We start from the raw sequence: 57,671 nt of genomic DNA, 5'->3' as shown, positions 1-57,671 counted from the left end.
GCAGCGCGGCGATGGCCTGCTCCAGATCGAGCGAGAGCCCCGGGACCGGGAGCGGGCGCACATCCCCGTAGGAGATGGTGTCCATGTCCTCGATCCCTTCGTCGTGCCGGTCCCGCCGCCTCCCCTCGGATTCCCGGTCGTTGAGCACCACGTTCACCGCGAGGCGGTGGAGCCAGGTGCTGAACTGCGAGTCCCCGCGAAAGGTCCCGAGCTTCTCCCACGCCCTCACGAACGCGTCCTGCGTGAGGTCCTCCGCCTTGGCCCGGTCCCCCACCATGCGCACGCAGACCGAGAAGATCCGGTCGACGTTGGCCCGGTAGAGGCGTTCGAAGGCGCGGCGGTCGCCGGCAGCGGCGAGCGCGACGTCATCGGACGCGAGAGCGGGAGGAAGGGAGGTCAGCGGGAGGGTCATGCGGCGCCAGTGGGGGAGGCACCGGATAGGATGGGGCGGGAGCCTGAAGGGTTTGAATGGCCCCGGCGATGGTGCAGCCCCTACGACAATCTGTATCCTTGGGTGTCCGGCGCGAGGCCGGAACCCGGGCGTCGTCCGGGCCGTAGAGGGGACATCCCCGCTGCATCAGGAGAGCCATCGTGCCCGCCACCGTGATCATCCCGCAGGCCCCTGCCCAGGCGCCCGCGCCGCCCCCGATCCCCGCCCTCCCGTCGGCGCCGGGACGGGCGACCGGCCAGGGCGGAGGCGGGGCGGAGGCGCCGACCCCGTCGCCCGCCGACCTGGCGCCCGTCGACCTGGCGCGCGATGCGCAGACCGTCGCGAATGACGCCCTTCGCGCCGCGCAGGACGCGCAGAACCAGGCCGGCGGGCCCGCGCGTGGACCGGAGGACGGGCTGGTCACATCCACCGGTGTCCCGCCGATCGATCCGCAGGCGATCATCGAGGCGTCCGTCCCCATCGTCGGCATGAGCCTAGCGATGGTGGTCGCGATCTTCGTGGGGTGGCCGCTCGCGCGCGCGTTCGCGCGTCGCATGGACCGGCGCACGGAGCTCGGCACGGTCGACGCGAAGCAGCTCGTGCCGCAGATCCGGCAGCTGCAGGAGAGCCTCGACACGATGGCGGTCGAGCTCGAGCGGATCGGCGAGGCGCAGCGGTATCAGGCGAAGCTGCTCACGGAGCGGTCGTCGGCGGACTCGGCGAACCGGGGCTGAGCAGGAGCAGCGCGTGGAGGCGGCCGGGTGCTCCCGGCCGCCTCTCGTCGTTCGTGGGCCTGTCGTCCGCGAGCGCGGCACCGAGCCGGCGCGCGAAGGTGGCATCGTCGAGGTCCGCGTGGAGCAGCGCGTCGAGCTGCCGTTCGCGCGCGATCTCGAGCGGTCCGGCGAGGCGCGCGAGCAGGCGCGCCTGTCCTGTGGCGATCCCGGCGCGCGCGAGCGCGGGGGCTTGGGCGAGCAGGCGCGCGAGTCGCGCGCGGATCCGCGCGAGCCGTCGACGCGATGAGGTCCCCGCGCGCATCGACGCGTCGACCGACCGCGCACGGCCGGGGCTCGCGTCGCCGCCGTCGAGCGCACTCGTCGCCGCGACGAGCGCACGCGCCTTCCGACGGCGGAGTGCGTGCGCGATCCGGCGCGCGCACCGCGCGAATTCCTGCGCGGGACGCGCGAGCTCCGCCCCCTCGGCGTGGCGCATGATCCTCGCGACGGATCGCGGCGCCGAGGAGACGCGCCATCGTCCCTCGACCCTCATGCCGACGATCCCTTGCGGCGGATCCCCGACGACGGCGAGGAAGCCTTCGACTCGAGCGTGCACGGCGGCGGCGCACGCCGGCGAGGCGGATACCTCGGATGCGGCGGATGCGGCGGATGCGGCGGATGCGGCGACGGTCGCGGCGTGCCAGCGAGCGAGCCGCGCATCGATGGCCGCCTGCGCGCGGGCCTCCTGCACGGCAACGCCGCGCGCCACCGACTTGCGCAGCAAGCGCGCGCCGAGGCGGAGGGCGCGTCGCGCGCCGCGCGGGGCCGGGAGATGCGCCTCGAGGACCTCGCGCAGGGCCGAGCCCGCGCGCACCACGCGACCCAGGCGTTGCTCGAGTCGTGCCGGCGTCCACGGGAGATCGGCGTGCACGACGATGCCCACGCCCTGCATCTCCACACCCTCCGCGACGACATCGGTCGCGAGGAGGATGCGGATCGCGCGCGGATCGTCCGGTCGGAGCGGTCGCGCCCGCGGTCCGATCGCGCGCAGCACGTCGTCGCGCGACCAGCGCCCCGCCGCCGCCCACACGCGCGCGCCCACGAGGGCGACCACGCCCGGCCCCTCGCGCAGGGCCGAGTAGAGAGCGTGCACGGTGCGCGCATGCCGCGCGAAGACGACGATCCGGCGCTCCGGATGCGAGTGCGCGAGGGCTCGGATCACCGCCGCGCGCGCCGCCGCGTCCGCGTCCCGGTGCGGGCGGATGCGGTCGCGCAGCGCGACGACCGCCGCGAGGTGCACGTCGAGCGCTGAACGCATCGCGCCGCACGCGGCCGCCGCATCGGCCCTGTGCTCCTGCGCGGCGCCCGGCGCGTCGAGCAGTGCGCTCATGGCGAGCTGGGTCGCGCCGTCGTGCAGCGTCCAATGCCGGAGCATCGCACGGGAGGGGAGTCGCCCGCTCTCGAGCAGGTCGTGCATCACCGCGCCTCGCTGGAGGCGCCTGACGAGGGCGGCGTCGAGCGCGGCGAGGCTCGATCGCCAGGCGAGTGCGAGCGAGATCCGCACGAGCGCGGTCGCGCGCGTGCCCTCGACGACCGGGAGCGGCGGCGGGAGCGCGGCGAGCATCGCATCGAGCCCGGGCACGTCGTGGGCGACGCCGAGCACACCGACGCGATGCACCGCCGGCAGGTGGGCGTCCGCGCCCCTCGCCGCGGAGCGGATGATGCAGCGCGCCTGCTCGCTCGCCGTCAGCGACGAGGCGCGCGCCCCGAGGAAGAGCGCGAGCATGGCATCGCGATCGGCGGCACGATTCACCACCGGCGTCGCGGAGAGCAGCAGGACCTGCGACCCGACGCAGCACTCGGCGAGCCGCGCGTAGCGCGCGGTGCCGGGCGTGCGCGCGTGGTGCGCCTCGTCCACGATCACGGTGCGGGCGGTGGGAGGGCGCCGGCCACGGCTGAGCGACTCCAGACTCTTGAATGCGATCGGCAGCTCCGCGCGATGGGCCGCGTCGAGCCACTGCGCGCGGAGTGCCGCGGGCGCGAGGACGAGCACCTCGTCACGCGCGGGCGCTTCCGATGCGTGTCGCAGCGCGGCGGCGGCCGCGAGGGCGAGCACCGTCTTGCCCGTGCCCGGCGGATCCGCGATGAGCACGCCACCGTATCGACGCACGGCATCGAGCACCGGTGCGAGCGCACGCACCTGAGCCGGGCGGAGCGTGAACGCGCCGATGCGCACCGGCGTCGCCGCCGCTTCCGGCAGCAGGAGCGACGCCATCCGCGCGCGCACCTCGTCGGCGCGGCCTAGTCGTGCCATGCGAGCAGCGGCGCCATCGCGACGGGGTCCACGCCGTACGCGGTCGCGACCTCGCGATCGAGCGTGTCCTCGTCGGGGGGGACGCCGGCCGCACCGGCGCGGCCGAGTGGCGCGAGGCGCGCGCGAGCGCGGGCCCAGTCGCGCGGCACCGGCAGGCGCGCGCAGGTCCACCCGAGGAACCGATGGAAGCCGCCGCGCGCCGGCTCGGCGACGGCGCAGAGCCAGGCGGCGACGAGTCGCGAGTTGAGCAGCGCGGCGAGCGCATGCGCGTCCTCGTCGCTCGGGGCGCGCACCACGTAGCAGGTGTTGAGCGGGACCGTGCGGTCGCCGGCCGGCAGCACGAGGGCGCGCGGCGCGCGACCGATGTCGCCCCATACCACGCGCGGACGATCGTCGCGGGCGGCTTCGGTGCGGAAGAGGGCCCACCAGTGCCCGCCGCGTCCGTCGGTGCGCGTTTCGAGCCGACGCCGCCAGCGTAGCATCCAGGCCGTCGCGTGCGGCGGCAGCACCGCGCGTGCGGCGCCGTGCGGCTCATGCGTCCAGACGATCGCCTGCGTCGCCGCGCCGGCCGCGAGGGCCCACGGGCGCACGTGCTCGCCGCGCGCGAGGGGACGGAGCAACGCGCGCTCGATCTCGCCGACGGTCTCGCCGCTGCGCACGGGCACGGTCGCGCCGTCTCCCGCGCCGGTCTCGACGAGGAATGCGTCGTTGCAGCCGCTCTTCACCCCGAGCATCGGTCGTCCGAAGGCGCTCGCGGCGAGCGGGATCCCCGCCCGTTCGAACACGGCGAACGCGTCACGGACCTCCGGAGGCAGGAGGAGCCAAGGCGCGCCCGGGGTCCCGTCCAGCGAGAGTGCGGAACGGTCGAGCACGAACGCGCGGGCCGAGCGCTCCCGGTGCAGCGTCAGGCGCACGCTCGCCTGTGCCTCAGCGGGGCCATCGGCACTCGCGCTCTCGCGTCCGCACCCGCGGTGGTGGCGGACGCGATCGCGGGGCGGCGGGCGATGATCGACGACGGATACACGACTGCGTCGAACCCCGAGGCCAGGTCGCCCCAGTCGTCCACCGCGAGCAGGTGCGTTCTCCGGGCGAGGAGGTCGCGGACGCCCCCGCCGGCGAGCGCGCTCCAGAGCTTCGAGGGGAGGAGGAGCGCGAGCACGCCGCCGGGGCGCACGAGTTGCACCGCGCGCTCGGTGAACAGGGCGGCGAGGTCGACCTGCGACGCGAAGCCACGACCGGCACCGGCGGCGTCGGCGCCGGACTCCCACGCGGCGTGGCGCGCCGTCACGAATCGCTCGCGCAATGACTCGCGGAGGGCAGCGGGCAGCGCATGCGGGCGCACCCAGGGCGGGTTGCCGAGGACGACGTCGACACCACCGGCGGCCGCGATCTCGGGGAAGTGCGTCGCGAACGAGAAGGGGAGGGCGCCGCCGTCGCGCAGGCGACGCAGCTCCGCGCGGGCGGCGCGCAGGCGCTCGCGCACCTCATCGAGTGCGCGCCGGGCGGCCGCGTCGGGCGCGCGCCGCGCGCGGAAGAGGTCCGGCGAGCGGACCGCGAGCAACAGTTCGCGGCGCTCGGCCGTGCAGCGCGCGATGCGCTGGGCGGCCGCGGCGATCGCCCGCGCGCGTTCGCGGCGGTCGAGCGCGCGCGCGAGCGTCCGTTTGCGCGCGCCGCTCGCGCGCGCATACCGCAGGCGCAGCGGCGCGAGCTCGGCGCCGTCGGGGAGGCGCGCGTCGTCGAAGGCGTGTCCGGCGAGGGCATCGCCCTGCCGGATGTTGCGATCGAGGTTGGGGAGCGGCGGCAACCGCATCGGGTCCTCGCGGTCGTCCTCGACCACCACCGAGAGCCAGAGCCGCAGCTGGCAGAGCCAGACCGCCATCGGATCGAGGTCGACGCCGAAGATGCTGCGGGTCAGGACCTCGCGCCGCACCACGCTCACGAGGCGCGCGTCGCCGCGGGCCTGGCGAAGCGCCGCGATCGTCTCGAGCGCGTGCACGAGGAAGGCCCCCGACCCGCAGGCCGGGTCCATCACGCGCAACGACGCGAGGTCCCGGTCGTCGCCGTGCCGCGCGAGCGCGGCGAGCGCCCCGCCGGTGAGCCGGGCGATGAGCGGAGGTGGCGTGTAGAACGCGCCGTGCGCGCGGCGTGCCTCGGCCCCCATCAGCGACTCGAAGGCGCGGCCGAGCATCTCGGGATCGACGGCGGCGTCGGAGAGGTCGCGGGAGGTCTCGCGCGCCGTGAGCCGGTAGCGCGGGAGCAGGTCGCACACGACCGCCGCGACCGCCGCGTCCTCGAGGCGGAGCGCGCGGGCGCGCGTCTCGACGGCGCTCCGCTGGAAGAGGCCGCCGTTGAGGAACGGCACTCGGCCGAAGGCGACCGCGGCGCGCGCCCGGCGTGCGACCGGCGTGTTCAAGGTGCCGAAGCAGAGCGGCTCGAGCAGGGTCGCGTGCAGCGGTCCGGCCGGCGCGAGTCGCTCGACCTGGTGTCGCAGGAAGGCGCGATCGCGGTCGAGCCATCCCTTCGCCTCGAGGAACGCGAGGAAGAGCAGTCGCGAGGTGGTGAGCAGCGCGATCGCGCGGCGGTCGGCGGCGTCGGCACGGCCGCGGGCGGTGCGGGCGAGGGTCGCGACCGCCGCCTCGAGGTCGCGATAGAATCGCCGCGAGAGCGCGTCGCGGCCGAGCAGCTCGCGCCAGCGCAGATGCTGCAACGGTTCGTGCCCCCCGTCGTGCGCCGACGCGAGGACCGCGAACGTCTCGGCGTCGGACTCGCGCAGGTGGGCGGCTTCGACGACCAGCGCCGCGAGCGCGCCGCGCGCCTCGGGGGACGGCGCGGCGATGAGCAGCTCGCGGCGTGCCGCCTGACGCGCGACGACGAGCCAGTGCAGTCCCGGCGTCTCGTGCGCGAGCCGCCGCGCGATCGGGACGACCCGCTCGCGGAGTGGCGGGCCCTCGTCCCAGTCGAGCAGCAGGGCGCGGAGCGATCCGCGCCCTCCCGCGACCCTGATGCGCGGACGGTCGTCGGCGAGGCCGAAGCGCGCGAGTTCGCGCGCCGGGAGCGGGAGCGGCTCGGCGAAGCCGAGCGGCGTGGTCAGCGAGGCGAGCGGCGCCCCATGGCCGGCCGCGGCGAGCAGGCGCGCGGCATCACGAGTGGTGAGCACGCGCGGATGGTGTCACCCATCGCGCGCGGCAGGCGCATCACATCATTGCCAGTCGCGTCACGATGCCGCGCACGTCCTCGATGCGCTCGAGCCAATGGTCCGGGTGCGCCGTCGCGAGCTGCGCGCGGCTGAACGGCCCCCAGGTCGCCGCGGCGGTCGTCACGTCGGCGGCGCGGCCCGCGTGCATGTCGTGCGTCGAGTCCCCCACGAAGAGGGCGCGCGAGGGCGCGATCCCGCCGAGCTGCGCCAGCGCGTAGAGCACCGGCTCCGGTCCCGGCTTGTGCGTCGCGGTGGACTCCAACCCCACCACCACGTCGAAGCAGTCGGCGATCCCGATGTACTCGAGCGACTTCCGCGCGCCACGCGAGAGCTTCGACGTCACCACCGCGAGCGCATGCCCCTCGTCGCGCAGCGCCCGGATGGTGTCGATCACCCCGGGATACGCCGTCGTCATCGCGTCGTGGTTGGCGAACTGGAACTCGCGGTAGCGCTCCCGCAGCGCCTCGACGTCCGCGTCGTCGGTCGCCCATCGCCGGAGGGCCGCATCGAGCGGCGTGCCGATCATCGCGATCCACTCGTCGCGCGGCGGCTGGATCGGGCGGCCGGCGTAGGCGTGCTCCATCGACGCGACCAGGAGGCCGATGGAGTCGATCAGGGTCCCGTCGAGGTCGAACAGGAGGGCGAGGCGTGAGGTCCCGTCAGGCATCACCGAACCTACCGGGTCACCGTCGGAGGGACCAGCGGGCGGGCGGCGCCGGCGGTACCTTAGCGCGATGGCACCCAAGGAACTCACCATCCGCGGCCTCGTGCTTGGGGTCCTCCTCACGTTCGTCTTCACGGCGGCGAACGTCTACCTCGGCCTCAAGGTCGGCCTCACCTTCGCCTCGTCGATCCCGGCGGCCGTCATCTCGATGGCCATCCTGAGTGCGGTGAAGGACTCGTCGATCCTCGAGAACAACATCGTCCAGACGGTCGCCTCCGCGGCGGGGACGCTCTCGGCGATCATCTTCGTGCTGCCCGGCCTCGTGATCGTCGGCTGGTGGACCGGCTTCCCCTTCTGGGAGTCGTTCCTCATCTGCCTCAGCGGCGGCGTGCTCGGCGTGCTCTTCACGATCCCCCTGCGCCGCGCACTCGTCACCAACTCGGACCTGCCGTACCCCGAGGGCGTCGCCGCGGCGGAGGTGCTCAAGGTCGGGTCCGGTGCGCGCGCCGAGGCGGGGAGCGATGTGGGCGAGGCGAAGGAAGGGCTGCGGGCGGTGGTCATGGGCTCTGTCGCATCGGCGGGCCTCGCGGTGGTCGGCGCGACGCGCATCGCGGCCGTCGAGCTCGCCGGCTACTTCAACGTCGGCGCCACCGCGTCGAGCGGGTACAGCTTCGCCTGGTCGCTCGCCCTGCTCGGCGCCGGACACCTCGTCGGCATCTCGGTCGGGCTCGCGATGCTCAGCGGCCTCGTCATCGCCTGGGGCATCGCCGTGCCGTGGCTCACCTCCATCACGCCGATCGCGGAGGGCGTCGAGCTCGCCGCGCACACCGGAACGATCTGGCGCACGCAGGTGCGGTTCATCGGGGCGGGCGCCATCGCGGTGGCGTCCATCTATACGTTGGCTCGTCTGGCCAAGCCGGTGCTCGGTGGCCTCGTCGCGACGCTCTCCCCGTCGCGCGCCGCGGCCGCGGTGGACGACCGCGAACGGGACATCTCGCCACCGTGGATCATCGCGCTCACCGCCGTCTGCATCGCGATCGCGGCCTGGCTCGCGTGGAGCTTCGCCCGCTCGACCGTGCTCGCCTCGAGCGCGCTCTCGCTCACGCTCGTCGCGGCGCCGTTCGTGCTGCTCGTCGGATTCCTCATCGCCGGGATCTGCGGGTACATGGCGGGCCTCATCGGCGCCTCCAACTCGCCGATCTCGGGCGTCGGGATCCTCTCCATCGTCGCCTGCGCGACGCTCGTCGCGATGGTCGTGCCCGCCACACCGGAGTCCGCGCCGGCGCTCGTCGCGTTCTCGCTCTTCGTGACGTCGATCGTCTTCGCCTGCGCGACGATCTCGAACGACAACCTGCAGGACCTGAAGACGGGCCAGCTCGTCGGCGCGTCGCCGATGCGGCAGCAGATCGCGCTCATCGTCGGCGTCGCGGCGGGCGCGGCGGTGATCCCGTCGGTGCTCAACCTCCTGGCGAAGGCGTACGGGTTCGCCGGTGCGGCGAACATCGGCGTCGTCGCCCCCGACCCGCTGCCGGCGCCACAGGCCACGCTCATCTCCGCCCTCGCGCAGGGCGTGATCGGCGGGACGCTGCAGTGGGACATGATCGGGATCGGCGCCGCGCTCGGCGTGGGGCTCATCCTGCTCGACGCGCTGCTGGGCGCGATGAAGGCGTTGCGCATCCCGCCGCTCGCGGTGGGGCTCGGCATCTATCTGCCGATGTCGGCGACGTTCGCGGTGGTGGTCGGCGCGCTCGTCTCGCGCTGGTACGAGGGGCGGACGCGGACGGTGCGCGATCCGGCGCGCGCGGAGCGCCTCGGGACGCTCGTCGCGTCGGGGCTCATCGTCGGCGAGAGTCTGTGGGGCGTGCTGAACGCCGGACTCATCGTCGCCTTCTCGAGCGACGCACCGATCGCACTCGTCGGGCACGACTTCGCGCTGGCGCCCTGGTTGGGCATCGCGGGATTCGCGGGCGCCATCATCTGGCTGTACGGGTGGATGCTGCGTCGGTCGGAGGCGGCGTAGCGCGTTCGGCCGGGGTGGCGCGCCTACGGTGTGGGTGGGCGCGCCGTCCGGCAGGTCGTGATCGCCGCGGTCGCGCCGACGACCGAGACGAGCGGTGAGAAGATGAGCATGTTCATGGAGCCGGCGCCGAGACCGACGACGACTCCGGCGGTCGCGCCCACGAGGGCGTAGCGAAAGCGCTTGTCGCGCGGGCACGGACTGGTGCCCACCGGTGTCGCGGTCCCGATCGCCGCTCCGACCGCCCCGCCGACGGCGTATCCGATGAGCGCTTCGCAGAGTCCGGGGTCGTCACCACAGGGCATGTCCGGGATGAGCTTGGCGAACACCGCCGCACCGACGAATGCGCCGATGATCGCGCCGGCCGTGCCGGCGCCGAGCCGAGCGCTGATCGCCAACGCGCCCTCTCCGTCCGTGTCCCGTTCCGGGAGACCGGCAGCGCGCTCGATGCGGACTCGACTGACGCCGGAGCGGACGCCATCCAAGGTCGGCCCCTGCGCGTCGAGCGCGGAGGGGCGGAACGTCGCGAGCATCACCGCCACCGCGACTGCCGATACGAGCGCGGAACGCGCCCGTTCCCGAGTGATCACGATGTTCCTCCTGGGTTCGCCTCGCCCCGCGCGAGGATGACGGCGGCTGTCATGTGCCCGGTCACGTTGGTGGTCGTGCGGAACATGTCGGGGATGGTGTCGGCGCCGAGCAGGATGCCCACGCCTTCCACCGGGATCCCCGCCGCCATGAGCACCGGCACCATCACGATGATCGACCCGCCTGGCACGCCGGGGACCGAGAACGATGTCACGAGCGACGTCACCGCGATCGTCGCCAGCTGGGCGACGCCGAGGTCCACGCCGTAGAGCCGCGCGATGAAGAGCACGCCGACGGTCTGGCCGATCCCGGCGCCGGCGCGGAACATCGTCGCCGCGAGCGGGATGAGGAAACTGCCGATCGCGGGTGGCAGCTTGAGGGTGTCCTTCACGCTCTCGAGCAGCGCCGGGAGCGCGGCGAGCGACGATCGCGAACTGAAGGCGATCGTCTGCGCCGGCAGCGTCGCCTGCGCGAAGAGGCGCAGGTCCGTGCGGCCGACGAAGACCGCCGCCGGATAGAGCACCACCACCCAGAAGAGCACGCAGATCCCCGAGACGATCACCACGTAGCCGAGGATCGCGCCGAGCGCACCCGTGCCCATCTTCGCGGCGAGCGGTACGGCGAGGGCGAAGACGCCCAGCGGCGCGAAGGCGAGGATCGCGCGCACCAGGGCGAGGGAGGCGTCCATCACGCCCTCCACGATGCGGACGACCGCGGCCCGCCGCTCGGCGGCGACCTGCATCAGCGCCGCGGCGAAGACCACCGAGGTCACGATGAGCGGGAGCATCGCGCCGTCGGCGGCGGCCTTGATGGGATTCGCCGGCACGAGCGCGATGAGCCACTCGCCCACCGTCGGGATGCTCTTCGCGCTCTCGGTCGCCGTCGCACCGGCACCGACCGCGCCGGCGCGGAGCGCGTCGATCGAGGCGGGGTCGAGTGGGAGCAGGGCGAGGAGCGGCGCCCCGAGCACCACGCCGAACGCCGAGGCGAGCCCGACGATCACGACGAACAGTACGAGCGCGCGCACGCCGATCCGGCCCACCGCGCGCGGGTCGGGCGCCGAAGTCACGCCCACGATGAGGCTCGAGACGACGAGCGGGATGACCGTCATGCGGATCGCGTTGACGAAGATCGTCCCCACGGGGCCGATGACGGCGAGCGCGGTCTCGGTGGTCCCCGGACCCGCGCTCGGCAGCACGAGGCCGACGGCGAAACCGGCGGCCAGCGCGAGCAGCACCTGGAGGGTGAGCGACATGGTCGAAAAGATGGCGCACGGGCGCCTTTCCGGATACATATGCATGTCCGCCGCCACCGACCCACCACGACCATCGTCCCGATGCGCCTCGCTCCCGCCTCCCGTCCGTTCGGCCTGGTCCTCGCGGCCGCCGCGCTCGTCGCCGCCCCGCTCGCCTTCGTCCCACTCGCAGCCCAGGGCGTGGCGGCCACGGCCACCCAGCCGGCCGGTCCGCGGGCGAGCACCACCGATCCGCGCGCCGGGCTGCGTGCCGGCTTCGCCGACGCGGGGACCGCCGTCCGCAACATGCGGCTCGTCTCCACGGTCCAGCGCCCCGCCGCCTTCACCAATCCCGCCGACCTCGGCGACTTCGGCTTCATCAATGCCGATCTCGCCTTCAAGGGGAACCTCGTCTTCCAGGGCGGCTACTACGGCATCCAGGTGTGGGACGTGAGCGGCCCCACGCCGACGCTCCGCACGACCATCGCCTGCCCGGGTGGGCAAGGTGACGTCTCGGTGCACGGCAACCTGCTCTTCATGTCGGTCGAGGAGACGCGCGGACGCGTGGACTGCGGCACGCAAGGCGTGGGCGACACGGTGAGCGCCGAACGCTTCCGCGGCGTGCGCATCTTCGACATCACGAACCTCGACGCGCCCAAGGTCGTGGCGCAGGTGCAGACCTGCCGCGGGTCGCACACCCACTCGCTCCTCTCGAGCCCGCGTGACAAGGCGAACCTCTACGTCTACGTCGGCGGCACCTCGCCGGCGCGCTCGGGGAACGAGCTCGCCGGCTGCTCGAGCGACGAGAACAACACCAGCGCGACCTCGTCGTATTTCCGCATCGACGTGATCCGGGTGCCACTCGCGCGGCCGCAGGACGCGAAGGTCGTGAGCTCGCCGCGCGTCTTCGCCGACGCGGCGGGCAACGTCGCCGGACTCTGGAAGGGCGGGGAACTCGTCCCGGGCTCGCAGAGCGCCGGGCGCACCGACCAGTGCCACGACATCACCATCTTCGCCGAGTACGATCTCGCCGCAGGAGCCTGCTCGGGCAACGGCATCCTGCTGGATATCAAGGACCCGGCCAATCCGCGGCGCATCGGCGAGGTGAGCGACCCCAACTTCGCCTACTGGCACTCGGCGACGTTCAACAACGACGCGAGCACGCTGCTCTTCACCGACGAATGGGGTGGCGGCGTCGGCGCGCGGTGCCGCGCGACCGACAACCTGCTCTGGGGCGCCAACGCGTACTTCGCGCGCAGCGGCCGGACGCTCACGCCGAAGGGGTTCTTCAAGCTCCCCGCCGCGCAGACCCCGCAGGAGAACTGCGTGGCGCACAACGGGAACCTCATCCCCGTGCCGGGGCGCGACCTCTTCGTGCAGGCCTGGTACCAGGGCGGCATCAGCGTGACCGACTTCACCGACCCGTCCAACGTGCGCGAGATCGCGTACTTCGACCGCGGCCCGGTGAGCGCCGAGCGGCTCGTGCTCTCGGGGCAGTGGTCCTCGTACTGGCACAACGGCCGCATCTACGGCTCCGAGATCGCGCGCGGGCTCGATGTGCTCGAGCTGACGCCGAGCGGCGAGCTCACGCAGAACGAGATCGACGCCGCGAAGAGCGTGATCATCGAGACGAACAACCCGCAGGACCAGCGGCGCATCACCTGGCCGGCGACGTTCACGGTGGCGCGGGCCTACTACGACCAGCTGTACCGCTGGAACGGGCTCCCGGCGGCGCGGCTCGCCTCGCTCGCGACGGAGCTCGACGCGGCCGAGCGGGCGAACGGCGCGGAGCGGGCGCGGCTCCTCGACGCGCTCGGGAAGGCGCTCGACAAGGATGCCGCGACGGCGGCCGACGCGAAGCGCGTGCGTGCGTTGTCCGGCGTCCTCAAGGCGATGGCGCGCGCGCGCTGATCCGTCCGCACCTCCACGACCCTCACTCCGACTCCCCATGCCCATCAAGTCCGGCGCCGAGCTCATCGCCGAAGCCAAGACCCGGATCCGCGAGGTCACCGTCCAGCAGGTCAACGACCAGCTCGCCGCGCCCGGCGCGCCGATGCTCCTCGACTGCCGTGAGCCGCAGGAGACCAACCTCGGGCGGCTGCCCGACGCGATCGTCATGCCGCGCGGCGTCATGGAGACGAAGATCGAGGCCGTCGTGCCGCGCGACGCGTATCTCGTGATCTACTGCGCGAGCGGCAACCGGTCCGCGCTCATGGCCGACACGCTGCAGCAGATGGGCTACACGAACGTCGCGTCGATGGCCGGCGGTTTCAGTGCCTGGTCGATGTCGGGCGGGCCGGTCGAGGGCTGAGTGGACGCACTCGCGGCGCATCCCCTCGTCGCGCGCCTCGAGCGCGTGCTCGCTGGGCGCGCGCCGCAGCTCGCCGAGCGGGACGAACCGTTCAAGGAGGCCGCGGTCGCGTTGGTCCTGCGCCCGTACGGCGATGATGACGCCGACCTGCTGCTCATCCGCCGGGCGACGCGCGTGGGCGATCCCTGGAGCGGGCAGATCGGCCTCCCCGGCGGGCGGTTCGACGTGAGCGATCCGTCGCTCGAGTACACGGCGCTCCGCGAGACGATCGAGGAGGTGGGACTCGACCTGCAGCGCGGCGGTCGCGTGCTCGGGCAGCTCGATGACCTGCGGCCCCGCACGCCGGTGCTCCCGCCGATCATCGTCCGGCCCTTCGTCTGCGCCATCGAACGCACGAACGACCTCGTGCTGAGCGACGAGGTCGCCGAGGCGCGCTGGGTGCGGCTCTCCACGCTCTTCGCGCCGGGTGCGAAGGGCGAGACGACGGTGCAGGTGCGCGACCTCACGATGCGGGTGCAGGCGTACCGGCACGAGGACTTCACCATCTGGGGGATGACCGAGCGCATCCTCGCGACCTTCGAGGGGATCTGGCGATGAACGACCGCCCGACGCCCGATTGGGGCGGTGCCTGGACCCCCGCCTGGCGAGCGCTGGGGTGGACCACCGTGCTCTTCCTCGGGGCCTGCCTGCTCGACCCGTGGGCCTACGCGCAGTGGCACGATCCCAAGGTGTACGAACGCGACTGGGGTCGGATGCTCCGCATCATGGGCTTCCTCGGCACCTGGCTCGCGCTGGCGATCGCGATCGCGCTGCAGGAGGGCGCGGACGCCGCCCGCCGTCCGCTCGCGAAGCGTCGGGCGCAGCTGCTCTTCTGGTCCGCCGCGCTCGGCGGGCTCGTCGCCGAGGTCGGGAAGCTGCTCTTCCGACGCGAGCGACCCGAGGTGCACGGCGGCGAGTACGGGTTCCGCGCGTTCGGCGAGCGGACCTGGAGCACGTCGGGGCTCGCGCTCCCGAGCTCGCATACGCTGGTGGCGTTCGCCGGCGCGGCGATGCTCGCGCGGCTCTATCCGCGCGCGCGCTGGGTCGGGTACACGCTCGCCGCGGGGTGCGCCGCCACGCGCGTGATGGCGCGTGCGCACTTCCTCTCCGACACCGTGATGGCGGCGGGGTTGGGATGGATCGTCGCGTTCGCGCTGACGCGGCGGTGGGTGGTCCGCGAAGCGGCGGAAGGGTGAAGGAAGAAGGAGGCGAGGCCGTACGGCCTCGCCCCCTTCGACCTTCATCCTTCCTCGGCCCGCTTCACATCGCGATCTTCGCCGCCTTGGGGTCGAGCAGCGCCTTCCGCGCCCTCAGGTGCTCCTCCATGCGGAGCCGCGGCACGCCCTCCTGCATCCATTCCGGGGCCGGCTTCCCCTGGAGGAAGTGGTCGAACCACTCCTGCATGCGCATCGCGTAGTCCTTCTGGTTGATCGGGCGCGCGAGGCCGTGATTCTCGCCCACGTACTCGAGGAGCACGACCTCCTTCCCGAGTTCGCGCAGCGTGTTGAAGTGCGTGATCCCCTGGTTGAAGTCCACCGCGCCGTCGCGGTCGTTGTGGAGGATCATGAAGGGGATGCTCACCTGGTCGGCGAAGCGATTGGGCGAGTTGCGCAGGTAGGCGTCGGGGTTGCGCGCATAGCTCGACCGGAAGCGCCCCTGGCTCGAGATGAAGATCGGCTGGTTGGCCGAGCCCGAGTTCCAGTACACCGAGCTGAACATCGAGACCATGTCCGTCAGCGGCGCGCCGGCGATCGCGGTCTTGAAGATGTTCGTCTGCGTCGTGATGAAGCTCGTCTGGTAGCCGCCCCAGCTGTGCCCCTGCAGCGCGACGTTGGCCGAGTCCACGATGCCCGCCGCGATCGCCGCCTTCACCGCCGGCACGACGCACCAGACCGCCGAGCGCCCCGGGTCGTCGAGCTGATACGAGATGTCGGGCATGAAGTACGCGTAGCCGCGCGACGTGTAGACGCTGGGATTCGCGTACCGCGTCGCGTTGGGCTGCGCGTAGGCGTGGAGGCCCTGCGAGAGGCGCTCATAGATGTACGTGAGCGTCGGGTAGCGCTTGCCCTCCTCGTAGCCCGCGGGGAGGAAGAGCGCGCCCTGCATCTTCGCGCCGGTCTCGTCGCAGGTGTAGTCGATCAATCGGGCGCCGGCGCTCCACGCCACGTCGGCCTGTTGCGGATTGCCGTCGGTGAGCCGCCGTTCGTTCGCGAGGTTCGCGTCGGCGACGTACCAGTCGGGGAACCGCACGAAGGTCTGGCGCGTGTACGCCCACACCTCGGCGTCGCGCGCGCGACGGAAATCGATCTTCGCGTCCTCCCACGCCAGCACGCGCACGCCGCCGCGCTGCGCGTCCACCTGCACGAGCCCTTCCTTCTTGGTGCGCTCGCCGTAGGTCTCCACGAAGAGCGGTCGCGCGAGGTCGATGCCGCGCTCCTTCGGGTCGGCAGCGACGCGCGCCTGGTAGCGCGTGCCCTCGCGCTTCCCGTTGCCGGTCACGTTCAGCGCCGGCCCGCCCGCCACGCCCACGCGCCAGAGGTCCCAGTTGTCGCGCAGGAACAGGAAGCGCGAGTCGCGCGACCACCCGAACGGCGGTGCGACGGGCGGCTTGTCGACGTTGTGGTCGTCCTCGTCGTCCCAGAAGGTCGCGGCCACGCCGTCGGTGACGCGCCTCGAGGTCCTCGTGCCCATCTCGTACACGTTCCAGTGTCCGGCGTCATACCAGGCGGCGCGCAGGCCGTCCGGTGCGATCAGGGACGGGAAGGGACCGCCGGGGTTCTCCAGCCGCTTCGCGATGAGCGTCCGCGCGCCGGTGAGCGCGTCGATCGCATAGAGGTCGCGATACTGGTGCCCGTCCACCGCCGCCTGCCGCTCATACGGGGTGAAGTCGGCGCCGAGCGCCCAGCGGTCGTTGCGCGCCACGGTCGCCGTCCGGACCGCGTCGTCAGTGAGCTTCACGACCTTGGGAGACGCCAGATGCCAAGCCGAGAGGTAGCTGAAGCCCTTGTCCGCGTTCTCCTGCACCTGCTGCTGGCTCTGCAGGCGCGGATCCTTCCAATGCCAGAGGATGAGCGACGGCGTCTCCTCGTCCTGTCGCGCGGGGGCGACCTGTCCTCCCGCGCCCGCGCCCGGCGCGGGGGCGTTCGCACCGCCACCGACCGGCGGCGCCGTCGAGGCCGGAGGGGCCGGCCGCGGCGCGCGCAGCCCGAAGTAGAGCGTCCCCTGCGACTCGCTCCACTGCGGCGCGCGGTCGGCGCTCACGATGAGGCCGCCGCTCACGCCGTCGCTCCGCTCGTTGATCATCACCGAGGTCGGGGTGCGCGAGGCGAGGTGCGCCCAGCCGAGCACCGTGGTGAGCGTGTCGCGGGACGCGGAGTCGGCGACCGAACGGAGCACCGCGAGCGCATCGCCGGTGTCGGCCCAGGTGAGACGACGATACTGCGCCTTCTCCGCGTCGAGCGCGCGGACCACGCCCGTGGCGAGCTCGCGCAGCTGCACGCCGTTGCCCAGCTGGTCGCGCTGGTCGAGCGTGAAGGCGAGGAACTGCCCTGCCGCGTCGAAGGCGTACTCGCCCACGCCGACCATCGTCACCGGCGTGCCGCCGGCGAGATCGACGAGCATGAGGACCGAGCCGTTGGGCGCGGCGGGCGCGCTCGCCGCCGCGCCGCCCGCCGTCGCGCCGCCTCCGGACGATGCGTCCGGCGGCATCAACTGGAGCGCGATGATGTTCGAGCGATCCCCGCGAAGCGGAAGCTCCGCACCCGGTCGAACTCACGGCGCGTGCCCGTGGCCAGTTCGATCACGCCGACCTTGGTCGGCAACGTCCGACGGTCGCGGCGCGCCTTCCGCGCGTCCTCGCCCTTGGGGTGGACCGTGTACGCCACCCAGCGGTTGTTCCCCGAGATGGCGACGCCGCCGGGGCCGGCAGGCGGCTCCCCGATGGCGAGGCGCGTCTCCGTCGCGCCCGCGCGCGTCGCGCGCACGACGAACTCGGCGTCCCCTTCGTTCGGGGCGAGCACGTAGGCCATCCACTGCCCGTCGTTCGAGAAGGTCGCGTTCCGGATCCCCCTCCACGAGAGGAGGTCCTCCATGGAGAGCGGGCGCTTGACCGGCGATGCGGTCGCGGCGACCGGCGTCTGTGCGGCGAGGGGGAACGACAGCGTGAGGAGCAGGAGCGCGGCACCTGCCGCGCGCGGGCGGAACGACATCGGGAACTCCGGGTGGGCGGTGCGGAGAACTTGGGCCGCTCGCGTCGGCCGGGTCAACCTGCGGTGCGCCGGAACATCAGGGGATTGTGACCTGGGTCGTTCGACGACGGCGCTCCCGGGTCGTAGAATACCGGACCGCCCACCAGGAGCCTCGATGCACCCGACCGCCCATCGCCGCACCTCCCGCTGGCTCCTCCTGTGCGCGGCGCTGGCGCTGTTGGCACCCGCGTGGCTCCCGGCGCAGTCGTTCGCGGGCGGTTGGCGCGCCGCGCTGCCCAACGGCAACACGCTCTCGCTCACGCTCGCCCAGACGGGGGCGTCGATCACCGGTACGCTCACGGGGAGTGGCACCACGCTGCGCGTGCAGGCCCAAGCCGACGGGAGCGGATCGTTCGTGGGCACGGCGGCGAGCCAGCAGGGGTCGGTGCTCATCGCCGGGGAGTTCCAAGGGGCCGCGCTGCACGTGGTGCTCGCCGAGATGACCGCCGCCGGCACCCCGAACATGGCGTCGGCCTCCGAGGTGATGTTCCAGCGCGCTGCGGGCGCGGAGGCGGCGCCGCCGGTCGCGGCGAACCCGAAGGGCACTCGCGGGGCGGCGCCCGCGCCTGCGCCGGGCGCGGCCGCCGGTGCGATGCCGGGTGCGATGCCGGGTGCGATGCCGGGTGCGATGCCGGGTGCCATGCCCGGCGGCGCGTCAGGCGGTCCCGGCAATGCGATCGCCGAGTCGCCGGCGGATCGCCAGCTCGCGCAGCTCCTCCTCTCGAGCCGCTGGTGCTACATGCGCTACTCCTCCGCGATGGGCGCGACCACCACGGAGAAGGTCGCATTCGCCGCCGACGGCACGCTCGCGGTGACCGGGAACCGCGAGACGAACACGTCCAACCAGTACGGGTCGTACTACGGCAACTCCGGTGACACGCAGCGCGCGTACTGGCGCGTGCGGAACGGCCAGCTCCTGCTCTCGCAGGACGGGTCGCAGTGGGAGGGCACGCCGCTCTCCGTCGCGCCCAACAGCAATGGTGCGCCGATCGTCACCGCGAACGGCAAGGAGTACTCCCGCTGCGACTGAGCGGGAGATCGCGGGTCAGCGCGCGAAGCAGTAGAACAGTCCGTTGCCGCCGGTCGCCACGAGGTTCGCCTGGCTGCAGCCGCGTGACGGATGCGCCGAGTTCCAGGAAGTCGGGCGCACGCCGCCACCCTGCCGGTCGTGGTGCCCGACGAACCCGCGCCCGGTCGTCGCGTTGCTGGTCCAGTTGCTGCAGGTGGTGTCGAGCGAGTCGACCGCGAGCGTGCCGTCCGGATTGGAGCCGGTCAGGATGTCGTGCGTGTTGGGCGTGTCGCCGCGTCCGTTGACCTTCTCGCCCTTCTCGTTCAGGCTGTTCTCCTTGCCCGTCATCGCCGCCTCGCTGTGGAGCTGCTCGAGGTTCGCGGCGACCAGCACGCCCTTCGCGTTGTACCACGGGCCGGCGCCGATGCGATCACGCGCGTTGACGGCGGGCATGCCGCCGGCCGCCGCGGCACTGAGGTAGGCGCGCCACTCGCGCCCGCGCACCCCCGCCGCCTCGGCGAGCGTGTGGCAATGGCGGTCCGCGCCGGCGAGGCCGCCGAGGTTGGCGCCATCACCCGAGCCGACGCTCGTGATGAAGAAGCTCATCGCGGGCTGCGCGCCCTCGGCGCGGGCGCCGATGACGAAGGCGGTAGCGGTGGCGAGGGCAGCGATCGGGAGCAGGCGGCGCATGGGGACTCCGGAGTGAGGGCAGGCGCGAAAGATGGGAGCCCGCGCACGAGGCGGCAATCACGCCGGGCGCGGGCCCGACGGCCGGCAGTCGGCTACATTCCGCTGGCGTCGCCTCACCCGTGACGCTCTACCACCCGTTGGGAGCCGCCCGTGCCCAAGAAGAAGCGGACCAAAACCTCGCGCGCCGTCGCCGCACCGCGCGCCACCGCCCCGCGCACGCCGACCGTCCTCACCGGCCAGGCCGAGGACTATCTGAAGGCGATCTACGAGCTCGAGCAGAAGGGCACGCCCGCCGGCACGAATGACATCGCGGGGCGACTCGGGATCGCGGCGGCGAGCGTGAGCGGGATGGTGCAGCGTCTCGCGCGACTCGGGCTCGTGCGCGCCGAACGGTATCGCGGGGCGCGCCTCACGATCGCCGGCCGCGCTGCCGCACTCCAACTGATCCGTCGGCATCGCATCATCGAGTGCTATCTCGTCGAGCGGCTCGGCTTCGGGTGGGAGGACGTGCACGACGAGGCGGAGCGGCTGGAACACGCCGCGAGCGACGAGTTGATCACGCGGATGGCGGAAGCGATCGGGAATCCCACCGCCGACCCGCACGGGGCCCCGATCCCGACCGCCTCCGGTGAAGTGGACGAGACGCGGTTGCCGAGCATTGCGGAGCTGGCGGAGGGGGAGCCGGCGACCGTGGTGCGCATGTCGGACCGGGATCCGGCCTTCCTGCGGTATCTCGACGGGCTGGGAATCCGCCCTGGTGCGACGGTGCAAGTCGTTGCCAAGGCGCCATTTGGCGGGCCGCTGACCGTTCTGGTGGGTGGCGCGGAACACGGGGTCGGAACTTCGGCCGCGAGTCAGGTGTTCATTCGGAGTCGACGGTAGTTCACCTGTAAATCACTCGCCGGAGCCGTGCCCATGAAGCGTTGGATCCCCGCCCTCGTGCTCGTCCCCATGCTCGCCGCCGCCTCGTCGTTCGCGCCGGTGGCGTACGTCCGCGACGAGGCGCACTCGCGCATCAACTTCATCGCGCACTCCCGCCTCGTCGACGCGCTCGGCACGTTCGACAAGTGGGATGCGAACATCATGTTCGACGCCGAGCGCCTCGAGAACTCGACGGTCGAGATCGTCATCGACGCGAAGAGCATCAACACGCGCGTGGACATGCGCGACGGGCACCTCCGCAGCGATGCGTTCTTCGCCACCGATTCGTTCCCGACGATCACGTTCAAGTCGGCGATCGTGAACCCGCTCGGCGGCGACCGCGTGAACATCACCGGCGACCTGACCATCCGCGGGCACACCAAGCGCATCACCATCCCCTCGCGCCTGATGTTCTTCGACGCGGAGAAGAAGATGGGCCGCGTGAAGGGCGCCACGACGATCTACCGCGAGGAGTTCGGCGTCTCGTTCAACCCGCCGGTGAACCCGATCGAGCCCGAGGTCGAGATCCAGTTCGACATCACGTTCAAGGCGAAGTAAGCCTCGCCGATCGTCAGGACGTGAGCGGGGCGTGCCCGGAACGGGTGCGCCCCGCTTACCGTTCGTGCATCGTGGCCCTCCCCCCGCGCGTCCCGCTCCTCGTCGCCTCGCTCGTGCTCGCCGGTCCGCTCGCCGCACAGGCCGCGGTGGCGCCCGAGCGCACGATCGCCATCGACGAGCGGCTCGCGGCGACGGCGGGGCTGTCGGTCGGTGATCGCGTCGTCCTCGGCCCGGTCGCCGGCGCGCCGGGGGACACGGTGCGGATCGTCGCCATCACGCGGCGCGGGGCGGATCCGAGCGAGGTCGCGCGCAGCGAGTTCAAGGTGCGTCTCCATCTCGAGCACCTGCAATCGCTCGCGGGTTCGGGGGACCGCGTGGGCCGGTTCGCCGTGCAGTCCTCCCCCGCGAGCTCGCCCGCCGCGGTCTCGGCGGCCATCAACGCCGCCGCGTTCGGATTCCGGGCCTATCCCGCCGCCGAGGTCGCAGTGGAGACCTCGGCGACCTTCCGCGTGGTGAACCGCTTCCACCGGGCGATCGGCATCATCACGATCGTCGCGAGCGCGATCTTCCTGCTCTGCATCACGCTCCTCAAGGTCGATGAGCGCCGCCGTGACATGGGGGCATTGCGGCTCCTCGGCATCTCCCGCGCCTCGGTCGTGCGCGCGGTGGTGCTCGAGTCGTCGCTCGTCGCGCTCGTGGGGAGCGTGATGGGGGCCGGCATCGGCTGGGTGGCGTCGTGGCTCGTGAACTGGCACTACCAGGGCGTCTACGCCACGCCGCTGCGCTTCGCGATCGTCACGCCGGGGATCGTCGCGTTCGCCGTGGCGCTCTCGCTCGCGCTCGGCGTGGTGAGCGGCTGGTTCGCCGCCCAGCGCCTGGTGCGCCGCGCGCCGCTGGAGCTCGTCGGGCGATGATGCTCCGCCTCGCGTTCGCCACGCTCGCGCGCCGCCGGGCGCGGACCGCGCTGACGGTGGCGGGCGTCACCGTCGCCGCGGCGATGCTGCTCGACATGGTCATGCTCGGCTCGGGGATGCGCGAGAGCTTCCGCGGCTTCATCGAGCAGCAGGGGTTCCAGCTCCGCATCACGCCACGCGGGACGATGCCGTTCGACTCGGAGACCACCGTGGGTGGTGCGGCCGCTCTCGCGGAGCGGATCGCCGCCGATCCCGACGTGGTGCGGGTCGCGCCGTTGCTCGGCACCCGGATCTTCACGCGCCGCGCCGCCGACGACTCGGTCACGGCGGGGTTCCTCCTCGGACTCCGGCCCGAGGTGCAGGGCGACTACGTGCTCGCCGAGGGGCGCGAGATCGCGGCCGACGACGAGATGGTGGTGAACGGTGCCTGGCTCGCGGCGACCGGGCACGCGCTCGGGGACACGGTCGAGGTCGCCCAAGGGTGGGAGCCGCAGATGCGCAGGCTCCGCGGAACGCGCACGGTGCGCATCGTCGGGCGCGGGCGCTTCGTCATGCTCGCCGGCGGCGAGCGCGCCGCCGCGCTCCGCATCGGCACGGTGCAGGCGATGGGTGGCGACGCGCTGCGCGACCGCGCGTCGGTGATGCTCGTCGCGACGCGCGAGGGGGCGGCGATCGAGGCGGTGCGCCGCCGGCTGGAGGCGAGCGATCCCCGCATCAGCGCGCTCTCGACGGCCGCGGCCCTCAAGTTCGTCGATGAGCGCCTCAGCTACTTCCGCCAGCTCGCGTTCATCCTCGCGTCGGTCTCGCTGGCGGTCGGCTTCCTCCTCGTCACCACGCTCGTCACCGTCTCGGTGAACGAGCGCCTCGGCGAGATCGCGGTGATGCGCGCGATCGGCGTGGCGCGGTGGCGGATCGTCGCGCAGGTGATGGCGGAGGGCGTCGCGCTCTCGCTCGTCGGCGCGACGCTCGGCGTCGGGCTCGGGCTCGTCACGGCCCGCTGGCTCAACGGCATCCTCGCGGCCTTCCCGGGACTCCCGGCGGCCTTCGACTTCTTCCTCTTCGAACCGAGCGCGGCCTTCCGTTCGCTCGGCCTGCTCGTGCTCTGCGGCATCGCCGCGGGTGCCTGGCCGGCCTGGCGCGCCGCGACGCTCCCCATCGCGCAGACGCTGCGCGAGGAGGCGGTGGCATGACCGATCCGCACGCGTCCTCGTCGCGGGCCGCCGATGTGCGGCCGCTCGTCCTCTCCGCGCGCGACGTGCGGCGGGAGTATCCCGTGGCGGGCGTACCGGTGCAGGCGGTGCGCGGGCTGTCGCTCGACGTGCGCGAAGGGGAGTGGGTCGCGATCGTCGGTCCGTCGGGTTGCGGCAAGTCGACGCTGCTGAACCTGCTCGGCGCGATCGACCGGCCGAGTGCCGGGCGGATCGAGATCCGCGGCGAGGATGTCGCGCGCCTCGGGGATGCGGCGGCGACGCGGTTCCGGCTGACCGGCGTGGGGTTCGTCTTCCAGCGGTTCTATCTCATGCCCACGCTCACCGCCGCCGAGAACGTCGAGCTGCCGATGAGCGAGGCGAAGGGGCCGCGCGCGGCGCGGGAAGCGCGCGCGCGCGAACTCCTGGCGTACGTGGGGCTCGGTCAGCGCGCGGACCACCGGCCCTTCCAGCTCTCGGGCGGGGAACAGCAGCGCGTCGCGATCGCGCGCGCGCTCGCCAATCGTCCGGCGCTGCTGCTCGCCGACGAGCCCACCGGCGAACTCGACGCCCGGACCGGCACCGAGATGATCGCGTTGCTCGACCGCCTGAACCGCGACGGCACGACGATCGTGACGGTGACGCACGATGAGGAGCTCGCGGGCGCGGCGCGGCGCGTGGTGCACATGCGCGACGGCGCGATCGTGGACGACGTGGTGAAGCGGCCGCTCGAGGACCCCGCGCGGTGATCACGCGCCTCGCGCTGCGCGGCCTGCTCGACCGTCCCTGGCGGTCGTTCTTCCTGCTCGGGGGATTCGGGCTCGGCGTCGGCGTGATGATCACGCTGCTCGCGATCGGCGAGGCGATGGTCCTGCAGTCGAAGGACGAGAAGCTCGTCGGCGGCGGCGACGTGACCGTGCTCCCCGAAGGGCTCGACCTCGAGGTCATGAAGACCGGTGGCGTCGGCGGGATGTTCGTGGCGATCCCCAACGCGCGGTTCGTGCATCGGCAGTTGCTCGGCGCCCCGCGGCTCGCCGATCGGGTCACGGCCGTCGCGCCCCAGACGGATGGCGTGCTGCTCTACGTGCGGACCGCGAGCGGTGAGTTCCCCGTGCGCGCGATCGGCGAGATCCCCTCGGCGACGCGCCTCGTGGGCGCCGCGCCGACCATCGTCGCCGGCGCGTGGGAGGACGACGACTCCGATCGTCGGTGGTTGGCTCCGACCCTCGCCGAGTTGCGACACGAGATCGACCGGTTCCACGTCACACCCGCGGGGATCGCGGACGAGGAACGTCGGACGTGGGGGGAGTGGCACTACTTCAACGTCCTCTCGGCCGACCGCAAGCGGTGGGCCTTCCTCACGCTCGCCGTCGGCGGTGACGTTCCCTCGGGCGAATGGGGCGGACAGGTGCTACTCACCGTGCACGAGGAGGGGCGGCCCGCGCGTCGATTCACGCGGGTCGTGCTCCCGCGGGACGTGTCGCTCGACACCGCGCGCGCGGACCTCGCGTTGGGCGGCGACAGCGTACAGGTGCTTCCCGACGGCCGGTACCGGGTGACGGCCACGGCGCGTGAGGAGGGGACCGGTGCGAGCGCGACGATCGTGCTCACCGTGACGCCTGCCCCCGGGGCGTACTTCCCCGGCACCTCCATCGGTGGGGACGCGCTCGTGAGCGGATACGCGGTGCCGGCCCTCCGCGCCGAGGCCGATGGCGAACTCTGCATCGCGGGCCGCTGCGAGCGCTTCGAGGCGGCGCAATCGTATCACGATCACAACTGGGGCGTCTGGCGCGACGTGCAGTGGGAATGGGGAGCGGCGCGGGCCGGGAGCTATTCGCTCCTCTATGGTCGCGTCGCGCGCGAGGGCGCCGAGGACGTGCGGGAGAAGCTGTTCGTCTACCTCGTCGACTCGCTCGGGTTCCGTGCGCTCTTCCGGCCCGACAGCATCGCGTACGAGGAGGGACGGAGCGTACGCATCCCCGGCGGCGTGCTCCGTGTCCCGTCGCGCGCGGTACTGTTCGACGCGCGCGACGGTGACACGCTGCGGATCGCGCTCGAGATCGAGGACGCGGTGGCGAGCGACGTGCGGCTCGACCGGCGCGGACAGGCGTCCGGGCGGCGCGCGCGTCCATGGTTCGTCCAGATGAAGGGGATGGCGCGCATCTCCGGTCGTGTGGGAGGACAGGTGGTCCGTGGCGAGGGCACCGGCTTCTTCGAGACGTATCGTTAACGATGCATCCCGGCGCGCGTCTGACCCGAAACCCCAAGGACCAGCCGTGACGAACCGCCAGACCCGACGCGCCCTCTCGATGCTCCTCGTCCTCGCCGCCTGCGGCGAGGGCACTGGCGCCGATCTCACCGCGCCGGTCGTCACGCCGACGCCTGTGCTCGACACCGTCGGGAACGGCGCGGTCGTGGCGGCGTTGCGGATCGACCCGACCGCGCTCCCGAGCTACGCCGTCGCGTTGCCGGCGACCTTCGCGCCGCCCGTGCTGCAGCGCGAGGATCGCACCATCGGTGCGCCCATCACCGATGCGGGAGCGACGCTCGGTCGCGTGCTGTTCTTCGAGCGCAAGCTCAGCCGCAACGACTCGCTCTCCTGTGCGGGCTGCCACGCGCAGTCCCTCGCGTTCGGTGACACCGCGCGCTTCAGTCTCGGCTTCGAGCGCACCGGCCGCACCGGCGCGCACGCGATGCGGCTGGCGAACGCGCGCTTCAACGAGAACGGCTTCCAGTTCTGGGACCGCCGCGCGCCGACGCTCGAGGCGCAGGTCGTGATGCCCATCCAGGATGCCACCGAGATGGGATTCGACGGCGCGCATGGCGGGCTCGCGGCGGCGCTCGCGAAGGTGGTCGCCGCGCCGTACTACGCGCGGCTCTTCACGCTCGCCTTCGGCGACGCGAGCGTGACGCAGGACCGAGTCCAGCGCGCCCTCGCGCAGTACGTGCGCAGCATCGTGTCCACGCAGAGCAAGTGGGATGTCGCGATCGCCGCGGTGAACGGTGGCCCGCCGTTCGCGCAGCCGCTCCCCGGCCTGACCGACGAGGAGAATCGCGGAGCGGCGCTCTTCATGCAGCCGGTCGGTGCCGGGGGGACCGGCTGCGCCGGCTGCCATCGGCCACCGAGCTTCTCACTCGACGGCCTCTCGCTCAGCAACGGACTCGACAGCGCGGAGACGCGGATCTTCCGGTCGCCGTCCCTCAAGACCGTCGGGATGGGCACGCGCTACATGCACGACGGCCGTTTCGCGACGCTCGAGGAGGTCGTGGACTTCTACGACGCCGGCGTGAAGGTCGGCCCGGCGCTCGATCCGCGCCTGCGACTCCCGAGCGGCGCCCCGCGCCGCCTTGGCCTGAGTGCACCGGACAAGGCCGCGCTGGTCGCGTTCCTTCGGACGTTGCGCGACTCCTCGGTGATCACCGACCCGCGCTTCGCGGATCCCTTCCGGCGGTGACGGGGCGCCGCGGCGACCGCTATGGCTGTCGCGCGAGCGAGCGGAGCGACATGTGCAGAAAGTCGACGCGACCACGCGCGCCGCGCACCAGCCAGAGGAGGGTGCGCGTCCCATCGGGGTCGATCACCGCGATCCGGTCCTCGCCGACGAGCTTCACTGCGGCCTTGTCGCCCTGGATGAAGACGAGCGCGCCGTTCTCCTCCACGATCTGCACCTTCGTCGATCCCATCGCGTAGGTCCCCGCCACGAGCGCGCGCTCGGCGGGCGTCCCCACGCGATCCTCGGGAAGCTTCGGCTCCACCGGCGGGGTGATGCCCATCGTGCGCCTGGCGACCAGGTCGACGAGTCCCTGCATCGGTGCGCCACCCCGGTTGTCGAGCACGATCACCGCGACCTTCCGGTCCGGGAACATCGTGACCTGGGCATCGAAGCCGTTGATCGCACCGCCGTGCTGCCAGATGCGCGTCCCGTCCCGCACATCGATCATCAGGCCATGCCCGTAGCGCGCGTTCGCGCGCCCCGGCATCGGCATGTGGCCCGTCGTCATCCGCGTCACCGTGCCCGCGTCGAGCACGCGCTGTCCATCGAGCATGCCGCCATCCATCATCGCGATGGTGAAGCGCGAGAGGTCGCCGGCACTCGCGAAGAGGAACCCGGCCGCCCACTGGGCCGTGTTCTCGGTGAAGGGACGCACGACCACCCCGGGCAGGTTCGGCCCGCCGACATGTCCCTGCGAGAAGTCCCGCGTCAACGCCTCCAGCGGGCGGAAGGTCGCGTGCGGCATCCCCAGCTTCCTGAGCACGTGCAGGTCCGTGAGTGCGGCGAACCGCTGACCACCGGCGCGCTCAGCGACGTAGCCCGCCATCGAGTAGCCGGGGTTCGAGTACGAGATGACCGTGCCCGGCGTGGTGAAGAACAGCGTGTCGCTCACCTCCCGCATCACCTCGCCGAGCGCGCCCTCACCCATGCGACCGTACGCGACGGCGTTGTCGAGCCAACCGGCGCTGTGCGTCAGCAACTGCTGCGTGGTCACGGTGCCGACGCGCTTGCCCGCGAGTTCGGTCACGTAGGTGGAGATGGGCGCCTGGAGGTCGAGCTTGCCGGCCGCCACGAGCTGGTTGAGCGTCGCGGCGGAGATCATCTTCGTCACCGAGCCCACGCGGAAGAGCGTACGATCGGTGACCGCACGTCCCGTCTCGATGTCCGCCACGCCATAGCCGCGCGTGTACGCGAGTCGTCCGTCGACCACCACCGCGACCTGCGCACCCGGGGTCCGCGTGCGGGCCATCTCGGCCGTCACCGCGGAGTCGAGTGCGGCAGCCCAGGCGGGCGTCGCGGTCGGGGCCTGCGCCGCGGCGGAGTCGGACGCGAGCGCGGCGAGCAGCATCGATGCCGCCCCGAGCAGCGAGAGAGGGCGCAGGCGCACGGCAGGACGGCGAGCGGACACGGGCATCGAGGACGGCTCCAGTGGGTGGTCCCCCAACATACGGCTCAGCGTGCCTGAAGTGTCGTCGCGAGCCAGTCGGCGACGGTGCCGAGCACCTCGCCGTCGACCTTGTTCTGCGTCAGCCTCGCATAGCCGGACGGGTGACCGCTCGCGTCGCGCAGGAAGAGATGGTTGCGCTCGGGGAGGACCTTCACGGTGACCCGGCGGTTGCCGCCGGACGCGAAGGCCCGCTCGAGGAGCGACGCCTCCTCGGCGCGCACCTGCTGGTCCGTCGCGCCCTGCACGATCAGGACCGGCTGCTTCACCGCCTTCGCGGTCGGGATGGGATCGTAGGCGAGGAAGAAGCGCATCCACGGCTGCTTGGCCGAGGTCGAGTCGAAGCCGGCGTGCGCGGCCTTGATCGCCGAATCGCGGGCCGCGGGGGCGATGGCGGGGTCGCCCTCGATCCCGTTGCGGATCTGGTAGTCGATGATCGCGCGTCCGGTGTAGGCTGGGCCGGCCATGAGCACGATCGCGGCGAGCTGCGGGTCGGTTCGCGCGATCATCGGCGCGATCATCCCGCCCTCGGAGTGCCCGACGAGCGCGATGCGGGCCGGGTCGATGTCGGTGCGCGCGCGGAGGAAGGCGATGCCGGCACGGATGTCGTCGGCGAAGTCGGCGCTGGTGCCGTTGATGTCTCCCCCCGATCCGCCGACGCCGCGGTCGTCGAGGCGGAGGACGGCGATGCCGCGTCGCGAGAGCGTGTCGGCGACCTGCCGGAAGATCCGGAGGCCGCCGGCGAGCGGGATGTACTCGTCGCGATCCTGTGCACCGGAGCCGGTGATCGTCACGACCGCCGGCACGCGACCGCTCGCGCCGGTGGGCATGGTGAGCGTGCCGCTGAGTGCATGTCCGGCCGGCGTGCGCACGGTGACGTCGGTCGCCGTGTACGGCGCGCCGGCGGGCGCGGAGTAGTCCGGCTTGCCGAGTCGCACCGCGTCGGCGGCGGGGCCGGACAGGACCACGATCCGCAGGCCCTGCGCGGGGAGGGCGCCGCCGGTGACGTTGCCGTCGGCGTCGAGCGTCGCCAGGGTCACGTTGCCCGCGACGGTGAAGCGCGCGCTGTCGGCGCCGAGCCGCTCGAAGGTGGCGTCGATGGTGACCCCGCCGGACATCGCGAAGACGGGGAGGGTGAGCGTGCGGACCCCGCGCGCCATGGCGATGCGGGCGAACTGCTCGTAGATGACGAAGTCGTTGTTGGTGATGGGCAGCGCACCGGGACGCGTCGCGAACTTGAGTTCGCGTGACTGTGCGCCGGCGCGAAGGTCCAGGAACACGCTGTCGCGCGCGAACCTGGCGGTTCCCGGTCTGGAGCGGCGCGGCGTCCGGCGCCGCGTTCGCGCCCCGCACGATCAATGACGTGCTCGGCATCGAGTGGTCCGCCGCGAGCGTGTACTCGAGCTCGACCGACGGCGCATTGGGCGAGGCGATGATGGCGCGCACGCTCGATGCCGTGCGCCGCACGCGCTCGAACACGAGGGTGTCATCGCCCTTGAGGACGAGATAGACCGCCTGGCGCGGCGCGGCCTGCGCGCGCGCGACGACCGCGGTCAGGAGCGCGGCGACGCTCGCCGCGAGCAGCGGCAGTCCCACGCGCCGCACGAGCAGGGAGAGAGGCATGGTGTCAGTTCCGGGTGTTCTGCGAGCGGATGAAGGTGACGATGCCGAAGGCGAGGCCGAGTCCCGCGAGGGCGACCACGATGGCGGCGTTCGGCTTCCGTGGGACGATGGGGATCATGGGTCACTCCGGGTCGTTCGGGACGGGCGCGGGGGCGTCGCCCTTCGGCGCACGCCCCGCGCGCTTCAATGCATCCCGCAGCAGGAACTCGATCTGCCCGTTCAGGCTGCGCAGGTCGTCGTTCGCCCACCGCTGGACGGCGTCCAGCAGCTCGCGATCGACGCGCAGCAGGAAGGGCTTCCGTTCCGCCACGGCCGGCGCCTCAGGTGTAGAGCGAGCCGGTGTTCACCACGGGCTGCGTCGAGCGCTCCGAGCAGAGCACCACGAGCAGGTTGGACACCATCGACGCCTTGCGCTCCTCGTCGAGCGAGACGATCGAGCGCTGGCTCAGCATGTCGAGCGCCATCTCCACCATGCCCACCGCGCCCTCGACGATCTTCTGCCGCGCCGCGATGATCGCGCTCGCCTGCTGCCGCTGGAGCATTGCCGCCGCGATCTCGGGTGAGTAGGCCAGGTGCGAGATGCGCGCCTCGATCACCTCGACGCCCGCCTTGATGAGCCGCTCGTGCAGCGCCTTCTCGAGCGCCTGCGAGACCTCGATGGTGTGCGTCGAGAGGGAGAGCTCCCCCGCGGTGTGCGAGTCGTACGGATACTGCGTCGCCGTCGCGCGGAGCGCGGACTCCGACTGCACCGCGACGTACCGCATGTAGTCATCGACCTCGAACAGCGCCTCCGCCGTCTCGACCACCTTCCAGACCACGATCGCGCCGATCTCGATCGGGTTGGAGTGGTTGTCGTTCACCTTGAGCTTGGTCGTCTCGAAGTTCCGCACGCGGAGCGAGATGGCCTTCTTGGTGAGGAACGGGTTGGCGAACCAGAAGCCGTCCTGCTTCACGGTGCCCTTGTACGAGCCGAAGAGCACGAGCGCCTTCGCCTCGTTCGGGTTCACGATGAAGAGGCCGCCGAAGCCGACGGACGCGGCCACGACGACGAGCATGGCCAGCAGGCCCATGACGTGACGCTGTGCCTGGAACTCCATCACCATCACGGCCAGGCCACCGAGGCAGACGGTCAGGAGGACGAGCAGGGCCACGAGGCCGTTTGACGCCGGATAGGACTTCTCGCGATACACGGGGACATCTCCAGTAGAGGTGTTATCAACATGATATCACTTTAGTATCTAGACGTCAATACCCGCGAGTCGTCTGACCCGCGGGTATCGGTTACCGATTGTGACTAAATGACTTAGGTGCCTGCTCTGCAGGTGTGCCGCGGAACGCCGGTCAGAGCGTGGTGACCGCCCGGTCCGCCTCGCGCGCCACGCGCTCGCCCTCCTTCGGATCGACGAAGAGCAGGACCGCGCCCCCGACGACGAAGAAGATGATCACGCTGAGGATCGCGAGGTTGGAATCGCCCCCGAGGCCGGCCATGATGCCGAAGAGCGCCGGGCCCGCGATCCCGCCGAACTTCTCGAAGACGGAGAAGAAGCCGAAGAACTCGCCGCTCTTGTGACGCGGGATCATGTTCGCGAACATCGAACGGCTGAGCGCCTGCGTGCCGCCCTGCACGAGCCCGATCACGATCGCGAGGATGTAGAACTCGCGCGTCGAGTCCATGAAGTACGCGTAGACGCAAATGCCGCCGTACACCGCGATGCCGATGAGCACGCCGCGCTTCGCGCCGATGAACTTCGCGAGGTAGCCGAACGCGAAGGCGCAGGGGATGCCGATGAACTGCACCATGAGGATCGCGGTGATGAGGTCGCTGCGCGCGATCCCGTTCCGGTCGCCCCACTGCGCCGCCATCTTGATGATCGTCTGGATGCCGTCGTTGTAGATGGTGAACGCGACCATCATCAGGAACGCCTGCTTGTAGCCGCGCAGCTCGCGCAGCGTCTCGCCGAGCCGGGAGAAGGCGACGGCGAACGGGTTCGCGTCGGCGCGCTCGTCGGCCTCGATCGCGCGCGGCGGCTCGGGCACCTTCCGCAGCACCGGGATGGAGAAGAGCAGCCACCAGACACCGACGCTCACGAAGCTGATGCGCGTCGGCAGGCTCGCCTGCTCCGGCGTGAGTCCCGGTCCGCTCGGCAGCCCCACGAGCTGGGGCGCCTGGATGATGACGAGGTTGAGCGCGAGGAGCACACCGCCGCCCACGTAGCCGAGCGCATAGCCCGCCGTCGAGACGCGGTCCATCTCCTCCTCGGTCGCGATGTGCGGGAGGAGCGCTTCATAGAAGGCGGTGCTCCCCGTCGCGCCCGCGAGCGAGATGACGAGCAGGATGCAGGCGAACAGCACCTGACCTTGGCCGATGAGGAACATCGCCGAGGTCGATCCCACGCCGAGGATCATGAACCAGCCGAGGAACTTCTTCTTCGCGGCCTTGTAGTCGGCGACGGCGCCGAGGATGGGGGCGAGGATGGCGATCAGCACCGCGCCGATGGTCTGCGCGAAGCTGAACCACTGCGTCTTCTCGACGGGGGAGAGGTCCGCCGCGGCGTACTGGTTGAAGAAGATGGGGAAGACCGCCGCCATGATGACGGTCTGGTAGGCGGAGATCCCCCAGTCGTACATGGCCCACGCGCGGAGCTGCGGCGTGTGCAGGCCGAGGTTGTTGAGCAGGCTCTTCTTCCCGGACATCGCGGTGGGGCAGGGGGGACGGACCGCGGCGGGTCCGGGTCCGAGGGGCACCCGGACGCGGGGGAGAATGCGCCTCGGGGGCGTCCGGCGCAATATTGCAGCATGTCCGATCCGCTCATTCGCGGGCAACCGAGCTCTGCCACGCCACCGGCGGCCGCACCGCCGCTGTATGGTTTCGACGCGTTCTCGCCGCAGGAGATCAGCGAGCGCATCGAACGCGTCGGTGTCGTCAAGGCACGACTCCCGCTCCCGCGGATGCTCCTGCTCGCCGTGCTCGCCGGAGCGTTCATCGGCTTCGGGGCACTCGCCTTCACGCTGGTGCAGGCGGACGCGACGCTCGGATTCGCGGCGAAGCGCCTCCTCGGCGGCGCGGTGTTCTCGCTCGGACTCATCCTGGTCGTCGTGGCCGGTGCCGAACTCTTCACGGGCAACAACCTCCTCGTCATGGCCTGGGCCGACGGTCGGCTCTCCACCGGCGAGGTGCTCCGCAACTGGGCGGTCGTGCTCACCGGGAACGCGATCGGCGCCGTCTCGCTGGCCGTGCTCGTCGCCCTCTCCGGGCACCCGGCGTTGGGTGACGGGGCCGTCGCGGCGGCATACCTCCGGATCGCGGCGGCCAAGACCGCGCTCCCGTGGACGACGGCGTTCTTCAGCGGCGTGCTCTGCAACGCGCTGGTCTGCCTCGCCGTCTGGATGGCGTTCGCCGGTCGGAGTGTGCTCGACAAGGTGGCGGCGATCATCCTCCCGATCACCGTCTTCGTCGCGGCGGGGTTCGAGCACAGCATCGCCAACCTCTACCTGATACCGATGGGGATGCTGTTGCCGGTGCTCGACCCATCGCTCGAAGGGGCAGGGATCGGCCTGTCGCGACTCGTGGGCAGTCTGGTGCCGGTGATCCTCGGGAACATCGTCGGCGGGGCGGTGCTCGTCGCGGCGGTCTACCACCTCATCTATCGTCGGGGGCGCGCGGCATGAGTGCGGCCGGCGACCCGGCGGCGACGGCCGCGCCACCACGCATCCGACTCGGCGCGCAGGGCTGGAACTACCCGGCCTGGGTGGGCGGGTTCTACCCCGAGCGCACGCGCGCCGCCGACTACCTCGGCGTCTACGCCCGCGCGTTCGACACGGTCGAGGTCGACTCGACGTTCTACGCCGTGCCGGCCGCGAAGACGGTGCGTAGCTGGGCCGAGCGGACGCCGCCGGGCTTCACCTTCGCGCTCAAGATGCCCCAGGAGATCACGCACGAGCTGCGCTTCGTCGGCGCGCAGGAGGTCGCGCACCGGTTCTACGACGTGGCGCGCGAGCTGGGGCCCAAGCTCGGGCCGGTGCTGATCCAGTGCGGTCCCGATCTCGCGCCGTCGGAGCGCGACGCGCTCGAGGAGTTCCTCTTCACGCTGCCGCCGGACATCGCCTTCGCGATCGAGTTCCGGCAGAAGGGCTGGATCAACGAGGAGACGCACACGTTGCTCACGCAGCGGAACGTCGCGCTCGCGCTGGTCGATGCGCGGTGGATCCCGCGGCACTGGATGCTCAAGCTCGCCGAGCGCCCGACGGCGGGGCATGCCTACGTGCGGTGGATGGGTCCGGACCGGAGCATCACCGACTATTCGCGCGTGCTGGTGGATCGCACGGCGGAACTGGAGTCGTGGGCGGCGATCCTGCCGACGCTGGCGAAGTCGGTGAAGGTGTACGGGTACGTGAACAACCACTTCAGCGGGCACAGCCCGGCGAACATCCGGTGGCTGCAAGCGAAACTGGGCCAGGTCCCGAAGGACCCGGCCCAGTTGGCGGAGCAGTTGGGGTTGTTCTGAGGACTAGTTGATGCAGCCGCCGATGACCGATCCGGTGCCGCTGCCGCTCAACGGACCGTTCTGGGAGCAAGGGTTGGTGATGGTGAGGTTGCCGGGGGAGTCGATGACGAAGCCGGTGAAGTTGAGGATGTCGAGCATCGTCAGCGTGCTGTTGGCGCTCCCGGTCGACTTCCGGACGGTGCCGTTGTTCGTGATGACCGAGTTGGTCCCCGTCATCGTGAATGGGGTGGCGGCGTGCACGATATCGAACAGGCCACCGGTACGGATGTTGACCTGCGGGTAGTTCCCGGGGTTTGCCGGATCCTCCAGCAGCGAGAGGTTGGTCTCACCCCAGCGCCAGGTGCCCGCGACGTCGATATCCCATCCGCGGATACCGCCACCGGTGACCTCGAGCAGGCCGCCCGGTCGGATGAACAGCGTCCCCGTGCCGTTGGGATTGCCCGCGGCGATGGTGAAAGTACCGCTGATCGCCACGACGGCAGACCCCGAGAAGAACCCGCCCCCCTGATACGCACCACCGCCGATGTTCACGGTGTCAGCGCTGTTCAACTCGATGCGGCCACTGCCCGTGAGCAGCGAGTCGATGTTCACGGTTCCCGCGATCGTCACCGTGTCGGCGTTGATGGTGCGAACGGTGCCTTGGCCCGAGATGCTCGAGCCGGCCGCGAAGTCGTGATTGCCCGGGTTGGCATTCACGCCACCGCCCTGCAGGTGCAGCAGTGCCCCATTCCCGATCGTCACGGTCGATCCCGCGGACGCGCTGATGGTGCCGAGGTCGAGGAGCGTCGCCCCTGGGGCGATGGCGATCGATCCGCCGGAGAGGTGCGAGAGCCGATTGCGGAGGTCGAGCGTCCCGATCTGCACGTCGATCGTGCCGGTGTTCACGATCGGCCAATCGATGCGCACGGTGGCGGGTGACGAGGACTTCCGCAGCACGCCGGTGTTGGTGATCCGGATGCTGTCGGCACCTCCCGCCCCGGCGAAGAGCGTGGTGGCGCCCTGGAACTCGAGCACGCCGGTCGACAGCACCGAGAGGTCCGGCGCGCCGACGCCGATCATGCCGCTCGATCCGATGAGTGCCGTGCCTCCGACCGCGAAGGGCCGCGCATCGAGCACGGCCGTCTGCGAGGTGCCGATATTCGCGGTCCCGCCCGCCGCAAGCACCGTCGCCCCGGTGCCGCTCATCGTGCCGCCGTCCCAGGTCAGCTGACCACCGACGCTCACGCCCCCATCACCGGTGAGGAGCGCACCGGCGCCGAGATACACCGTGCTGCCGGGCCCGCTGAACGCCGCGGAGTCCACCTGCAGCGTCGCGCCGCTGTTGAGGTTCAGCGTCGGGGTGCCTCCCGAGAGCCCCATCGCGAGCCAGGACACCGTCGCGGTCTCGTTCAGATCGACCGTGGCCGCGCCGTTGATGACCACGCTGTCCGTCGCGATGGGGATGCGCCCGAGGCTCCAGTTGGCGGCATTGCTCCAGAGCGAGTTGCCTCCTGCCCCGGTCCATACTTCGCCCCCCGTCACCGGCCACCCGAGCAACTGCGCCCCGCCGACGAGCGTCACCAGTCCCGAAGTTCCGCCCGGCGTGGGGTTGGTGACCACGATCCGCAGCGTGTCATTGTCGAGCGGCGCGACGTCGGTGATCGTCATGAGCTGGTAGCCGTCCTGCGGCAGCTCGACGAAGACGGGGTTCACCAGCGGGACAGTGCCGCCGCTCCGCGAGACGACGAACTGGTCGGAGAAGACGCCGAGCGAGTCGAAGACGACGTCGCTCATCGCATCGACCGGGGCGCCGTCCGTGAGGGAGAGCAGGACGCGATCGAGCCTGATCCCCGTGAGGTTCGTCCCGTTCGCGCTGACGATGCGGCGGACGGCATCACCGCGCAGCTGCGCGATCGAGGCCATCTGGTCGCGGAGCTGTCCGACGATGCTGATGTCGGAGAGGAGGTCGACGCGTGAGGAAGGCGCCTGCGCGATCTCCATGTGCGCGAAGTGCGAGGCCGCGCCGTCGGTCCCCGGATTCAGGAACGAGACCGTCTGCACGCCCTCGGTCGTGAAGCGGGTGATGTGGTCGCCCGAGGCGTTGAAGGCGTTGGTCGCGCCGGTCTGGATGAGGTTGCGCCGCAGGAGCAGCACGCCATCGGTGAGCAGGCCCGTGGTGGCGCCGCCGCGGAAGTGCGCGTCGCCGCTCGCCTCGACCAACCCGCCGGGGGTCGTCATGACCAACGTGCCGCTGTTCTCCGTGATGAGACTGTCGAGCACGCGGAGATAGCGCCCGGCCACGTCGAGCTGGCCGGTGCCCTCGATGCGCAACTGCACGTCGGCGAGCAGCGAGTCGGAGAGCGTGGTGGTCCCGCTGCCGCTGATCACGACATCGCACGCCACGCGACCGGCGACCGTCGCCGCCGTCGTCGGCGCCATGATCAGCGCCGGGGTCCCGCTGCAGTTGATGCCGGGGCCGCCGTAGAGCGTCACGAGCCGCTCGGTGATCGTGAGCGGCACCGCCGCGAGTGTCACGGCCGCGACGGCCGACTCGTTGACGAGCGCGCGCAGCGTCGTCGGCGAGACGATGTCCGGTCCGTTCGTCGCGATCGCCTGGATCGTGACCGAGTCCGTGGCCGATGGCACCACGCCATCCAGCCAGTTGGCGGTGTTGTTCCAGTCGCTATCCGCGTTCCCGGTCCAGACGAACGGCGCCGCCGCCGGCCACCCGGTGACGGTCGCGCCGTTCAGCTCGGAGAGGAAGCCGAAGTGACCGCCGGGCACCGTGTTGGTGAGTGCGACGACGAGGAGTCCGTTCGCTGCGGCGTCCGAGTCGAAGGCCTCCAAGTAGAGGCCGGTGCTCGGCGGTCCGGTGAAGATGAGTCCATCGGCTGCGACCGTCCCCCCGGCGCGCTCGATACGGAACTGGCTCGCGGCGGGATCCTGGTTCGTGAAGACGATGCCGGAGATGGCGTCCACCGGCTGACCGTCGAGCAGCTCCCACCGGACGCCGTCGAAGGTGGCATCGACGATGTTGGCGCCGGCGGTATGGACGGCCGCGACGGCCGCGCCGGTGAAGGTACGGACGGCCCCAGTGCCGGAGCGCAGCTGTCCCGTCGCGAAGATGTCGGAGTTGGCCTGGACGGAGACGCCGCCTTCGGTCTGACCGAGCGCGAGGTGATGGAAGTGCGAAGTGCCCGGGCCGAAGCCAGGGACCGAGAATCCCGCTTGCTGGAGCACGTTGCCGAAGAACTCCGTCACATGCGTGCCGGACGCGGCGAACGACTCGGCGTCGCCGGTCTGGGTGAAGTTGCCACCGATCTCGAGCAGACCGGCCGTCAACAGGCCCGCCGTCGAACCGCCACCGAAGCTCGCGCCCTGCTGCAGGCTCACATGCGCGGAATCGTCCTGCATGCGGAGCGTGCCGCCGCCGAGCGTGGAGAAGAACCCGGAGACGCTCACGAAGTCGGCGCCGGCGTCGAGGATCGAGGTGCCCTCGACCTGGAGGTCGCCGACGCCACCGACGATCAGCGTGTCAGAGGCGGTGAGCGTGCCGTCGAGGATGCGGGTGACGCACCCGAGGAGGCCCGAGGCGTTCATCGGGGTCGAGGCGTTGGTGAAGACGAGCTGCACGACGCAGCTGATGCCCGATTGCGTCGGGACGACGAGGCGCTCGGTGATGATGAGCGTGCCGGCCGCCGAGATCGGCGCCTCGGTGCGCGCCGAGACGAGGGCGCGCAGGGTGGTGCCGTCGGGGATGACGGGGTTGTAGAGGAGCGCGCCGGGGATGAAGACGCTGTCGGTAGCCGTGGGGACGACGCCGCTCAGCCAGTTGCTCGGCGCGTTCCAGTCGCTCGTGGTGTTGTTGCCGGTCCAACGGAAGATCGCGACGTCCGGCCATCCGACGAGGCTCGCGGGGAGCACCGCTTCCGCGCGACCGTTGTGGAACTGCGGGGTGGCCGCGCCATTGATCACGACCGTCAGGTTGTCCGCGTTCGGGATATCGCTGTCGATGGCGTGGATGAACCGGCCGGCACCCGTCGGTGTGGTCGTGAAGACCGGGTCGTAGATCTCGACCGTTCCACCCGCTCGGGCGATCTCGAACTGCACGACGGTCGGATCGAAGTCGCTGAAGGTGAGCGTCTGCGAGAACAGGGCCGGCGCGGTCCCGTGCAGGCGCAGTCGCACGTTGCGGAACGTCATCGTCCCGTTCTGCGCGGTGCCGTTCACGGCCAGTTGGCGCGTGCCCCCCGTCCCGAGGACATCGGACTGCACGGTCGCGCCGCCATCGGCATTGAAGGCGGCCTCGCCGGCGACCTCGACGTCGGTCAGCAGGGTGTGCTGACTCCCGCCACTCGAGAACGCGAGCCGTCCGAAGCGCGACGTCCCGGGCGTGGCGAAGGACACCGTGCCGATGCTGTCGAGCGAGACGGTGAAGGTCGGCGCCGGCACGAAGCTCGTCGTCGACGACGTCGACAGCTGCGCGAAGTCGCCGCGGACGCTCATGCCCCCGGTGACGAGCGTATTGGTCGCGTCGGCACCATCGAAGAGCGCGTGACGGTACACGATGAACTGGTGTGTCTGGCCCTGGCTGAAGAGCTGCCCGCCGCCGGTCACGCGGAGGTCGCGCCCGATGCGGAGGTCCGCCGGCGTGCCGGCATCGTCGACGCGGAAGATGCCTCCCGCGACGAGGAGATCGGTGCCCACCGAGTCGATACCACCGGTGAGACCCGCGGTCACGTCGCCGAAGATCTGGACCACCTGGTACTGCGGCACCGCGAGCGCACCGACGCGGAACGGCATGATCTGGCCCGAGCCCGCGAAGATGGTGGTGTCGGGACGGAACGTTCCCGTGTCCGCGAGCACGCCGACGATGCGCACGGCGCGCGGCGCGATGAGGGTGCTGGTCGTACCGATGAGATCGCCGTTGAGCACGAGACGACCGGTGGCACCGACGATCGCGGCACCGTACGTCACGAGCGCATCGTTCGCCACGACACTCTCACCGTCGAGCCGGATGGGACGCCCGACGTCGAGCGAAGCGAACCGCACCGGTCCATTCGACGTGCCGACGTTCACCGTGTCCCCGACGCCCGGGATGAACCGCGTGGTGTGCGAGCCGCCGGCCTCGAACGCTTCCGGATTCAGTCCGGCGAGCAGTTCACCCCGTACCCGCAGCACACCGGCGGTGAGCTGCCCGGTGCTCGGTCCGCCGAAGAAGTGGGCGTTGATGACGGTGACGGAATCCGCCGCCGAGTTCATGGTGATCCGGGAGGCATCGAGGAGGTCGAGGTCACCGTCGACCGTGAGCGCCTGACCGTTCACCACGACGCGCGCCGATCCCTGCGCGGTGAGCCCGCCGAGCGCGATGCTCACCGGGCCGTCGAGTGTCACGGTGTTCGTCGCGACGGCACGCACCTGACAGTCGAACGCGCCACGGATGAATGCATCGGCGACGCCGGTGCCGACGTCGAGGAAGCCGCTGGCGCAGGCCACGCCCGGGCTGCCCGCGCCGACCACCACGCGCTCGCGCACCCCGAAGGTCACGCCGTTCACGGCGATCGCGGAGACGTGATCGTTCACCAGCGCGCGGATGGTCGTCGGCGCCGTGATGATCGGCGAGTTGGTCACCCCGGTCGGCGGGATGTACACCGAGTCGCTCGCGCCCGGCACCGCGTTCTGTGCCCAGTTCGCGGCGAGCGCCCAATCGCCGCTCGTCGCGCCGGTCCATTCGAACCCGCCGACCGTCCAGCCGGTGATCGTCGCCGGCGGCACCTCGAGGACGAAGCCGCCATGCGTGGCCGGCGTCGCGTTCGTCACATTCACGACGAGCGCGCCACCCGTCACGCCATCCGGGTCCTCGGCGCGCAGATAGACACCGGTCGTCGGCGTGGCGGAGAAGGTCGGCGAGGTGACGGTGACCGTGCCGCTCGAACGCTGCACGTCGAATGCGGCGACGGTGCTGCTGGTGTTGACGAACGTCACGTTGTCGATCGCGGTCACCGGCCCGCCGTCGACGAGCACCCACCGCACGTTGTCGAACGTCAGGCCGTTCACCGTCGCGCCCTGCGACGTGAAGGCCTGCCCGGTCGGCGAACTGAACCGGAGCGAGGACGCCGGTTCGGTGAGGAGCATCCCGGCCGCGACCGCGTCGGAGTTGAGCTGCACGGCGACGCCGACGCCATCCTGTCCGAGCCCGACGGCGGCGAAGTGCGACGTCCCCGCGCCGACGCCCGGGTCGGCGAAGTTCACGCTCTGTGCGATGGTGCCGCGGAACCAGGTCTGGTGCGAACCGCTCGCGGCGAAGGCGTCGACGGTCGTGGACTGCGTGAGGGCGCCGTGGAGTTCGAGGACGCCGGCCGTCAGCTGCCCCACCGTCGGCGCGCCGGCGAACAGCGCGTTGCCGAACACGAACACGCTGTCGAGCGCGTTCGCCATGCGCAGGCGACCGGTGCCGTTGAACACGAGGTCACCGTTCGCCGTGAAGGTCCGGCCGCCGATGTCGAGCGTGCCGGCGACGACCTCGGTCACGCCGCTGATCGTCAGCGGCTGGTCCAGCGTGATGTTCTGCATGAAGCGCACATCGCCGAGGATCTGCGAGGGCACCAGCGGATCGAGCCCGTCGAACTGCGTGTGCAGCACCTGCCAGCGATTGCCGGTCGCGTCGAAGAGGCTCCCGCCGAGTCGGATCGTCCCGGCGCCGCTGCCGACGACCGAGACCGACGCGCCGATCGTGACGTCGTCCGCGACGCGCGCACCGGTGGTGAACGAGACCGCGCTGGTCGCCTCCAGCGACAGCGCGTTGAGCTGGCTCAGGGCCGTGTCGCCGAACGCGAGCACGGGGTTCGTGCCCTGCAGCCGGGTGAGGTGGCCGCCCTCGGCGAACAGCGTGCGTCCCGCGCCGGTCTGGATCAGGTCCCCTGACACCTCGAGCACGCCGTTCGTCATCGTGCCCGGGACCGTGAGCCCGCCGAAGTCCGCGCCGCCGTTGAGGGCGAGCGTGTCGGTGGCCTCGAGCATGAACACGCGTCCATTGCCGCGCGTCCGGAGGGCGATGCCCGCGCCGGTGCCGACCGCGGCCGCGCCGACCACGTCGAGCGTGGCGGTCGGTCCGTCGACGAGGATCGTCGCCGGATGGGGACCGGTGATCGTGTGCTGACCGACGACGACCGTCGGGATCACCTCGGAGATGATGAGCGGCGCGCCGCTGCCCCACGCCACGAGCGTGTCCACCTGGAAGTTCGCGCTGCGCGTGAGCGCCGTCTGCCAGCCGACATGCCCGGCGATGACGACATCCGCCGTGAGGACCGGGGTCCCCGTGATGAGCAGTCGACGTGACGGGGCGACGAGCGAGTCGCCGGTGACCTGCATCCCGCCGATCGCCTTCACGTCGCTCGCGAGCTCGAGCGCGCCCGCGCCCGCGCCGCGCGGCGCGTTGAGCACGCCGATGCAGGAGGTGGTGCAGGTCGTCGAAGGGGTCAGGTCGGGGTTGGCGAGCGTGAGCACCTGGCGGCTCGTCCCATCCAGGATGAGCGTATGGCCCACACCCGGGCTGAACGCCGCCGGGTCGCCGCCGGCCTGCGTGAAGTCACCACGCACGGTGAGCGTGCCGGCGGTGAGCAGGCCGGCGGTCGAGCCGCCGGCGAAGACGGCGTCGCCCTGCACGGTGAGCGCACCGCTCGAGGTCATGGCGATCCGTCCCGTCCCTGCCGTGGCGAGCAGTCCGCCGATGGTGGCGGTGTGCACGCCGATATCGAGCGTTCCCCCGTTGACGGCGACGTCGCCGCCGACGGCGAGGTTCCCGTTCACCGCGTATGCGCCCGAGGAGACGTAGAGCCGCGGCATGGCGCCGCGGACCGTGCCCGTCACGCCGATCAGGGTGAATGCGCCGATCGAGTCGCTCAGCACCGTGGCGGCGGGATCGATGTCGAGCGAGCCGACGACGAAGAGCGGGAAGGTATCGAGTTGCAGCGTCGCGCCGGCCTCGAGGCGCAACCGGCCGACGGTGCCGGCGACATCGAGCGCCGGGAAGCTGCCGACGTTCCCGATGCGCACGGAGTCGCTCCCCGTCGGTACCACGCCGCCGCTCCAGTTCCCCCCAACGCTCCAGTTGCTGTTGACGGCGCCCGTCCAGACGATATTGGCGTCGGTCACCGTCGCCGTCGCCGTGAAGGGCACGGTGAAGCCCGACGCGCTCGCCTCTGCGTCCTGCCCCCCGATGCTCGACCCGAGCGTCCAGCTCGCCCGGGCGATGCCGTCCACTCCGCTCACACTCGTTGCAGGCGCAAGCGCACCGCCGCCGCTGATGATGTTCCAGGTCACGGTCACGCCGGCGATCGGATTGCCGAAGGCATCGGCGACGCGCACGGCGAGCGAGTCGGCGAGCGGCTGGGTCGCCGGACCGCTCTGCGCGTCACCGCCCACGGCGACCAGTTGGCCGATCGGACCCGCATCGACGAGGAACGGCGCGGTGATGGCGCTGTCGAGCCCCGCCGCGCGGAACCGCAGCCGGTACTGGCCCGCGCGGTCGAGCGTGAGGTCGCCGAAGGTCGCGCTGCCGCTGATCGCCGCGATCGCCTGCGTGCCGCCCAACGACCACCCGAGCGCCGGACCGCTGTCGACGACCACGTCGATCGTCCCGGTGAAGCCCGCGACGAGGTTCCCGAGCTCGTCCTGTGCGAAGACGGTCACGGGCGGGATCGCCGCGTTGGACGTGGTCGCACCCGGCTGCTGCGCGATCGCGAGGCGCACGGCGGCGTCGGCGGTCGCGGTCGCGGTGAAGCTGAAGCCCGAGCCCGTCAGGCCCACGGACGTGACAATGACCTGGACCGGGCCGACGGTCGCCGGCATGATCGGCGTGAAGCTCGCGATGCCCACGCTGTCAGTCGCGAACGCCGATACGCCGAGCGTATCCACGCCGCGCACCGTCGTGTAGGTCACGCCGATGCCCGGGATCCCGTTCGCCTCGGTGTCCGTCACGAGCGCGCGCAACGGGAGCGCGAGCGGCGTGCCCACGATCGCCGACTGGCCGTCCCCGGATCCCGGGAGAGCCGGTTCGACGAACGCCGCCGGACCCGCGAGCACGGCGAAGAGGTTCGTGAACCCTTCCGCGCCGCTCGGGAGGTTGGCGCGCAGGACGTAATCGCCCGCCGCCGAGAGGTTGACGCCGGTGAAGGTCGCGATGCCCGCGACGGCCGTGACGGTCACCGAGTCCGGCGCCGGGCCCTGCGGGCTCGTGCTGATGCGACCGAAGACCGGGCCGTTGTACGACGTCACGATGTTGCCCGCTGCGTCGTGGATCTCGAAGAGCACGTCGGGGAGGTTCACGCCGGCCGTCTGCTGGCCGATCGTCCCGACGAGGACGAGCGCCGCCGGTGCGCCCGGCGTGGCGGTGGCGGAGATGACGGTCGTGATCGCCGGCGTGGCGGTCACGAAGGCGTTCACCGCGACGCTCCCCACGGCGGTCCCGAGCGTCCACTGGGTGCGGAACACGCCCGTCGCGTCGGTATTGCCGCTCACCGGCGAGACGGTGCCGCCGCCGACGGAGACGTTGGTTGACACGTTCACGCCGGCCACCGGATTGCCCAGGGCGTCGGTGACGCGGAACGCGAGCGAGTCGGCGAGCACCGAGAGGGTCGCGCCGGTCTGCCCGGTGCCGGCCACGCCGGTGATCGCGGCCGCGGCGCCTGCCTCGATATCGAAGATCTCGCTCGTCGCGCCGCTGAGTCCGGTGGCCGCGGCTGAGAGCGTGTAGCCGGCGGCCGCGAGATCGACCGTGAGGCCGGTGAAGGTGGCGATGCCGCCCACCGCATTCACCGTCGTCACGCCGCCGAGGACCGCCAGCGGATTGCCGCCGCCGAGGGTGACCGTGATCCCGCCGCTGAAGGTCGTGTTGAGGTTCCCGAGCGCGTCGTGCGCTTCGATCGTCCAGCCGGGCGTGAGGGCGACCCCGGAGGTGCCGGTCGACGTCTGCTGCGTGAACACCAGCTGCGCCGCCACGCCGGTGGTCACGGTGGTCGCGAAGGACGCGGGCGAGCCGACGAGGCCCGCGACGGTGCCCGTCACGACTGCGGTGCCCGGCGCCGTGCCCGTCGTGTACGACGTGCTCGCGAGACCCGCGGCGTCAGTGACCGACGACGGGACGCTGAGCGCGCCACCGCCGACCGAGATCGCCCAGTTCACCGTGACGCCGGCGACGGGATTCGTGAACGCGTCGGTCACGCTGACGACGAACGGCTGCGCGACCGGTGTCGCGACCGCCGCCGTCTGTCCGCCACCCGAAGCGAGCGTGAGCGTCGCCGCGGCGGCCGGCGTGATGGAGAACGCGGCGCTGGACGCACTCGTCAGCCCGACCGACGTCGCCGAGAGGATCCAGCTCGGCGCGACGAGGTCGACCGTGAGGTTCGCGAAGTTCGCGACACCGCCGACGGCGTTCACCGTCGTGGTGCCGCCGAGCGTCGCCGCCACGGGACCGTTCGTGAGCGCGACCGTGACCGGACCGGTGAAGCTGGTCACGAGGTTGCCCGCGCCATCACGCGCCTCGACCGTCCAGCCGGGTGTGAGCGCCGCACCGGCAGTGCCGGTGCTCGTGGAGCCGGTGAACGCCAGCTGCGACGCCGCGCCCGGGAGCGCGCTCGCCGCGAAGGCCAGCGGAGAGCCCGTGAGCCCGGTCGCCGTCGCGGTCACCGTCACCGCGCCCGCCACGCTCGGCAGCGTCAACGTGACGTTCGCGAGGCCGCTCACATCCGTGACGCTCGTCGGAACGCTCAGGGCGCCGCCACCCGAGAGGATGGCCCACGAGACGGTGACCCCTTCGACGGGATTGGTGAAGGCGTCGGTCACCCGCACGACGAAGGGCGTCGGGAGCGCGGTGCTCACCGTGGCGGCCTGCGCATCGCCGGACACGAGGGCGATCTCCGCGGCCGCCGCCGCGCTGACGGCGAGCTCGGCGCTCGTCGCGGTCGCGAGGCCCGGGCTCGTGGCGTCGAACGTCATCCCCGCGCCGGCTTGCTGGATGCTGAGGTCCGAGAAGGTCGCGATGCCGCCGACGGCGTTGACGGTCAGGGTGCCGAACAGCGGCGCCCCGCCGGCGCCGTTGAGCGCGATCGTGACCGGGCCGGTGAAGAGCGGCGTGCGCACGCCACCCGCGTCACGCACCTCCACGGTCACCGGGGCGAGCGTCGCGCCGGCGGTGCCCGTGCCCGGCGACGAGGTGAAGGCGAGCTGCGTCGGCGCCGGCGCGGTGCCCGTCGCCGTCGTCGCGAGCGTCGCATTGTTCGTCGAGAGCGTCGCCGTCACCGACTGCGTGCCGACCAGCGCGCCGAGCGTCCAGGAGAACTGCACGAGGCCGCTCGCGTCCGACGTGTCGGCGCTCGCGAGCAGCGTGCCCGCACCGGTGGTCACCGCGAACGTGACAGGCACGCCGGCCACCGGCACCGAGTCCGCCGCCGTGACGCGCAGGACGACGGGCGCGCCGAGGAGCGTGTTGATCGTCGCCGACTGAGCGGCACCGCTCACCGGGAGCAGGCGCGTCGCGGGCAGCGCGACCGAGAAGGTCGAGGTGTCGGCGACGAGGTTGGGCGTGGTCGCGACGATGAGCGCGTTCCCGCGCACCGCGCGCCAGGTGACGAGCCCGGTGCCGGCACCGGTGATCACCGCGCGCGTGGTATCGGGACTGAAGAACAGCACCGGCGTCCCCGTCATCGCATTGCCTTGGGCGTCCCGCACGACGGCCGTGAACTGCGTGGTCGTGCCGGAGACGACCGAGCCGGTCGCGGGAGTGAGGGTCACGGTCGCGGGCACGATGCCGCCCGGGGGCACCCAGCTCACCGGGATCGACACCGTCTGCGTCGACCCTGCGCCGCCCGAGGGGCGCGCCGTCACGGCGAGCGGTCCGCCGCGGAAGACCGTGTCACCCGCCGCGTTGATGTACGAGAGCACGAGGCCGAGCGAGAGCCCGGAGTCCGGCGCCGTGACCGGCAGCGGGACGTCGATCGCGAGGGCGACGGAGTCCGCGCCGGCCGGGAAGTCGATCGTGGTGTCCTTCGTCACCGTGCCGTCGATGCGGCGCAGCGTGATCCGCACGCGCGAGAACGGCACGACATCGCTGATCGCGTCCGCGCCGGGGATCACCGGGAACGACGGCTCGAGCGCGAGCGCGGCGATGCGGTTCCGTCCGTAGCCGATCCCGTTCTCCGGCCCCGTGACCTCGCGGCCGCAGGAGAGGAGGCAGAGGCCGAGGATGCCGGCGAGGATTGCGACGTGGCGACGGGAGCGGATCACGGCCGTTTCGGGCTGGGGTGGGAGCAAGCGCTCTAATGTATTCCGCGAGATTTGTGCCGGTAAGGAACGACGCAACGCGCCGCCCGGTGACCGAGGTCACCGGGCGGCGCGACAGATCGCCATCCCCCCACGGTGGGGGCTCGTTCTCCGCGCGTACTCGGTCCGCCGCGGGGTCAGTCCCGCGCTCAGCCCCGCGGCTTCGCCGGGAAGGCGAGCCGCACGCCGCCGCGCGCGCCACACCGCGCCCGACTCGTGTCGGCGACGACGTAGGTGCCGTCGCGGCACTGGAACGTCGCGTTGGCCGGCGGTGGCTCGGCGGGGATCACCACCCGGGCCCGATTCTCCATGACGGCATCCGGCGGAACCGCGTCCTGCGCGCGCGTCGGCGGTTCGGGCACCGCAGCGGCCGCCGGACGCACGGTGCGCTCGGGGACACGGCGCAACGGGAACCGGACGAGGAGCCCGCCCTTCGCGGCGCAGGCGCCATCGTCAGTCGGCCCGACGAGGTAGGAGCCGTCGCGACAGCGCAGCGTGGCGCCGCCCGGTCCCGTGCCCGTGACGCGATCCGGCGCGCGCGCGCTGACGTTCACGCCCGTCTCCGCCCGGGAGTTCGCGGGATTCGGTGCGCCTTGGGCTGCGCCCGCGGTCTGCGCACGGAGTGGGACGCCGAGCGCGAGCAGCACGGCGGTCGAGCCGATCCGGAACATCGCGTTGCAGTGGAGCATGCGTCAGTTCCCCGACGTGTTGATGATGAATCGCGCGCGCGCGGCCGTGAACCCCGGTGCGCTCACCGTGAGGTCCCCGATGCCCGAGCCGGTCGCCCGCACCCAGAACCGGATCAGCCCGGTCCCGATCGGGAGTTCGAGTGTCGAGATCGGCCCCGCTCCCAGCTCCGGCGATATCTGCATGTTCGCGCTCGTCGTGAAGCTGATCGTGATCGGCGCGTCCGCGACGGTGCCGCCGTAGCCACGGATCGTGGTCAGGTCCATCGAGACGAGCGTCGAATCGCCGTTCGCCATCGTGACCGGCAGCGACGAGAGACGGAGGATGCCGTCGGTGATGGTGACGAGCGCGGTGTCGGGGGCGAAGCCCGGCGCCGAGACGACGAGCGTGTCGATCCCGGGGGTGAGCCCCGTGATGCTGATGTCCCGCGACGAGCTGAACGCGGGCACCTCGAGGCTGTCATCCTCCAGACGGAAGCGTCCTCCGACCGAGCGGACCTGGATGTATCGCGGAACGAGATCACCGAATCCAACGTCGACGTACACCTCGGTGCTGGTCAGGTTCGTCGACGCGGCGAGCGAGTGCAGGTTGAGCAGGAGTCGCGCCGGCCGCACCTGCACATCGACGTAGCCGGGCAGGTACTGCCGGAAATCGGTGGTCCGCGCGTCCTCGATGGAGATCGTGCCGGATCCCACGCGCGCCCCGGTGATCGGCCCGAGCACGTCGTACACGCCGCTCTCCCCGATCTGGAGCGTGACGCTGGAATCGGCGCCGATGGTGAACATCGTCGTGTCGCGGCTCCGGACGATGAGCGGGACCGGTTCGAGCGTCTCGCGCGAGGTGTAGTCGCGCGCACTCGTGACGTATGCGGTCGCGGTGCGTGACCGTCCGTCGGTGACATCGCTCACGTAGCTGGAGATCGCGCCGCGCGAGACGCCGACATCGATGAGCAGGTCCAGATAGCCGATCGCCGAGGCGATGATCTGCGTGCCGCCGACGCTGTCACCCGACGTGACCCGGAAGTACGCATAGTTGGACCCGGGCTCGATGACCACCGAATCCTCGACCGTCTGCGCGACGCCCGGCGCGGAGCTCGAGAAGCGCACCCAGAGCGAGTCGGGGTCGTTGAACGGCCGATACACATAGAGTTCTCCCGCCTGGGTACGCTGGCGCATCCCGAGATCGACCGTCGTCTGGCCGGTGCTCAGGCTGCGCGGGTATGCGTCGATCGCGATGGAGTCGCTCGCGAAGAGGCCCGACGGGTCGGTGATCCGCAGCCAGCCCCGACCCGGGCGACGGAACCGGATCAGCGCGCGCTGGAACGCGCTGCCGTTGCCGTCGGGTGCGAGCCGGATGGTGTCGGCGAGCACCGCCACGAGCGACGTGTCAGCGGCGGCGAGCAGCAGGGTCGCCGTGTCGGACGGGGCCATCGAGTTGAACCCGCCGATGCGGTCGAGCAGTGCCCCGACCTCGGCCTCGTCCCCGACGAGCCCGCTCGAGACGACCGCCGGTCGGGCGCGCGAAGGCTGCACCACGACCAGGACCGTCGTCGATGCATGGCCGGCGGCGGCGACGGTGACGGTGTCGGTCCCGAGGGTCGCGCCGGCCGAGACGATCACGGAGCGGAAGAGGATGTTCGCCGGGAAGGTGTCGTTCACCGCGCCCACGGTGACGCCGGCAGGTCCTTGCGCGCTGATCGTCACCGGCAGCGGAGTACCGGGCAACGAACGACGGAAGTAGCCGAACGCCGACTGGAGTCCGCGACCGACCGTGATCGATCCGACGCTCGCCACGAGCCGAAACGGACGGAGCGTGAAGAGGCCGGAGGTGTCCGGGAGGTGTCCGGGCGCCTCGATCACGACGCGTGCGGTGCCGGGGCCGATCAGCCGCAGCTGTCCGGCGAAGTTGAACGTCGCCCCGGGGTTGAACGCGACCGTCGAATCGACGACCTCCAGAACGCTCGGGTCGGTCGAACGGAGGATCATCCGCACCGTGTCGGCCACGGGACGGATCGTGCCGACGTCGTCGGTCTCGTAGACGAGCGTGCCGAAGACCGCGCTGTCCGCATCGAAGGTGCCCCCGCTCGCGACGCCGCCGCCGAACTGGAGGCGCGGGGGCACGACGGTGAAGACCTGGCTGACGGTGTCGAACGCCGCGCCCGCGAAGGTGAGCGTGACGACACCCGGGGCGCGACCGACGAGGCGCGGCGACGGGAAGTAGTAGCCGGACAGCGCGTCGAGGACCGGGTCGAGGACGGTGACGATCGACGTGTCGCTGGACGTCACCTCGATCTGGCGTCGGGTGAGACCGTCGTCGGCTCCGCTCCCCGAGAACGTCAGATTCGCCGTCTCATGGACCTGGCCTGCTCCGACGCGCCAGTTCGCATCATAGACCGAGAGCACCGGCGTCGATACGGTCACGGGGATGGAGTCCATCGCCAGCCCCGGCGCGCTGACGCGCAGCCAGGCCGTGCCGGCCGCGCGGCCGCGCAGCTGCACTTCGCCGTAGGTCTCGCGCTCGGCGATGGGGCGCGTGAGCTCGATCTGCAGCACGGAAGTGTCGCTGCTCGTGGCGACGAGGTCGAGCGGGGTCACCCGCTCGAGATACGCCTGATAGCCACCCAGCGTGTCGGCCGCGTTGGTCACCGATGCGGTGTAGTGCTCGCCCCCGTTGAGGAAGATCGATCGGGCGCTGGTCCACGCGACACCCGGCACCACGGTGACCGGGACGGAGTCTTGCGCGAGGCCCGCGACGTCGACGACGATCCAGGTGGTCCCGACCCCGACGCCCCGAACGGGCGTGAGGCCGAGGTACGTGTTGTGCGGCGCAAGGGCGCGCAAGGTGTCGACGCGCGCCACAAGGGTGTCGCGACTGACGTAGCGGAAGGCGAGCTCTCGAGTCATCGGGCGCGAGAGATAGCTGTCGAGATACGACTGGAAGCCCGGTGCGAGCGGCAGGCCGAAGAGGAGGTTGCCGGTCAGCGTCACGTCCGGTGCCTCGATGGTGAGCTCGATGTTCGACGGCGCGAAGTTCGGCGCCGACACGCTGACCGTCGCGGTCCCTAGCCCCACCGGGATGACGGTGACGTTCGCGGCCGTCTCGCCTTCGGGGATCGTCACGAACGCGGTGTCGGCCGGCGGCGCGAGCAGGATCGACCCGGTGGCACCGGCGCCGGGCATGAGGTCGTCGGAGCAGTAGTAGTTGTCACAGCGTTCCGACGGCGCGCCGCGACCCGACGACGGGGCCACGAGCAGCACCGAGGGATCCGACGAGACGACGATCGCGGTGATTCCGCCGACCGGGGCCGGCGCTCCGAGATGGATCGTCTTGCGCAGCGTGTCGCCCGCGACGTAGCCGCCGACGTTGTTCCCCGATATCCGCACCTCGGCGGCCGCGACCGTCACGTTGACGGTGTCGCTGCCGGCGCTCGAGGTGATGATCGCCTGCGTGCTACCGACCCCTCGGCCGGTCAGTACCGGTGTCCGCAGGGTCGCGCCCGCCGCGAACGTGACGGACGTCGAGTCCCACGCCGCGATGCTGGTGTCGAGCATGGTGAGCGATGCGACGACCGGCGCACCCGCGGCCGGCACGATGAAGACGGGGACGCTGCGCCTGCCGAGCAGCGTCGTCGACACCCCCTCCACCCCCGCGAAGAGCGCGGGCTCACCCTGCCCGACGAAGACCGACGCGTTGATGAGCGCCGGCGTGAGGGCGTTCACCGTGGCCGAGACCTGCTGTGCCCCCGCGGCCCCGATCGTCCACTGCGTCGCGGCATCGCCCGCCGCGTTGGTCGTGGTGTTCGCTGGCACGACGCTGCCGCCGCCGGTCACGACCGCCCAGGCGACGGAGATGCCCGCCATCGGTTCGCCGAAGACGTTCGTCACGCGCACCCGCACCGAGTCCGGGAGCGCGGTGGAGGCCGGCGCCGTCTGGCCCGCGCCCCCGACCACGGTGACGAAGCGCGGCGGTGCTGCGGCAACGTTGAACGCCGCGCTCAGCACCGGCGGCACGCTCGCGACCGTCGCGCGGACCCGATACGCGGTCCCGGCCCGATCCACCGTGAGGAAGGGGAAGGTCGCGACACCGTTCACCGCCGACCGCACGATGGTGCCGATCAGCTGTGCGCCCGCCGTGCCACCCGTGAGGTCGAGCGTCACCGTTCCGTTGAAGTTCGCGACGGTGTCCGCCGTCGCATCGCGCACCACCACCACGAGCGGCGGCAGGCTGTCACCGGCGGTGATGTTCGTCGGCGTCGTCTCGAGGGTCAGCGCCGTCGGCGCCGAGGAGAGCTGCGTCCCCGACGTCGTCACGCTGATGCTCGTGCCGACGACCGTGGCCGTCAGGTTCCCGACGCCGGCGGAGTCACCGGCGGTCCAGGTCGCCTCGGCGAGACCGGACGCGTCGGTCGTGTCGACCGCCGGCGCGGCGGAGCCCTGGCCGCGCGTGACCGCGAACGCGACGGGCACGCCGGCGACCGGCTGACCGTCCACCGCGTTGACACGGACACGGACGGGAAGTGCGAACGCATCGCCCTGCCGCACCGACTGGCCGCCACCGCTCTGGAGGAGGATCGCGCTCGCGGTGGGCGTGATGGTCACCGGCGCCGAGTCGGCCTGTCCGGTGAGGGTCTGGGCGATGATCGTCGCCGAGCCGCGCGCCCCGGAGAGGGTGGCAACGCCGGTGCGGAGGTCCACGCGTACGATCGCTGAGTCGGTCGACGTGAATGCGACGGGGACCTGCGACATGGTGTTGTCGCTGGAGTCGATCACGACCGCGGTGAACGTCACCTGCTGGCCGATCGTCCCGGTGAAGCCGATGGGCGAGATCTCGATCGACGCGGCGTCGGCGCCGCGGCCGGTGTAGGTCACCGGGATCTCGGGCGGCGGCGCGGGGCGGCTCGTCGCCTGCGCGAGGACCCGCGCGGGGCCGCCGGTGAAGACGGTGTCGCCGCTGGCATCGATGTACTTGAGGGTGGCCTGCATCGGCTCACCCTCGCTCGTCGCCGCCTGCCCGAGCGTGACGCTCACGGCGAGGCGGATGCTCGTCGAGTCGGGGGGGAAGTCGATGACGCGATCGACCGCCGTGTCACCGTTGCTGCGCACCAGCACGATGCGGACCCGCTCGAAGTCGACGACCTCGCCGATGCTCATCGTGCGGCCGGTGCCACCCAACCGCACCGTGCTGAAGACGGGATTCAGCTGCACTTCGGCGAGGCGACCCGCGCCGGCGGGACCGGTCACCTCTCGGCCGCAACTCAGGAGACTCGAGAAGGCGAGGAGCGCGGCCAGTGCTGCCGAGCGGCGGTGCATGGGAGCGGACATGGGAACGGGCTGACGGGTGACGGGGGGGCGGCGCCGCGCGTCGAGCCGCCCCGTACGATGCTCCGGCGCTACAATACGTGCAATCTGGGTCGCCGACGCGTGTCGCGTCCGTGACCCGCCACACACCCGCCCGGCCCCGTGCGTCCCAAAGCCCTGCTCGGCCTGCTGATCCCGCTCGCCTGCGCCGCCCTCTTCGTGCGGCTCGGGCTCTGGCAAGTTTCGCGACACCGCGAGCGCGCCGCCTACAACGCGCGCGTCGAGGCGCGTCTTGCCGCGATGCCTGTCCCCTTCGGCGCGCTCCCGGCCGACTCGGCGCTCGTGCGCGGACAACGGGTCCGTCTCGCCGGGCGATTCCGGTACGACCTCGAGCAGGTCCACGCCGGGCGCGTGAACGACGGCTCGCCGGGCGTCCATCTCCTCACCCCGATCGAGCGTGAAGGTACCGACACGCTCGTCGTCGTCACCCGCGGGTGGGTCTACTCGCCGGACGCCGCCGAGGTGGACCTGTCGCGCTGGCGCGAGGCGGACACCGTCTCGCTCGCCGGCTATGCCGTGCCGATCCCGGCGGATGGGCCCCCGGCGCCCGTGGACGCCGCGAAGCCGATGCGACTCCTCACCGTCGAGGCCCTGCAGCGGCGGCTCGGGCGACCCGTCGCCGCGGCCGTCGTGGTGATGACGTCCGACTCCGCCGCGCGCGTCGATTCGGTGCCGCGCCGTCTCGGACCGCCGCTGCTCGTGCCCGGGAACCACAAGTCGTACGCCATCCAGTGGTTCGCATTCGCGCTCGTCGCCGTGATCGGCGGGAGCCTCCTCTTCCGGCGCTCGGTTGTGACCGCCCGGACCGGTGCTTAGGTATTGAGGACGCTGCGGGAAGCCCTGCGACCCGCCACCGCTGGACCTACAATTCGAGGAGGCCACTCATGGCCGACCACCCGAGCACGGCTCCTGCCTCAGTGCAGGAGGCGCGCGACGTCGCGGAGGACGCGCGCGAGAGCGCGTGGGAGCACCCGAGCTTCGTGAAGGAGCTCTTCCTGGGGCGATTCCGCTTCGACCTGATCCACCCGCATCCCCCTGAGGATGCCGCCGCGATGGCCGCGGCCGAGCCGTTCCTCGCCCGGCTCAAGGCGTTCCTCGAACGCTACGACGCGGACCTCGTGGACCGCACCGGCGAGATCCCCGAGGCGTACGTGCAGGAGCTGCGCGAGATGGGCGCCTTCGGCATGAAGATCCCCGTCGAGTACGGCGGGCTCGGCCTCTCGCAGATGGCCTACGTGAAGGCGATGGAACTCGTCACGAGCAAGTGCGGGTCGCTCTGCGCCCTGCTCTCCGCGAGCCAGTCGATCGGCGTGCCGCAACCGCTGAAGCTCTTCGGTACCGAGGCGCAGAAGCAGGAGTTCTTCCCGCGGATCGCGAAGGGCGGCATCACGGCGTTCGCCCTCACCGAGGTGCACGCCGGGTCCGATCCGGCGAACATGACGACGAGCGCGGTGCCGTCGGCGGATGGCGAACACTGGACGATCACCGGTGAGAAGCTCTGGTGCACGAACGGGACGCGCGCCGACCTGTTCGTGGTGATGGCGCGCACGCCGGACCGCATGATCAACGGCAAGCTGCGGAAGAAGCAGATCACCGCCTTCATCGTCGATGCGGCGACGCCCGGGATCACCATCAAGCACCGCTGCCGTTTCATGGGGCTCAAGGCGATCGAGAACGGATGGATCTCGTTCGAGAACGTACGGGTGCCGTCGCGGAACATCCTGTGGGGCGAGGGGAAGGGGCTCAAGCTCGCGCTCGTCACGCTCAACACGGGGCGCCTCACGATCCCCGCCTCCGTGGCCGGCGCGACGAAGGGGATGCTGCGCGGGGTGCGACAGTGGGCGGCCGAGCGCGTGCAGTGGGGACAGCCGATCGCCAAGCACGACGCGATCGCGCAGAAGATCGCCCGGCTCGCGGCGAGCACGTTCGCGATGGAGTCGGTCGCGTACCTGAGCACCGCGCTCTACGAGCGGGGCGGCACCGACATCCGGCTCGAGGCGGCGATCGCGAAGATGTTCAACACCGAGCTCGCCTGGCGCTCGGTCGACGACGCGCTGCAGATCCGCGGCGGGCGCGGTTACGAGACCGCCGACTCGCTGCGCGCGCGCGGCGAGACGCCGCTGCCGATCGAGCGCGCGATGCGCGACAGCCGCATCAACCTGATCTTCGAGGGCTCGAGCGAGATCATGCGGCTCTTCATCGCGCGCGAGGCGGTGGACCAGCACTTCTCGATCGCCTTCCCGATCGTCGACCCGAAGTCGTCGTTGGGGACGCGCGTGCGGCATCTCCTCAAGGCCGCGCCCTTCTACCTCACCTGGTATCCGGCGACGTGGATCGCGTCGATGCGCTCGTACGCGGGGTTCGGGCGGCTGGAGGGCCACGTCGAGTACCTCGACCGCGCGACGCGGCGCCTGGGGCGCGCGATCTTCCACGCGATGGTGCGCTTCGGGCCCGCGCTCGAGAAGCGGCAGATGGTGCTCTTCCGCGCCGTGGACATCGGCGCGGAGCTCTACGCGATGGCGGCGTCCATCAGCCGTGCGAGGATGCTGGCCGAACAGGGCAATGCCGAGGCGATGGAACTCGCTGACGTGTTCTGCCGCGAGTCACGCGACCGGGTGGAGGCGAGCTTCCGCGCGCTGCACGGTCGGCATGACGGGGCGCTCTTCGGTCTGGCGCAGCGGGTCGTGCGCGGGGATCACGCGTGGATCGAGTCGGGGATCGTCGACGGGGAACCCGCGGTCGGCGCGATGGAGGTCCCGGTCGCGCCGGAGCGGCCGGTCGCGGATGCAGGACTCAGGCAACCCGCTCACGCTTGAACTGCAGCACGACCACCGCGGACACCACGAGCGCGCCCCCCACGAGCGTCGGCACGGTGAGCGACTGCGACAGCACGAGCACGCCGAGCAGGGCGGTGAGGAACGGCTCCACCGTCGAGACGATCGCAGTGCGCACCGGTCCGAGCCGCACGAGTCCCATGGTGAAGAGGACCCCTGGCAGGACGGTCGAGAACACCGCGAGCGCGCCGATGGTCAGCCAGGCCTCCGGCGTGAGCCGGTAGGTGAACGACTGCTGCGCGACGCTCATCACGAGGAACGCCAGTGCCGCGCCGATCTTCCCGTACGCGCTCGTGGGCGGTACGGGATGATCGGCCTGCAGGTGGCGCATCACCGGGATGTAGATGCCGTAGACGATCGCCGCCCCGAGGGCGAGCGCGACGCCGCGCCAGTCGATGGTGCCGGCCCCCGGCATGCCGACCATCACGCCGATGCCGCCGAACGAGAGCACCAGCGCGAGCGCGCGGCGGCGGTCGAGCCGTTCGGCGCCGCGCACCGTCTGCGTCAGGGCGACCCACGCGGGATACGTATAGAAGAGGAAGGCGAGCGTCGCGACCGGGATGTAGGCGAGGGCCGAGAGCGCGAGGTAGATGAGCAGCGCCTGCCCGAAGCCGCCGATGGCGACGAACTTCAGCATCTCGTTCGGCGGGATGCGCGGATATCGGCGCGCGCCGACGAACGTGGTGAGCACCGCCGCGGCGATCACGAAGCGCCACGCCAGCACCGTCGCGAGCGTGAGGCCGGTGGCGATCGCCTTGGTCGTGAAGATGCTGACGGCGGCGAAGCCGGCAGCCGCCACGAGGGTATAGGCCGTGCCGGCGGAGAGCTGGCCGGCATCGGGGCGCGGGGTCGCGGTGCTCATCACTCGGGGGGAGGGGCGTCGGGGATCGCGGGATGTGGCGTGCGCTGCAGCAGCAGGATGGCGATGACGATCACGAATCCGCCGAGCAGCGTGGAGCGCGTGAGCGGCTGCGCGAGCACGAGGGCCGCGAGGAGCGCCGTCCAGAACGGTTCCACGGTGGAAAGTATCGCCGTGCGCACCGCGCCGAGGGCGGCGAGCCCGCGCAGGAACGTGATGAAGGCCACGACGGTCGAGACCACCGACGCGCCGATCGCGATCCCCCACATCGCCGGTGACATGCCCGTGACGAGGTCACCACGGGCGAGTGACCAGCCGGTGAAGACGATCGCCGCGCCGCTGATCACCCAGGCCGACGCGACCGCCGCGCTGAGCTCGCCCCGCATCCGGTGGAGCAACGGGATGTAGCCGGCATACAGCACCGCGCTGCCCAGCGCGCGTAGCACGCCGGGGAGTGGAAGCGCCGCGGTCCAGGGCGTGCCGACCATGAGCGCGATCCCGGCGAGGGCGAGGCCGAGGGCGGCGACGCGCACCGGCGTGAGCGCCTCGGTTCCCGCGAGGGCGGCGAAGAGCGCGACCCAGGCCGGGTACGTATAGAAGAGGAAGCCGAGCTGCGCCGCCGAGAGCCACTCGAGCGACGAGAAGCTGAAGTAGGTGATGAGCGTCTGTCCGCCGCCGCCGAGGAGCAGCAGTGCCATCGCGCGCGCGGGCGCGACGCGGACCCGCGCGAGACCGCCCGCCGCGAGGACGAGCAAGGGCGCGGCGAGCGCGTAGCGCCAGCTCATCAGGGCGATGAGCGAGACGCCCGCCCGCGAGGCGAGCGTGACGCCGATGGAGAGCGACCCGAAGGCACAGGCGGCGAGGAGCACCAGTCCCACGGCGCGCGGCTCGGCGGGCGCGCCCGGGCGCTCGCCCTCGGGACCGGCGGCCGTCACAGGAGCGTGCCGCGGAGCAGGAGCAGGGCGATGGTGAAGTAGAGCACCACGCCCGTCACGTCGACGAGCGTCGCGACCAGCGGCGCCGATGCGCTCGCGGGGTCGAAGCCGAGGCGCTTGAGGAAGAACGGCAGCATCGCGCCGGTGAGCGTGCCGAACAGCACGACGCCGACGACCGTCGCGCCGACCGTCGTGGCGAGGAGCACGTAGTGCTCACCGAACTGCGAGATCCCCATCCACTGCCAGGCGACGACGCGCAGCAGGCCGACGAGTCCGAGCATGAGCCCGAGGATGAGCCCGATGAACAGCTCGCGGCCCATCACGCGGAACCAGTCGCGGGCGGTGAGTTCCTGCAGCGCGAGCGCGCGGATGATGAGCGACGTCGCCTGCGACCCCGAGTTGCCGCCGGAGCTGATCACCAGCGGCACGAAGAGCGCGAGGACCGTCGCGGCATCGATCTCGCTCTGGAAGTAGCCCATCGCCGCGGCGGTGAACATCTGCCCGACGAAGAGCACCAGGAGCCACGGCGAGCGCTTCTTGAGCAGGTCGCCGATGGACGACTGGAGGTACGGGTCCTCGAGGGCCTCCAAGCCGCCGAACTTCT

General features: G+C 71.6%; 39 protein-coding genes (2 of these 39 only partly in view). 18 read left to right on the top strand and 21 right to left on the bottom strand.

Annotated features, from left to right (window positions below):
• A protein-coding gene (locus IPJ78_14020) for an RNA polymerase sigma factor (protein ID MBK7907662.1) crosses the window boundary here: on the bottom strand, positions 1–412 show its 5' portion. It extends 149 nt beyond the left edge of the window; 412 of the gene's 561 nt are visible here — the first part of the coding sequence; its start codon is at positions 410–412; its stop codon lies off the left edge, out of view.
• A gap of 179 nt (positions 413–591) precedes the next feature.
• On the opposite strand from IPJ78_14020, the gene IPJ78_14015 reads away from it, so the two are divergent.
• Positions 592–1,164 carry a hypothetical protein gene (locus tag IPJ78_14015; GenBank protein MBK7907661.1) on the top strand — a complete coding sequence of 191 codons (573 nt, stop codon included), beginning with the start codon at positions 592–594 and terminating at the stop codon, positions 1,162–1,164.
• On the opposite strand, the gene IPJ78_14010 is transcribed toward IPJ78_14015, so the two are convergent.
• The 4 genes from IPJ78_14010 to IPJ78_13995 are packed head-to-tail and all read right to left on the bottom strand — an operon-like array spanning position 1,124 to position 7,320.
• The gene (locus tag IPJ78_14010; GenBank protein ID MBK7907660.1) at positions 1,124–3,457 is read right to left on the bottom strand and encodes a DEAD/DEAH box helicase; all 2,334 of its coding nucleotides are present in this window, start codon (positions 3,455–3,457) and stop codon (positions 1,124–1,126) included. The two genes, IPJ78_14015 and IPJ78_14010, sit on opposite strands and share 41 nt — an antisense overlap.
• Positions 3,445–4,371, bottom strand: a complete 927-nt coding sequence (locus IPJ78_14005; GenBank protein MBK7907659.1) for a hypothetical protein — start codon at positions 4,369–4,371, stop codon at positions 3,445–3,447. The genes IPJ78_14010 and IPJ78_14005 overlap by 13 nt, the downstream gene beginning before the upstream one ends.
• Positions 4,362–6,614 (bottom strand): N-6 DNA methylase, encoded by a 2,253-nt coding sequence (locus IPJ78_14000; GenBank protein MBK7907658.1) that lies wholly within the window; start codon positions 6,612–6,614, stop codon positions 4,362–4,364. The genes IPJ78_14005 and IPJ78_14000 overlap by 10 nt, the downstream gene beginning before the upstream one ends.
• A 37-nt stretch (positions 6,615–6,651) precedes the next feature.
• On the bottom strand, positions 6,652–7,320 hold the full coding sequence (locus IPJ78_13995; protein ID MBK7907657.1) for an HAD-IA family hydrolase: 669 nt from the start codon (positions 7,318–7,320) through the stop codon (positions 6,652–6,654).
• A gap of 67 nt (positions 7,321–7,387) precedes the next feature.
• Between IPJ78_13995 and IPJ78_13990 the strand changes: the two genes are divergently transcribed.
• A complete protein-coding gene (locus IPJ78_13990; GenBank protein MBK7907656.1) occupies positions 7,388–9,337 on the top strand; it encodes an oligopeptide transporter, OPT family in 1,950 nt (649 codons plus the stop codon).
• Positions 9,338–9,360: 23 nt separating this feature from the next.
• Here IPJ78_13990 and IPJ78_13985 read toward each other — a convergent pair whose 3' ends face one another.
• Both IPJ78_13985 and IPJ78_13980 read right to left on the bottom strand, forming a co-directional pair.
• Entirely contained in the window at positions 9,361–9,924 is a 564-nt protein-coding gene (locus IPJ78_13985) for a hypothetical protein (protein MBK7907655.1), read from the bottom strand.
• Positions 9,921–11,177, bottom strand: coding sequence for a dicarboxylate/amino acid:cation symporter (locus IPJ78_13980; GenBank protein MBK7907654.1), 1,257 nt, complete (start codon positions 11,175–11,177; stop codon positions 9,921–9,923). Before IPJ78_13980 ends, IPJ78_13985 begins: the two co-directional genes overlap by 4 nt.
• A gap of 81 nt (positions 11,178–11,258) precedes the next feature.
• On the opposite strand from IPJ78_13980, the gene IPJ78_13975 reads away from it, so the two are divergent.
• From IPJ78_13975 to IPJ78_13960, 4 genes are read left to right on the top strand one after another with little or no spacing between them, the layout of a single operon-like run.
• Complete coding sequence (locus IPJ78_13975) at positions 11,259–13,067, top strand: hypothetical protein (GenBank protein ID MBK7907653.1); 1,809 nt, start codon at positions 11,259–11,261, stop codon at positions 13,065–13,067.
• A 37-nt stretch (positions 13,068–13,104) separates the two neighbouring features.
• Positions 13,105–13,467 carry a sulfurtransferase gene (locus IPJ78_13970; protein ID MBK7907652.1) on the top strand — a complete coding sequence of 121 codons (363 nt, stop codon included), beginning with the start codon at positions 13,105–13,107 and terminating at the stop codon, positions 13,465–13,467.
• Positions 13,468–14,064 carry a CoA pyrophosphatase gene (locus IPJ78_13965; protein MBK7907651.1) on the top strand — a complete coding sequence of 199 codons (597 nt, stop codon included), beginning with the start codon at positions 13,468–13,470 and terminating at the stop codon, positions 14,062–14,064.
• Entirely contained in the window at positions 14,061–14,702 is a 642-nt protein-coding gene (locus IPJ78_13960) for a phosphatase PAP2 family protein (protein MBK7907650.1), read from the top strand. The genes IPJ78_13965 and IPJ78_13960 overlap by 4 nt, the downstream gene beginning before the upstream one ends.
• A 64-nt stretch (positions 14,703–14,766) precedes the next feature.
• On the opposite strand, the gene IPJ78_13955 is transcribed toward IPJ78_13960, so the two are convergent.
• Both IPJ78_13955 and IPJ78_13950 read right to left on the bottom strand, forming a co-directional pair.
• A complete protein-coding gene (locus IPJ78_13955; protein ID MBK7907649.1) occupies positions 14,767–17,214 on the bottom strand; it encodes a S9 family peptidase in 2,448 nt (815 codons plus the stop codon).
• A complete protein-coding gene (locus IPJ78_13950; GenBank protein ID MBK7907648.1) occupies positions 17,214–17,714 on the bottom strand; it encodes a hypothetical protein in 501 nt (166 codons plus the stop codon). Before IPJ78_13950 ends, IPJ78_13955 begins: the two co-directional genes overlap by 1 nt.
• Positions 17,715–17,868: 154 nt before the next feature.
• Between IPJ78_13950 and IPJ78_13945 the strand changes: the two genes are divergently transcribed.
• A complete protein-coding gene (locus IPJ78_13945; protein ID MBK7907647.1) occupies positions 17,869–18,783 on the top strand; it encodes a hypothetical protein in 915 nt (304 codons plus the stop codon).
• A gap of 15 nt (positions 18,784–18,798) precedes the next feature.
• On the opposite strand, the gene IPJ78_13940 is transcribed toward IPJ78_13945, so the two are convergent.
• A complete protein-coding gene (locus IPJ78_13940; GenBank protein MBK7907646.1) occupies positions 18,799–19,452 on the bottom strand; it encodes a hypothetical protein in 654 nt (217 codons plus the stop codon).
• 150 nt (positions 19,453–19,602) lie between these two features.
• On the opposite strand from IPJ78_13940, the gene IPJ78_13935 reads away from it, so the two are divergent.
• The 7 genes from IPJ78_13935 to IPJ78_13905 all read left to right on the top strand — a co-directional run bounded on the left by IPJ78_13935 (position 19,603) and on the right by IPJ78_13905 (position 26,487).
• On the top strand, positions 19,603–20,334 hold the full coding sequence (locus IPJ78_13935; GenBank protein ID MBK7907645.1) for a metal-dependent transcriptional regulator: 732 nt from the start codon (positions 19,603–19,605) through the stop codon (positions 20,332–20,334).
• Between the two features lie 33 nt (positions 20,335–20,367).
• Positions 20,368–20,931: a YceI family protein gene (locus tag IPJ78_13930; protein ID MBK7907644.1), complete on the top strand. Its 564-nt coding sequence runs from the start codon at positions 20,368–20,370 to the stop codon at positions 20,929–20,931.
• 71 nt (positions 20,932–21,002) lie between these two features.
• Positions 21,003–21,845, top strand: coding sequence for an ABC transporter permease (locus IPJ78_13925; protein ID MBK7907643.1), 843 nt, complete (start codon positions 21,003–21,005; stop codon positions 21,843–21,845).
• The gene (locus IPJ78_13920) at positions 21,842–23,035 is read left to right on the top strand and encodes an ABC transporter permease (GenBank protein MBK7907642.1); all 1,194 of its coding nucleotides are present in this window, start codon (positions 21,842–21,844) and stop codon (positions 23,033–23,035) included. The genes IPJ78_13925 and IPJ78_13920 overlap by 4 nt, the downstream gene beginning before the upstream one ends.
• Positions 23,032–23,781 carry an ABC transporter ATP-binding protein gene (locus IPJ78_13915; GenBank protein ID MBK7907641.1) on the top strand — a complete coding sequence of 250 codons (750 nt, stop codon included), beginning with the start codon at positions 23,032–23,034 and terminating at the stop codon, positions 23,779–23,781. Before IPJ78_13920 ends, IPJ78_13915 begins: the two co-directional genes overlap by 4 nt.
• Complete coding sequence (locus IPJ78_13910; protein ID MBK7907640.1) at positions 23,778–25,262, top strand: hypothetical protein; 1,485 nt, start codon at positions 23,778–23,780, stop codon at positions 25,260–25,262. The genes IPJ78_13915 and IPJ78_13910 overlap by 4 nt, the downstream gene beginning before the upstream one ends.
• Positions 25,263–25,341: 79 nt before the next feature.
• Positions 25,342–26,487 carry a cytochrome-c peroxidase gene (locus IPJ78_13905; GenBank protein MBK7907639.1) on the top strand — a complete coding sequence of 382 codons (1,146 nt, stop codon included), beginning with the start codon at positions 25,342–25,344 and terminating at the stop codon, positions 26,485–26,487.
• Between the two features lie 19 nt (positions 26,488–26,506).
• Here the strand turns inward: IPJ78_13905 and IPJ78_13900 are convergent, their stop codons facing one another.
• From IPJ78_13900 to IPJ78_13880, 5 genes are all read right to left on the bottom strand, one after another.
• Positions 26,507–27,940, bottom strand: a complete 1,434-nt coding sequence (locus IPJ78_13900; protein ID MBK7907638.1) for a beta-lactamase family protein — start codon at positions 27,938–27,940, stop codon at positions 26,507–26,509.
• A 38-nt stretch (positions 27,941–27,978) separates the two neighbouring features.
• Positions 27,979–29,250 carry an alpha/beta fold hydrolase gene (locus IPJ78_13895; protein MBK7907637.1) on the bottom strand — a complete coding sequence of 424 codons (1,272 nt, stop codon included), beginning with the start codon at positions 29,248–29,250 and terminating at the stop codon, positions 27,979–27,981.
• Positions 29,251–29,714: 464 nt separating this feature from the next.
• Positions 29,715–29,903 (bottom strand): Arc family DNA-binding protein, encoded by a 189-nt coding sequence (locus tag IPJ78_13890; GenBank protein MBK7907636.1) that lies wholly within the window; start codon positions 29,901–29,903, stop codon positions 29,715–29,717.
• Positions 29,904–29,913: 10 nt separating this feature from the next.
• Complete coding sequence (locus IPJ78_13885; GenBank protein MBK7907635.1) at positions 29,914–30,696, bottom strand: SPFH domain-containing protein; 783 nt, start codon at positions 30,694–30,696, stop codon at positions 29,914–29,916.
• 238 nt (positions 30,697–30,934) lie between these two features.
• Positions 30,935–32,287 carry an MFS transporter gene (locus tag IPJ78_13880; protein MBK7907634.1) on the bottom strand — a complete coding sequence of 451 codons (1,353 nt, stop codon included), beginning with the start codon at positions 32,285–32,287 and terminating at the stop codon, positions 30,935–30,937.
• 102 nt (positions 32,288–32,389) lie between these two features.
• Between IPJ78_13880 and IPJ78_13875 the strand changes: the two genes are divergently transcribed.
• Positions 32,390–33,262 (top strand): formate/nitrite transporter family protein, encoded by an 873-nt coding sequence (locus tag IPJ78_13875; GenBank protein MBK7907633.1) that lies wholly within the window; start codon positions 32,390–32,392, stop codon positions 33,260–33,262.
• Positions 33,259–34,098 (top strand): DUF72 domain-containing protein, encoded by an 840-nt coding sequence (locus IPJ78_13870; GenBank protein ID MBK7907632.1) that lies wholly within the window; start codon positions 33,259–33,261, stop codon positions 34,096–34,098. The genes IPJ78_13875 and IPJ78_13870 overlap by 4 nt, the downstream gene beginning before the upstream one ends.
• A gap of 3 nt (positions 34,099–34,101) precedes the next feature.
• Here IPJ78_13870 and IPJ78_13865 read toward each other — a convergent pair whose 3' ends face one another.
• From IPJ78_13865 to IPJ78_13855, 3 genes are all read right to left on the bottom strand, one after another.
• Complete coding sequence (locus tag IPJ78_13865; GenBank protein ID MBK7907631.1) at positions 34,102–46,359, bottom strand: Ig-like domain-containing protein; 12,258 nt, start codon at positions 46,357–46,359, stop codon at positions 34,102–34,104.
• Between the two features lie 185 nt (positions 46,360–46,544).
• Complete coding sequence (locus IPJ78_13860) at positions 46,545–47,084, bottom strand: hypothetical protein (GenBank protein ID MBK7907630.1); 540 nt, start codon at positions 47,082–47,084, stop codon at positions 46,545–46,547.
• Between the two features lie 3 nt (positions 47,085–47,087).
• Positions 47,088–52,403, bottom strand: a complete 5,316-nt coding sequence (locus IPJ78_13855) for a hypothetical protein (GenBank protein ID MBK7907629.1) — start codon at positions 52,401–52,403, stop codon at positions 47,088–47,090.
• Positions 52,404–52,541: 138 nt separating this feature from the next.
• On the opposite strand from IPJ78_13855, the gene IPJ78_13850 reads away from it, so the two are divergent.
• Both IPJ78_13850 and IPJ78_13845 read left to right on the top strand, forming a co-directional pair.
• The gene (locus tag IPJ78_13850; protein MBK7907628.1) at positions 52,542–53,255 is read left to right on the top strand and encodes an SURF1 family protein; all 714 of its coding nucleotides are present in this window, start codon (positions 52,542–52,544) and stop codon (positions 53,253–53,255) included.
• 68 nt (positions 53,256–53,323) lie between these two features.
• Positions 53,324–55,255 carry an acyl-CoA dehydrogenase family protein gene (locus IPJ78_13845; GenBank protein MBK7907627.1) on the top strand — a complete coding sequence of 644 codons (1,932 nt, stop codon included), beginning with the start codon at positions 53,324–53,326 and terminating at the stop codon, positions 55,253–55,255.
• Here IPJ78_13845 and IPJ78_13840 read toward each other — a convergent pair.
• The 3 genes in view from IPJ78_13840 to mgtE are tightly spaced (each overlapping or abutting the next) and all read right to left on the bottom strand, a layout consistent with a single transcriptional unit that may run on beyond the window.
• Entirely contained in the window at positions 55,233–56,135 is a 903-nt protein-coding gene (locus IPJ78_13840) for a DMT family transporter (GenBank protein ID MBK7907626.1), read from the bottom strand. The genes IPJ78_13845 and IPJ78_13840 overlap by 23 nt on opposite strands.
• On the bottom strand, positions 56,135–57,067 hold the full coding sequence (locus IPJ78_13835) for a DMT family transporter (GenBank protein MBK7907625.1): 933 nt from the start codon (positions 57,065–57,067) through the stop codon (positions 56,135–56,137). The genes IPJ78_13840 and IPJ78_13835 overlap by 1 nt, the downstream gene beginning before the upstream one ends.
• On the bottom strand, positions 57,064–57,671 hold the 3' end of the coding sequence (gene mgtE / locus IPJ78_13830) for a magnesium transporter (GenBank protein ID MBK7907624.1). Its footprint extends 1,042 nt past the window's final position; only the last 608 of its 1,650 coding nucleotides appear in the window; its start codon lies off the right edge, out of view — the gene reads right to left on this strand; it ends in the stop codon at positions 57,064–57,066. The genes IPJ78_13835 and mgtE overlap by 4 nt, the downstream gene beginning before the upstream one ends.

It is taken from the genome of Gemmatimonadota bacterium, from assembly GCA_016714015.1.
In the GTDB taxonomy this organism is placed as follows: domain Bacteria; phylum Gemmatimonadota; class Gemmatimonadetes; order Gemmatimonadales; family Gemmatimonadaceae; genus Pseudogemmatithrix.
Note: the sequence above shows the minus strand (reverse complement) of the source record. Positions and strands in the feature narration are given on the sequence as shown.

Coding starts and splice junctions, on each gene's coding strand:
- IPJ78_13995 (MBK7907657.1), bottom strand. CDS start 7,320: ATGCCTGACGGGACCTCACGCCTCGCCCTCCTGTTCGACCTCGACGGG.
- IPJ78_13945 (MBK7907647.1), top strand. CDS start 17,869: ATGCACCCGACCGCCCATCGCCGCACCTCCCGCTGGCTCCTCCTGTGC.
- IPJ78_13915 (MBK7907641.1), top strand. CDS start 23,032: ATGACCGATCCGCACGCGTCCTCGTCGCGGGCCGCCGATGTGCGGCCG.
- IPJ78_13860 (MBK7907630.1), bottom strand. CDS start 47,084: ATGCTCCACTGCAACGCGATGTTCCGGATCGGCTCGACCGCCGTGCTG.
- IPJ78_13870 (MBK7907632.1), top strand. CDS start 33,259: ATGAGTGCGGCCGGCGACCCGGCGGCGACGGCCGCGCCACCACGCATC.
- IPJ78_13905 (MBK7907639.1), top strand. CDS start 25,342: ATGCTCCTCGTCCTCGCCGCCTGCGGCGAGGGCACTGGCGCCGATCTC.
- IPJ78_13960 (MBK7907650.1), top strand. CDS start 14,061: ATGAACGACCGCCCGACGCCCGATTGGGGCGGTGCCTGGACCCCCGCC.
- IPJ78_13880 (MBK7907634.1), bottom strand. CDS start 32,287: ATGTCCGGGAAGAAGAGCCTGCTCAACAACCTCGGCCTGCACACGCCG.
- IPJ78_13930 (MBK7907644.1), top strand. CDS start 20,368: ATGAAGCGTTGGATCCCCGCCCTCGTGCTCGTCCCCATGCTCGCCGCC.
- IPJ78_13980 (MBK7907654.1), bottom strand. CDS start 11,177: ATGTCGCTCACCCTCCAGGTGCTGCTCGCGCTGGCCGCCGGTTTCGCC.
- IPJ78_13940 (MBK7907646.1), bottom strand. CDS start 19,452: ATGCGCCGCCTGCTCCCGATCGCTGCCCTCGCCACCGCTACCGCCTTC.
- IPJ78_13855 (MBK7907629.1), bottom strand. CDS start 52,403: ATGTCCGCTCCCATGCACCGCCGCTCGGCAGCACTGGCCGCGCTCCTC.
- IPJ78_13975 (MBK7907653.1), top strand. CDS start 11,259: ATGCGCCTCGCTCCCGCCTCCCGTCCGTTCGGCCTGGTCCTCGCGGCC.
- IPJ78_13900 (MBK7907638.1), bottom strand. CDS start 27,940: ATGCCCGTGTCCGCTCGCCGTCCTGCCGTGCGCCTGCGCCCTCTCTCG.
- IPJ78_14010 (MBK7907660.1), bottom strand. CDS start 3,457: ATGGCACGACTAGGCCGCGCCGACGAGGTGCGCGCGCGGATGGCGTCG.
- IPJ78_13955 (MBK7907649.1), bottom strand. CDS start 17,214: ATGCCGCCGGACGCATCGTCCGGAGGCGGCGCGACGGCGGGCGGCGCG.
- IPJ78_13845 (MBK7907627.1), top strand. CDS start 53,324: ATGGCCGACCACCCGAGCACGGCTCCTGCCTCAGTGCAGGAGGCGCGC.
- IPJ78_13990 (MBK7907656.1), top strand. CDS start 7,388: ATGGCACCCAAGGAACTCACCATCCGCGGCCTCGTGCTTGGGGTCCTC.
- IPJ78_13875 (MBK7907633.1), top strand. CDS start 32,390: ATGTCCGATCCGCTCATTCGCGGGCAACCGAGCTCTGCCACGCCACCG.
- IPJ78_13885 (MBK7907635.1), bottom strand. CDS start 30,696: ATGGTGATGGAGTTCCAGGCACAGCGTCACGTCATGGGCCTGCTGGCC.
- IPJ78_13920 (MBK7907642.1), top strand. CDS start 21,842: ATGATGCTCCGCCTCGCGTTCGCCACGCTCGCGCGCCGCCGGGCGCGG.
- IPJ78_13840 (MBK7907626.1), bottom strand. CDS start 56,135: ATGAGCACCGCGACCCCGCGCCCCGATGCCGGCCAGCTCTCCGCCGGC.
- IPJ78_13950 (MBK7907648.1), bottom strand. CDS start 17,714: ATGTCGTTCCGCCCGCGCGCGGCAGGTGCCGCGCTCCTGCTCCTCACG.
- IPJ78_13970 (MBK7907652.1), top strand. CDS start 13,105: ATGCCCATCAAGTCCGGCGCCGAGCTCATCGCCGAAGCCAAGACCCGG.